Below are 57,671 nucleotides of genomic sequence, written 5' to 3'. Positions count from 1 at the left end.
CAGGCTCCAACTGTACTGCCGATTGTGCCCATTTATAAGCTTCCTTAAGCAAGGTAGTATTATTTTTCAACTCCTCATACACCTTCCAAGCAATATTATTAGCCCTATTTGCAAAGCGCAACTTATAGTACTTCCAGCTATAATCATCATCATTTTTCGAGAAATCTTTATCAAGCCCAGCTATCAGATGCGTTTCTTCAGCCATTAAGCTTTGGTAATAATTACTGAAAGCATTTGCCGCTTCAAGGGTAAGATCATTATCATACAGAAACTCAATATATCTAAGATTTGAAAACATTCCCGAGCGCACCCCTGCTGCATACGCTTCTTTTACCGCAGAAAAGTATAGCTCATTGTCAGAAGATAATAAGTCTGTAAATATACTCTCCATCTGGTTTGGAAACACATTAATACTACCCTTAGTTAGTCCCATAAGATCTTTATCTGGCAATCCCTCGTTATAAGCTTTTATTTCTTTAAAAAACCGAATTAAGTAAGTAGCTGCCTTAAGGTCTGTTTCATTGTATGGAGCAGAAAAATAAAAAGCACGTTGGTACATATTAAGGTTCCCTGTATTAAAAGCTGCTATAGCTGCAAAATCAGTATTTAGCTTAGTATCCTTTTCGTGCGCATCTACTAGGCGCTTCCATTGCGTAAGAAAAGCCTCTGATGTAAGTTTAAAATGATACACTCCTTCTATATTTTTAAAGTAAGGACTATATTGCATCATCTGTTCCTCTACCAATGATTCTACCTCTTCTTCATTATCCAGCTCAACAGATTTAGGCTTATTAGCAGCAAGTAAATAAAGTTGTGAAGTGAAATAGTCATTAGCAATTTTACTAAAAACCTTTTCTACCTCAGCAATAGGTGCTTTAGGGTTTCCAAGCACTTTATCCATAAGGCGTGCAACTACACTAGCCCTAAGCAATGAAGCCTGCTTATATGACAATCCTCCTCGCTCCCTAACCTCAGCAGGAGTCGTGTCTTCTTTATAGATAAGCTCACCTTCAGGAGTAAATATCAAAAGCTGATTTGCTACCGTAACCCCCTTCTTCTTAAGCCATTTAGCATCAGCACTAGTAGCCAGATATGGCTGATAACTATACACCGTTTTCTCCTCCTCCTCATTATAATCTAATCCATTTTGAAGATACCACTCAAAAAGCTCCTCAAACTCCTTAGCCGCATTAGCACTTTTAGGTTGGTAAAAAACAGCCACAAGCGTATTATTCTTGTTTGCCAAAGAACAAACCTCAGCAAAACTCTTTACCTGTATTAGCTTCTGACTATGAGTAGCATTAGGATTATACAAAGGAATGTCTATTTCTTCGTGAAACGGAATAATATGTTTCCAGTTGCTTACTTTCTCGTATGATAAAGGCTGCAATAAGTTAGTGTCAGGAGCCGTTACTTTATTAAAAACAATAGGCTCATACGACATTGTCCTATCATTAATCGTAAGCGTCTGTTTCTCTGGGTTATATAATAATGAAAGCTCATTATTAACAGCCTTATCAAGGTTCACAGCCACATTCAAACCATTAGTTCCCTTCCCAATAGCAAATTTTTCTATAACCACAGCCGCCTTAGGGTCGTCTACAGCCGCCGGATGATACGCATTCACCAAGTACAGATATTCCGTTCTGGGTATTTCAACCGTATAATCTTCCTCATCTTGCACCTTGTTATACATACTCACATATTCCACCTCGCCCTGCTGGTTCTCATAACCAAGATACACAAAACGCGCACTAAAAGGCGTATTCCCTTCAGGCACAAAAGTAATTTGCAGCTGCTCGCTATCACTCTTAGCCTTACTTACCTTGAACATACTCCCTTTCGAAAAGTTGATTTTCAGTATATTATTAGTAACAGAATAAGTCCCCGAAGTCATCAGCGCTTCAACAATATTCTCAGGGGCAATACGTATCTCGAAGTCCACCTCAGGGCGTTCCGAACGATAAGTCCCCTCTATCTCAGGGGTTTGTGCAGTAAGAGTAGTAACAGCCAAGAAGCTAAGTACGTGTACAATCTTTTTCATTAGTAACAAATTTTGGGGCAAAATTACGAATAAAAAGCAAAACTACAAAAAATAATGTAATTAGCTCATACAAAGAGGATTAATTTTTTGACAGGAAGATAAGAGAAGACAGAGTCTTAGATGTTTTAGATAGGTTTTTTCAAAATTAGGTTTCTAAATCGTTACCTACCATACTGAAAAATATTTTTTATTAATAGGTTATATTTCAGTGTTTTACACCTTTTTTCATATTGTACAGTAACTTGATAAAAAGTACTTTCGCAAATTAAAAAATTAGAGTATGAAAAAAGTAAAACGCTCAACCTTTAAGGTATTGTTTTGCCTTAAAAAGAATGCCCCAAAGAAGAACGGTAAGGTTGCTATTATGGGGCGTATTACCATTGACAATCAGGTAGCTCAGTTTAGTACCAAACTTGAAATCCTTCCACAGAAATGGGATTTGAAGTACGGAAGGGTAACAGGTAAAACAGAAGAAGCTACCCAACTTAATCGCAAGCTGGAAGAGATTCGCTCACGTATTATTACTCATTACAAGGAACTGATGAAGTACGAGGGAGTGGTTACTGCTCAGAAGCTAAAAGCTACTTTTCTAGGCATAGGAGTAATGGAAGATTCCTTGCTAAAAGTCTATGAGAATTTCAAAGAAGGCTTTGCCTTGATGGTAGAAAAAGGTGTTAGAAGTTACAGCACTCTTAACAAATATGAGAATGTATATACTCATTTGAGCGAGTTTATCCAGTATAAATACCGCAGAAGTGATATTTCTTTCAAAGAGCTTACAGAAGACTTTATCAACGATTTTGATTTCTATCTTAGAGTTAATAAAAGTCTTACTCACAACACAATATGGGTTTATATGATGCCCCTTTGTAAAATGGTAGAAATAGCCATAGACAAAGGAATTATCTATCGCAATCCTTTTAAGAATTATATAAGTTCTATGGAGGAGAAAGATAGAGGCTATTTGCTTAGAGAGGAAGTAGAAACTCTTTTACAATATCACCCTAAGAGTGCTTCTGCTGAATTAGTACGAGACCTATTTGTTTTTAGTTGCTTTACAGGCTTCTCTTATATTGATATCAAACAACTTAAAAGAAGCCACTTACAATCGTTCTTTGACGGCAACAAATGGCTTATCAAACGCCGTCAGAAATCTGATGTGCCCTGTAATGTACGTCTGTTGGATATAGCCGAGAAAATTATTGAAAAATATGAAGGTACGACTCGTACAGAGGCATTGTTTCCTACACCCTCCAACACTAATTGCAATCTCTTAATCAGAAAGATGATGAAAGATTGTAACATCATTCGTGAAAAACCCATTTCATTTCACTGGGCACGCCATACCTTTGGTACTCTGTTCTTAACAGAAGGGGTTCCCTTGGAAAGTGTTAGCAAGATGATGGGACATAAGAATATCAAAACTACCCAGATTTATGCTAAAATCACCAATGAGAAAATCAGCAAGGATATGGAAATTGCTGCCGAACGATTAAAGAATTTAAAGATAGGATAGCTTCTCAGTGTCTTTTAAAAATTAGAAATCCATTGATAATATTTCAAAAAGAGATGTGTCAATGGATTTTTTTGTTGCCTTACAAAAAGCTATCTCACAAAGATAAGAGTGTTATTAAGACTTACCTATTTTCCCTGTTTTAAACACTTAAGGCACGTAATGGCGGTTCGTTGTTCGAGTGCAAAGGTATTTCTGTGTTCTTAACGCTTCTTGCAAGGTCAAGCCCGATGGGTTTTCAAAAAATCTCCAGCCCTTGTCCGTTGTCCTGCGGGTAGTATTTTTTTTGAAAAACCTTGTAGAAGCTAAACACAGACCTTTTATGGCACTCGAAACGAAACCAGCTCATTCCGACCTTTAAGCGAATAAAAAAAATGTCAAATATGAGAAAAATGCCGCTTCTTACAGATTGTTTTTTGAAACGAATACCGCTTTTCCTCCCATTGTCGAATAAAAATTTCAAACTATGTAGCTACCTAATTACGTTTTTACCTTCGTACATACTTGCTTGCTTTGATGCGTGAATGCAAAGTAATGTACAAATATACATATAGCTTTACATAGAATTGTAAATAACTCTGTAAGTAAGTGATTAAATATATTGCTAATATGCCCTAAATCACTTTATGAGCTTGTAGTATTTATCTTCTTTTCTTATGGTTAATTAAAATTTGACCTTTAGGGAGAATCTTCTGTTCACCGGAACAGAGCAAGTTGTGTTTTGAGGCACGCATTAGGCGTGTAGGCACCTCAAAACCACTTGCCCTTGCAGGGAGCTTAAAACACACTCCGAAGTCGTGGTTTTTTACTTTTATATTTTTATTGTATTTCTAATGTAATAAAATTTTAATAATATATCCGATACATTACCAATTCTAATCACTATCTTTTTCAGCATTTACTAAGGTTGCGTTGATAAAGAATGCTCCTTTGGTAGCAATAGTCTGTTCGGGGGCTATAGGTTTTACAGGGGCAATGGCAGTATACCCACTTTCGGAAGCTCCTTTTACTACCTCCACTTTCTCAAAAGAGGTTTCTTTATCCGAAGTTTGGGTTACCAGAAAAATGTAGGATTTACCAGCATCCTCTACGATAGCCTCGTTAGGTACAGCAGGGGTCGTTTGTTTGTCAAGACTGATAACCCCTGTTACATTCATTCCATTGATGAGCCCTTGTTTGTCACCCTCTACGTGGCAATGTACAATGATACTTTTGCTTTCGTTTTCAAACGAAGCCGCAATGTTATACACTTGGGCATCATATTCGCGAGAGGTGTTATTGGTAGGGTTGAAGTGCACTTGTTGTCCTACCTTAATGTAAGGCAAGTCTCGCTCATACACTTGCAAGTGCAGGTGCAGCGAACTGTTGTCGATGATTTCCACAATAGGGGTGGAGGCATCTACATAAGCCCCTTTGTTAGTATATACCGCACTGATATTCCCACTAATAGGAGCCACTATCGCCAAAGTAGATTGCATTCCCTTATCGGTGAGTGTTTGAGGGTTTAAGCCCATTAGGCGTATTTGTTCTTCAAGTGAAGCTTTTTCGGTACGGAGGGTGCGTAGCTGAGTAGTAGCGGCTTGTAGGTTCTTACCAGTACCAGCATTACCTTCATAGAGGGTTTGCTGACGGTCAAGTTCTTGTTTAGCAAGTTCTATCTGACTATTAACGGTGAGCAAGCGCTGTTGTTGTTGCAAGAATTCTGGGTTAGAAACAGTAGCGATTACTTGCCCTTTTTGCACATAACTGCCTATCTCTACCTTTACGCTCTTGATAATCCCCGCATATACAGTCGATACCTTCGCCTGATGGTCGGCAGGCACGCTCAGTATTCCATTGGCTTTGAGGGTAGCGGCAAGAGCTTTTTCTTCTATATGTCCCAAACGAATATCTACAGTTTGGATTTGAGCTTGGGTAAGGGTGGTGAGGTTGCCTCCTTCTTCGTGGTGTTCTTCGCGCTCTTCGAGCTTTTGATTATTGGTAGTTGTAGGAGTGCCATTGCAGGCTGATAGACTAATTCCTATAAGGATAAAAGCGATTTTTATACTATATTTTTTCATTTGTTTTACTGGTTTAAAAGGGATTGTATTTCTATTACTTTTTGATTAAGCGCCTCGATACTCTCAAGGTATGCTAAGCGGGTATCTACGGCTGTCTGTAGGGTGTAAAGGTACTCCACATAGCTTATTTCACCTGCGCTATACCCTAACTGATTGGCTCGGATAATGCGCTCGGCTTCGGGTAGAGCTTCTTGTTTGTAAAACTGATATTTTTGCAAATTCAGTTGGTATTCCTCTTGCAGATTTATCCATTGAGTTTTAAGCTGTTTTTCTGTTTGTTGGGCTTCTTCTATAGCTGCTTCTTTCTGATATTTATAAGCTTTCACCTTGGCACGGGTAGCGGTAAAAATAGGAACTGAAAGCCCTATGGTGGCAAAGTGAAAACGTTTACTTCTATCAGTATAGGTCTCTACCCCTCCAATGGTTTGCATTCCTATAAGAGACTGATTGGTATAGCCCAATGTAAGGTCGGGCAGGGCTTGGGCACGCTCTAGACGTTTGTTGTGCTCAGCTATGTTTGCTTCTTGATAGCTGAGTTGTACCAAAGGGTGCTGAGAGAGTTGTACATCCGAAGGCTCACTGAGTAACAAAGGCTCATACACGGGCGACTTGGTAATGGTAAATGCTTCTTCTGTTTGCATTAACGTACGCAAGTTGCGATAGGTAGCTTGTTGTATAGTTTTGTTCTGTTGAAGTAACAAACTTATTTCTCCTTTCTTCACTTGGGCAGTGTTAATATCTATCTTCTTGGTATCCCCTGCTTTATAGCGTACTTCAGCAATGCGAATAAAATTATTGTAGAGACTATCAAGCTGCAAGAGCTGTTCCTCTTTAAAAGTCAAATATTGCAATTGCTGATATGCGTTGCGCACTTGCCGCTTCAGTTCATTCTGCTGAAGGGCTAATTGCCCTTGTTGTAATTGTGTCTCTGCTTGATAGAGCTTTTTGCGAGCAGCAAATACTGTAGGCAAAGGAATAGATTGTGATACACCTACTGAAAGGTCTTTTTCAGCACTGCTGTACTGCCCGTATTGCCCTGTAAAGTCTGTTTTAGCCAATTCAAAAGAGGTTCGCTCTTTAGCACTTGCTCCTTGTAGCTTGAGTTGTGCTGCCTTAATCACTCCATTGTTCTTAAGGGCTATTTGCTCTATTTCTTGTAGCGAGTAAGACTGCTGAGCGTGTAGCGCTATAGGACTGATAAGCAATAGGACTATCGTGAGTACTTTAGCTGAAGGACGGCGCCAAGAAAAGGTACTATTGAAAGCGATGTAAAGCAACGGAAGCACGAAGAGGGTGAGGAAGGTAGCCGATACTAACCCCCCAATAACCACTGTAGCTAAGGGGCGTTGTACTTCTGCTCCTGCTCCTTGACTGAGTGCCATAGGTAGGAAACCTAAGCTCGCCACCATAGCCGTCATTAGCACAGGGCGTAAACGCATTTCGGTACCCGTAATCACGCGATGCAAAAGGTTGGTCATTCCTTCTTTTTTCAGCTGGTTGAAAGTGCCAATAAGCACTATACCGTTGAGCACTGCTACCCCAAAGAGCGCGATAAAACCAATACCCGCACTAATACTAAAAGGCATTCCCCGAAGAAGCAAGGCAAATACGCCCCCAATGGCACTCATCGGGATAGCGCTAAAGATGAGCAATGATTGTTTTATAGAGTGGAAAGCAAGGTATAACAAGAAAAATATTAAAAGTAGGGCTACAGGCACGGCTATGAGCAGTCGGTCGGTGGCTTGTTGTAGGTTCTCAAACTGACCGCCATAGGTAAAGTAATAGCCCGTAGGGAGCTTTACGCCCTTTAATTTTTGTTCTATATCACTCACCACACTCTGCACATCGCGCCCTTGCACGTTGAAGCCAATGACGATACGGCGCTTGCCTGCTTCACGGCTTACTTGTGCGGGGCCTAATTCATATTTGATAGTGGCCAATTGGCTCATCGGCACCTGCCCATTTTCGGTAGCTACCATCATATGCTGTACATCGTCAATTCCGGTACGATGGAGGCTATCGAGGCGCACCACAAGGTCGAACCTTCGTTCGTTCTCGAAGACAACCCCAGCCTTCTTACCAGCAAAGGCGGTACTGAGTACCTCATTGACCTCTTGCACCGAAAGTCCGTAGTTGGCCAAGCGTACCCGATCGTAAGTAACATTGATTTGCGGAAGTCCGCTTACTTTTTCGACCTGTGGGGCGGTAGCACCTTCTGTTTTCTGGATAAGTTGGCTTACTCTTTGGGCGTAGTGGGCGAGGGTATCCATGTTTTCTCCAAAGATTTTTATCGTTACATCCTGTCTGACACCTGTCATCAATTCGTTGAAATGCATTTGTATAGGCTGGCTTTTCTCAAAGAAAACCCCAGGAATATCCTTGAGCCGCTCAATGATGGCATCTCCTAATTCCTCATAGGAGCGACCACTTTTCCATTGGTCTTGGCTCTTGAGTACGATCACAATATCGGAGGCTTCCAGCGGCATAGGGTCGGTAGGTATTTCGGCAGAACCTGTTTTGCCTATCACCATTTTCACCTCGTCGAACTCACGAATCAGGCGAGAGGCCTGCATGGAAGTCTCCAAGCTCTGCTTCAGGGAAGTGCCCGGTGGCAGAATACATTCAAAAACAAAATCGCCTTCTTGTAGTTGTGGAATAAACTCACCTCCCATACGGCTGAAAATGCCTACCGCAAGAACGAACAGTACCACGGTACTGCCTATTATCCATCCCCTAAGGCGGATAGAACGGACAAAGAGCGGTTGGTAGTGACGGTAGAGCCAGCTTATCATTCGCTCGGCAAAACTGCGCTTGTCACTTACTGTTTTAGGTAGGAGCAAAGCGCTCATGGCAGGGATATAAGTCAGGGAAAGGATCAGGGCACCCAAAATAGCAAAGACGACGGTTTGTGCCATAGGGCGGAACATCTTGCCCTCTACTCCTACCAAGGTAAGAATGGGAATATACACCATCAGGATGATAATCTCTCCGAAGGCGGCACTACTGCGTATTTTGGAAGCGGAATGGAATACCTCCTCATCCATTTGTGTTTGGGTAAGTCGTTGGTGGTTCTTTCGGATCGCCAAGTGGTGCATCACTGCTTCTACCACGATAACCGATCCATCTACGATAATTCCGAAATCTATCGCTCCCAAGCTCATCAGGTTGGCACTTACTCCAAAGAGGTTCATCATTCCTAAGGCAAAGAGCAAGGAGAGCGGAATGGCTGTGGCAACAATCAGTCCGGCACGCAGGTTCCCTAAGAAAAGTACTAAGATGAAGATGACAATCAGCGCCCCCTCTAAGAGGTTTTTCTCTACTGTATGGATGGCGCGTTGTACCAAGTCCGTGCGGTCTAAGAATGGCTCTATCACTACATCTTCAGGTAGGGATTGCTGTATGGTGGGCAGTTTTTCTTTGATACGACTGACTACCTCGTGGCTGTTTTCGCCCTTGAGCATCATCACTACCCCACCTACGGCATCCACCTCGCCATTATAGCTAAGGGCACCATAGCGGAGGGCACTGCCCAAGCGTACCTCGGCTACATGCTTGATAAAGAGGGGAGGGGTGTGCTTGCCTACGGCTATATTGCCTATGTCTTCAAGGGAGCGAGCCATGCCTATTCCTCGGATAAAGTAGGCATTGGGGCGCTTGTCGATATAGGCACCTCCTGTATTTTGGTTGTTCTGCTCCAAAGCAGTGAAAATATCACTGACACTCACCCCCATGGCACGGAGGCGATCGGGGTCTATAACCACCTCATACTGTTTGAGTTCGCCTCCAAAGCTGTTGATTTCGGCTATTCCTTTGGTACCATAGAGTTGGCGAGCCACGATCCAGTCCTGCATGGTGCGGAGGTCTTTGGCGGAATATTTGTTTTTGCTCTGTTCCGTAGGGCGAATGATATACTGATATACCTCCCCCAGTCCGGTACTCACGGGTGAGAGTTCGGGCGAGCCTATGCCTTGAGGGATTTGCTCCTGTGCCTCCTTGAGCTTTTCATTGACTAGCTGGCGGGCAAAGTAGATGTCCATATCCTCGCTAAAGACGGCTGTGATGACCGAGAGACCAAAGCGGGAAATACTGCGTGTTTCCTCCAGCCCAGGAATATTGGCGATGGCTTGCTCAATAGGAAAAGTAACCAGTTGCTCTACCTCTTGTGAGGCCAAAGTAGGGGTAGAGGTGATGATTTGTACTTGGTTGTTAGTAATATCTGGAACGGCATCAATGGGGAGCCTTGTAGCACTCCATACGCCCCAAAAAATAAGCATAAGGGTCATGAATCCTACAAATAGCTTATTTTTGATGCTAAATAGTATGATTTTGTCTAACATTTCTAATAAGAATTAATGATTAGTTAATGACTAATGATGGGTGAGATGACTAATGAACAATCACTTGAGATGAAGAAAGAAAAGACTATATCTTGGGAGGAGTCCAGATATTCCCATAGCAGTTCGAAGACCATACGGTCAGGGGATAGCTATAGGAGGGAATGGTTGCGGTGGCTTGAGCAATGGTTAAGGCCTCATAAGTAGTGGGCGTGCTGATTACCATTTGGCAGCAAGTGCAAATGCAGAAAGATGAACAGCTATCCAAATGAAAATGAGAGTGTTCCCCAGTTGGGGCTGTTACAAATTCATAAGAAGCTGAAGACTCCTCACCTTCAAGCATATCCGTACAAGGCAGCCCAGTGAGTGCCAACAGATATAAGCTAAGTATGAAGGTGAAAAATCTCATATTGGGAGCAAAGATACATTTTTTTTCAATCTGACAAAATTTTTTGATTTTGTCGCATTCTACTACATAATTAAAAATAACACATCTGACACATTACCAGCTCCACGCAGACGTGCGTTGCTGCACGTCTGCGGGTGCAAAGGTAAATTTTTTTGGTTATATTGTCAAGATGTTGTACCTTTTCACCTAGAAGTTACTGAGAAAATAGGTATAATCAAATGAAATAAGAGCTATTACTAAATCATTACCTAATCTTCTTGTAATTCCTGTATCTTCTTTATTTAAAATAGATTATAAAAGTAGTTTCAATTTTGGGGCAAAAATACAAAAAAAACTCATCACTTGTCAAATTCCCCCAAAGTTATTCCCCCCACCCCCACACTATCCCCTATCTCCCAACCCCTCCTCCCTAACTCCTATCTCCTAACCCTCCCATTGCGAATAATGCAAAAACCACCCCCTCTCCACCTATCCCCTATCTCCTAACTCCTTTCCCCTAATAATCAGCCCATTACATCCCCACCCTCTTACCTCTTAACCCTTACCTTTTACCTACTTTAAACGAACCTATAACGAAGGATAAACGAACTCTAAACGAAGTATAACCCTCATAAGCCTGATTTCCAGCCCCTTCTCCACCCCACCCACCCTTTGCCAAATCCGCAACAAATTCCCCCAAACCCTACATTTTTCTCACCCTTTCTCCCTTTTTCCCCTATTTTTATTAACAACCCTCTATCTCCTATCCCCTATCTCCTATCCCCTAACTCCTCTCCCCTATTGCCAATTCAAAAAAAAGCCCTATATTTGCAGCCTAAAAAAACAATTTACGAATGAAAAAACTTATCTTCACACTCATCGCCCCCTTAGCATTAGTGGGCTGTAACAAAAATATCACCGCACCTAACGATGCCGATAATATGCGACTAAAAGGAAAAGTAAAACAAGTTACCGAAGTAACCCAATACAATAACATATACGGCAAACGCACCGATACCACCTTCTACTCCTTCAATGAAAAAGGCTTCTTCACCCAAGCCGAACGCCGTATGTGGTTCATCTCTGAAGATAATTCCGAAACCCATAAAGAAACCTTCAAAAGAACCTTTAAATACCCCGCAGCCAACACCATCGAAATGATAGGCTACGACAATAAAGGCACCGAAATACAAAAAACCATTACCAAAATCAACGACAAAGGATTCCCTACCGAAATAGAAAACGAAAGAATAGGAGGCGAAAAATACAAAATGCACTTCTCCTACTCCAAAGAAGGAACCGTAGCCGAAACTACCTTTGAAGTAGATTCACAAACCCTCGAGCAATTCCTCGTCGTTACCTATAACCCTAACGGACAAACCCTTACCGAAGAAACCTACCCCAAAAAAGGAGCCGCCATCACCAGAAAAAAAACCTTTACCTATAACGACAAAGGCTTCATCTCTTCAGTAACCCTCGACGACTTAGCCCAAAGCCAAGCCCAAAACAAAATTACCTACCAATACCAATACGATAGCAAAGGTAGCGCTACCGAAATAAAAGAATACAACAATGGCGAACTAAGCGCCACATACAAACGAACAATCGAATATTACTAAATTTTTAAACAATATGAAATTCTTTATCGATACCGCTAATTTAGCACAAATACAAGAAGCCCAAGATTTAGGCGTCCTCGATGGCGTAACCACCAACCCATCACTAATGGCAAAAGAAGGAATCACCGGCAAAGAAGCCATCCTTCAGCACTACAAAAACATCTGCGAAATCGTAGATGGCGACGTCTCAGCCGAAGTAATCGCTACCGATTTCCAAGGAATGATACGCGAAGGCGAAGAACTATACGCCCTATGCCCACAACAAATAGTCGTGAAAATACCTATGATTAAAGAAGGCATCAAAGCCATCAAATATTTTACCGACAGAGGCATCCGTACCAACTGCACCTTAGTCTTTTCCGCAGGACAAGCACTTCTCGCAGCCAAAGCAGGCGCCACCTACGTATCACCCTTCATAGGTAGGCTAGACGACATCTCTACCGACGGACTTTCTCTAATCGAAGATATCCGCCAGATATATGACAATTACAGCTTCGAAACAGAAATATTAGCAGCCTCAGTGCGCCACACTATGCACATTATGGAATGCGCCAAAATAGGAGCCGATGTAATCACAGCACCCCTATCAGCCATTTTAGGCTTGCTAAAACACCCCCTTACCGATGCCGGTCTAGCACAATTCCTCGCCGATTACAACAAAGGTAACAAATAAAAACACTCACTTTTTACAAAACGAAAAGCTGCCAAGCCATAATGCTTAGCAGCTTTTTTTTATCACTAAACCACCCCAATACATCACACCTCCTATTTCAAAAAACAAGCTAATCATTAAATTTCACCCCCCTTTTTGCTTGTTATATTTAAAAATATCTCTATTTTTGCACACTGTAATAAAGTAGAATAATTTTAAATAAATAATTTATGAAACGTATCTTTCTGTTATTAACACTTTTAGGAGTTAATATCTCTTATATTTTTGCCCAACAAACCGAAGTAAGAGGGCGTGTAACCGATGAAAACAAACAGCCCCTTGTAGGAGTTACCGTACTGCTCGAAGGCACTAATAACGCGCTACTACCAACGAGGCAGGATTTTACAATCTCCACCACATACCCGTAGGCAAGCAAACTATTATATTTAGTTATGTAGGCTTCCAACCACTAAAAATACGCACCGATATCAGCCCCAATCCCAGTGGCACACACACCCACCTCGATGTACAACTCACCGAAGAACTCACCGCCCTACAAGAAGTCGAAGTAGTGGGCAGAAAGGAAAGCAGCTATAAAAATACCAATTCCTTTATAGGTACCAAAACAGCCGCTGCCCTAAAAGATGTTCCTCAATCAGTAGGCTACGTTACCAAAGAGCTTATTTTAGACCAAGGCGCTACTACCGTCAATGAGGTAGTAAAAAATATCAGTGGGGTAAACCAATACACTTCCTACAACGATTTTTCAATACGCGGATTTCGGGCAACAGGCAACCGCAATTCAGGTAACCTACTCAATGGGATGCGTGCCCAAACAAGCCTATGGAAGCAATCATCATTGGCTAATATCGAGCGCGTCGAAGTCATCAAAGGCCCTGCCTCAGCACTCTTTGGCAATGCTGCCCCTGGCGGAGTGATCAATAGGGTAACCAAAAAGCCCCTTCTAAAAAAACAAAACAGCATTTCGGTAGGTGTTGGCAGCTGGAATACCCTCAAAACCTACGCCGATTTTACAGGCCCTCTTAACCCTAAGAAAACCCTTTTATACCGCCTCAATTTAGGCTATGAAAAAACCGACTCTTTCCGTGATTTGCAAGGCTCTGAAAGCTATATAGTCGCCCCTTCATTCTCTTACCTCCCCAATGATAAAACCCGCGTAAATGTAGATTTTGTATATCAGAATTTCAATGGCAAAATAGACCGAGGGCAAGTCTTCCCTGCCAATGGCACCCTCTATGATACACCCATCAGTATGTCTATGAGTGCTGCCAATGATTTCCTTAAAGAAAACACACTCAACACTACTATTGGGCTCTCTCATAAGTTCAACGAACATATTTCGTTTAACGCCATCTACCTTAACTCTACTTATAGTGAGGATATGCAAGAACATACCCAAGCCAACTTGTACTACAAGCAAATAGGCAATGGCGCCAATGCTTTCCGCTATGCCGACCCCAACAAGGTACTGATGACTTTTAACCAGCGCAAGCGTTCCTTTGCCAACAATAGTTTTAATAACTACTTCAACTTCACTTTCAACACAGGCATCGTAAAACACAAGTTATTGGTAGGGTATGACTATTTCCTATCAGAACAGAAATATGGCGCCTCAGGCACTACTGCTCAGGGGTATTTGAACAAGGACAAAACCAAAGTAGTCAACACCTACACCACCACTACTAACGTATTAGCAGGGTCAGTACAAACCCCTACTACCAATGTCCCAGTGTTCGATTTAGAAAATCGTCCGGAAGGCAATGCGTATAAAGACATTAGCAAGTATATCTATCGCCAAAATGTACTCAATCCGTATGAGGAATATTCTCATGGCGTATATGTGCAAGAGCAGATGGACATCAGCATTGTGAAAGTACTTGTAGGGTTACGACAAGAGTGGTTTACCGAAATCCTCAACAAAGGCACTACCAAAGAGACTCAAGGTAAAACCCAAGTCTTTATACCACGTGTTGGATTAGTGGTAGAAGCCTGTGAAAACATCAATCTATATTCTACTTGGGTAAAAGGATTTCAGCCTCAAGGCGCCAATATACAGTCCGACCCCGAGCGCTATGGAGGCCCCTTTGATTATGTCGAAAGTGAGTTACACGAAATAGGACTCAAAACCGAATGGTTCAACAAGCGGTTAAATGCTACCCTTTCAGTGTTTAAAATCAAGCAAGAAAACTCGTTAGAGCAAAGTGCCAAAGCAGGCAAACCCGATTGGCGTGTACCTGTAGATGAAGAATCAAATGGCTTTGAACTAGATATCGCCGGACGCATTATACCCAACTGGAGTATAGTGGCAAACTATGCCTATACCGATGCACGTATTGTAAAACTAAAAGAAAATGGCACCCTAAAAGACCTAAATGTGCAACGCCCCAGCACCCCACGTCATGCCGCTAATTTCTGGACGAAATATATCATCCAAAAAGGTGCTTTAGAAGGTTTAGGGCTAGGTGTAGGAGTGAATTATGTAAGTGAGCGGTTAGGGCAAGTAGGGCGTCGCGCTACTGCTGCCTCCTACCCCGAATACACCTTAGTAAACGCTGTACTTTACTACAAAGTAAAAGAAGTACAGTTCCAAGTAAATGTAAACAATGTGCTCAACCGCACCTATTGGATTAGTGGTTATGATAATCTCCGCAACTTCCCTGGTGCCCCACGCAATGTAAATGCTACTGTTACTTATCAGTTTTAGAAGCCTTTCTATATCTACTTTTAATAATAAGAGAGCAGGGTTCATTTAAACCCTGCTCTCTTATTATTAGCCACAAAATAGCCACAATACATTTCTAAAAAAGCTACTAATAGTAGCTATTCAAGTAATTTACACCACCTCCTTAGCTATCCTAATCCTGCGCAACCATAAGCCCACACCAAGATATAACAAGCAAGGTATAATCCCCGAAACAGGCGAAATAAGTATCTCCTTACCCGTCTCAATAAGTATATGCCTATCATATATCAGGTTATTGATAGTCGTATCCTCAATAGCATGCATCCACACCCCAGGCCATATCGATTTGGTAAGGCGGAAAAGTTCCGTATACATCACTGTCCACGAAGTGCAACACACCAGCGCCATTACACAAAAAGTAACCCTATCATAAGGAAATACAGCAAATAACTGCTCTGGCTTCAGAAAATAAAAGAAGTAAGGCCAATGCCATGAGCACCACACCACCCCCACAATAAGGTACAACCACACATCCTTAATCTTCAAGCTCAGCAAGCGCGCAGTAAGATACCCCCTCCACGCCGATTCTTCAAAGAAATTCTTTACAATCTCCGCTAGTACCAAAACACCAAAGCTCGCAAGGTAACTCTCCCACCTAATTTCCACCTTCAGCCATCCCAATACTCCCCCTATAAGTAACGTAAGGGCAATCACTACAGGATAGATAAGAGCCGCCACCCCATACCACCGTAAGTTCTTCTTAATAAGCGGACGCAAGCCAGCATCTCGCCACCCATCACCCATAAAGGCGCGTAAGAGGAGCCAAGTAAGCACAGGGGCAATAATAAAAATACCCATTCCACTAGTACCACTGCTGGTATCGCTAAAATCACCAGCCGTTTCCCCCGTAAGTGAATCTACCCACACACCTACCCAGCCACAGCTCAGCGCTACAAAAATAAAAATACATAAATTCCTAATGGTTCGTGATTTATTCTTCATCTTTTAAAAATATTTGATTATCTTTGGCGCAAAATTACGGCGGTGCACATAACTGCACAATACTGAATAATAACCATTTTGAAGATGACAACCGATAAAAGCATAGAAGAGATAGCACAAGAATACATTCCCCACTTAAAAATCTTAGAACAAGCAGGGAGTTTTGCAGTATTTCTGTTAGATAGATTTGGGCATTACTATTATGTAACCGAATATGTAACCGAAGATATTCAAGCCTCTGATGAGCTCAATATTGAGAAATTGGTACATCCTGATGATTTAGAAGTAGTAAGGCGAATAGATAAAAAAGTATGGGAGTTTTTAGATACACTCCCAAAGGAAGAAAAATTGGCCTACAAATACATCTATGAGATGAGAGTATTAGATAAAGGGAAGTACGTACGAATGATTTACCAAATGCGCATATTAGCCTTTAAAAACGATAATTTTCTTGGAATGGGTATGATTGATCTCGCACCCGAGCAATCAGCCAATACATCAGTGCGTTTTCAGGTAAAAAACTGCCTTACCGATGAGATTGTACCTTTTGCCATCGAAAGTGCCACCGATGCACTGCTTACTCCACGTGAAAGAGAAGTACTCGCCCTTGCCAAAGAAGGAATGTTCAGCAAAGAAATCTCCGAAAAACTGAACATCAGTGTGCATACCGTAAACCGCCACCGCCAAAACATCCTCGAAAAACTACAAGTAGATAATATTATTGAAGCTATAAGGTAGTAGCACAAGTCGTAGCACGACAAGCAATAAATAAAAATCCTCGTGGTGCGAGCCGCACAGGCAGCAACCACGAGGATTTTTGTACATTAAGAAAGATTCTTCTAAAACTCAATTTATCAATTAGCTCATTTGTATTGCTTTGAGAAAGCCTTCGGTGTGTAGGATATGGAAAAACTGTATGTTTTCTTCGGGGATATCGCCTAAAGCACGTAGTACGCTTACAGCAAAATGCAATGCACTATCTCCTTTGGCGGTTACTACCTTGTGATCAGTTACAGCCTCATTGGTGGTAAGGACAAAATTATCAGCATTGGTATAACACGTGGCATCTTTTATCTCATCAAAAGTATTGGCGGTATGCTTCACATCATTCAGTAAACCATTCACGGCACAAAAGCGTGCGCTATCGCAAATAGCACCTAATACTTTGCCATTAGCTTTTAGCTTCTGGGCAAGGGTTAGTAGCTGAGAGGTTTGCTCCTTGGAAAGAGTATGCCACGAACCTTCTGCCCCAATGAACACGAGGGCTGAAATATCTTCAGGAATTTCTGAAATAGTAAGGTCGGGTAAGGCTTTGAGATTACCAATAGAGGTTTTCACTTCTTTATCGGTTGAAGCATACAAAACAGTGTATTGTTCTGTACCTAATTGTTTTTCGCCAAGGGCAGCAGAAAGATACGCTAGCTCCCAATTGGCGAACTTGTCTAAAATGATAAATACTACTTTTTTCATACAGTTTTATATATGTTTTTAATCGCAAATGAGTTACAAAAAATGTGCCAACAGGGAGAGTATTTTATTTCATTTTCTGTAATTTCTTTTGTATTCATACTGATGATTGGTATGAGTATTACATTCATATCCTAAATGAATGATATAGTGCTTAAATCTTGGTTTTAAGGCAATACTATCCAATTTGTTTTTTATGTAGATAGCTTTTTCTTTAGAAGATAAAGTATCTGCACAAGGGATATCCTGTATATATATTGTATAGGTAGTATCTTTTTCTATATCATATTCGGGAGTGATAGTTATTTCATTGGTTTTAAATACTTCTTTAAAATGTTCTATAAGCTGTTTTTCGGATTCGGTTCGTTCTAAAGCATTAGGGGTTGTGAGCCAATACACTATGAATAAGCCGTATCTTACAAGTATGAAAACAGCTATCAATACACCTAAAAGGGCAAATATGATTGTTTTATGTTTCATTTTTTGAGGCAATAAATGAGTATGTTATATTTCTTCAGCGTCTTCTAAGTTTTCTATTAGGATAGGGGTTTCATCTTCAAAGTGGAAAGAAACGCCATAAGGCTCGCAAAAGCTGAAACCACCTTCGGCAAAATGCAGTATCCATTCTTTGTGGTCATAAAATAGAAACTGTGGACATTCAAAAGGAACTTCCTGCAAGGGAACACTGAGCAATTGTTTTTCTTCTTCCAAAAGATGAAAGCCTTCTGAGCCTATCAGCAGTTGTTCTTGAAAATAAGAAAGTGCCTTGGCTATGAGCTTATCTGCACTGGTGAGGATTTTTTGGATAAAAGCAATATTATCAGGTGTGAGGGTTTCACTTTTGCTAAATACAGAAAAAGGCAGCTGTAAAGTTTCTTTGTAGAAATCACTTTTCCACTGATATGAAGCCTCCCAAAAATACTCGTCTCCCACTTTTTGTGAGAAAGCGAGAGAGCCAAACTTGGTGTTATAACTTGATAGGTTCATTTGGTTAATTGTTCTATGTTTATAAGGTTTTAAGTTTGTTTTTTTCAAATTCAGCGATAGTGTTATCGATGATTTCTTTGAGCTGATAAGAGGCGATGCCCAGCGGTTTGTTTACATCGGTGAGAGACCATTCTACTAGCAATTCGTCTTTATCTTTACAGATGAGTAGTCCAATGGTAGGATTGTCGCCTTCTCCGCGCAAGAGTTTATCAACAGCAGTTACATAGAAATTCAATTTTCCGATGTATTCAGGGATGAAAAGCGTCACTTTAAGTTCTACTACTACATAGCATTTCATTGGGATATGGTAAAAAATAAGGTCGGGGAAAAAGCTCTGTCCTTCGGGCATACGCAATTCCATTTGTCGCCCAACGAAGGCGAAACCTTTTCCTAATTCCAATAAAAAGCGGGTAATATTTTGCATTAAAGCCTCTTCGAGTTCTCGTTCGGTATAGTCTTTACCAAGGGAAAGAAAGTCGAAATTATAAGGGTCTTTGAGGAGTTCGGTAGCTAAATTAGCTTGAGGGATAGGCAATTGAGTATCAAAATTACTAATAGCTTTTCCTTGTCGCTCAAAGAGGTTACTCTCAATAGTATGCACTAATTGTACCCTGCTCCAATTATGACTGATCGTCTGCTTGATGTAGAATAGAGCCTCAGAGATAGATTTGCATTTTGATATAATTTCAATGTGATGCCTCCAAGGGATTAAACCAAAATCTTTAGGCATCTCTAAAAAGCCACCAAGTTGGTGGCTTTTTGTAAGCTCTTGATAATAAAATAAATACCATTGTCTTATGTATTTAATATTACTTAATGAAAAACCAGTAGCTTCAGGGAAGGCTTCTCTCAAATCCAAACTTAGTTGGTTGATAAAGCCACTACCCCAAGTCTTTTCGGTTTGCATTTTTACTATATCGCTACCCAAGCTCCAGTAGAACTCTAAAAGGGCAGTATTCACCTTTATGGCTGTTTTGATTTGCGATTGCTGAAACCGTTGTTTGATTTCTATCAGCCATTGGTGGTATTCTTTATCGGGGAGGTTTTGTGCTCCAAAGGTAAAAGTTGGTACTTCTTTCATTGTGGTTGTTTTATTGTTATATTACTTTACATTTTTAAACATTGCGTATTGAGGTATAAGCTCATACTCTGCGAGTTCTTGCTCGGGGAGAGCAAGGAGAGTACAAATGTCGTGGGGGAGGTTTTGGGTGCTTTGAGGGGCATATTTCTCAATCTTATAAGTACCTTCTGTAGTAGCGGATACTACCTTTAAATGACTATTGTTATACACTACAGAAGCTGTGAGGAGGTTGCCCTCTTGATCATACTCTTTGCTTACGCCATACATCAGGTTATGGCGGCACTGTGAGGCTTGCTCAATACCGCCATCTTCATTATAAATAAGTTCCATGCCATCTTTTACTCCATTTTTTATCTCGCATTCGTAGTCTAAACGAGGAGGGTGTCCGCACATTCCATAAACAATCCCATTGAAGGGAGTTTGGCAATCTTCATCGGTATAGTAGATGCACTCGCCGTTTAGGTCGTTTTCGACAAAAAGGCGCTCATCAATGTCTTGTAATCTTTCTATGTTCATTTTGAGAGAAGTTTATATAATCACATTTTCCCATTTTTCGGGTTCTCCATTATTGGATAGGAATTGTTGTTTTATCACATCTAAAAGCCAGCGCCCTTCTACAAGTTTGTACTTGTACTCGCGTTTGTAATTCATTATTGAATACACTCTATCGGTAAAAATAGAGGCTTTTTTACCTGAGATTTGTACTTTGGTAATGGTTTCTTTAGAAGGGTCATACTTTACAGGTAGACCGTGAGAGCCATATTTAGCCCCGCCATATTTACGTTCACGGTTAGTAATATATTCTTCATAAATAGGGATACGAAGCTCGGTTTGTTTGTCGCAAAATTCTCTCCAAGTAAGAGTTTTCTTTTCTATGACTTCTTCTTCATTGACTTTGTTGGCTTGTGTTTCCCATTCGTACATAGCTTGTAGGAAGGCGGTGAAGCGCTGGCGTAGGGTTTGTTCTGTTTCTGTCATTTTTAGGTTAGTTTTTTAATTAATAAACGAGTTATGAGCTATAAGAGATACTAGTGGGGTTATAAAATCACACTCTTCCATTTTTCAGGGTCTGTGTTTGCAGGTAAATACTGTTCTTTGATAGTATCTAAGAGCCAACGATTTTCTATAAGTTTGTACTTGTACTCGCGCTTGTAATTCATTCCGGCATACTCTCTATCGGTAAAGATAGAGGCTTTTTTGGTTGTGATTTGCACTTCGGTAATGGTTTCTTTAGAGGGATCATAGTTAGGAGGAAAGAAGTGACTGGTGTACTGAGCACCTCCGTTTTTGCGTTCGCGTTCGGTGATGTATTCCTTATAAATAGGGATGCGCAGCTGGGTTTGTTGCTCGCAAAAGTCTTGCCAAGAGAGGGTTTTCTTTTTCTCTACTTCTTCTTCGTCAACTCTGTTGGCTTCTGTTTCCCACTCGTACATAGCTTGCAAGAAAGCAGTGAAGCGCTGGCGTAGGGTTTGTTCTGTTTCTGTCATTTTGAATAGTTGTTTTCTGTTAAAAAATCTCTTTTTCTTTGCTCCATTGCTGGTAATCCTCAAGCCAAAGGCGCCAATCTTCAGGACAATGGTACTTATTCATATATTCCTGTTGTGCTTCGGGGGATAAGGAGTGCCAATATTTTAAAAAAGTATCTCTATAATGCTCTTGGTATCCCTGATTCCAGCGAGGAGCCCCATAGAAACTATGAGGAAAGACTGTCCAAAAGGGAAATACTTCTTTATAATCGTCCATTTCTTTCATAAAATGTTCTCTTTTGTCTTCTTCATAGAATGCTATTTGTACAAAAAAGAGTTTGTTAGCTTCTTGGGTTATGTGTAGCTGTGCTTTACTAAAGGCATAAGGGGCTTTGCTAAAGAAAAGCCTAATACTTTGGGGGCTGACCTCTCCTTCGGCTGCTTCTATACGCTTGTAGAGAGCTACAGGAATAAAGAATTCATACCCAAAAACCGGATAGGTTCTATAAAAGAAATCTTTGAACATAAGAGAATTAGCAAATTAGTGAATTGGCTATTTTTTTGGGTACTTTGGCGAGTACTTGGTTGTAGGAGTGTTGTATCATTTCTTTGATAAGTACTTCAGGAATACTTTCTAAAAGCACGGTGTTCCAATGTTTTTTGTTGAGGTGGTAGCCTGCTGTAATTTTATCGGGGTACTGTTCGCGGAGTTCGATGGCGCGCTCGGGGTCGCATTTGAGGCTTACTCGTAGAGGTAGCGTTTCTAAACCTGTAAGGACAAAAATGCGATTACAGATTCGGAATACTAAAATATCTTCGCCAAAGGGCATATCCTCGGTAACGTGGGGCAAGGAGAGACAATACTCTCTGAGTTCTTCTAAGTTCATTATGAGTTGTTTTTATTTTTTGAAAAGGCTAAATATTCGAGAAAATACAATCCCAATTACCACAGCTATAAGGCTAATGAGCAGTATGGGCAGATAGAGTATTTTGAGTATTAGATCTACAAAAATATTACTTTTTTTGGTAAAGGCTCCTTTGTACAATTGGGGTTTGTAGGGATAATGCTTATAAGGCTTGGTAGCTATTAGGGTGGTTATGGTGCCTTTGGCTGGAGTATATTGATGAGCCACTCCGAGACAGTAGATAGCCCACTCTGTTATTTCGTGGTGCTGGGGATTATTTGTAAAAGGGGTTTCTAGAAAAACCAATAGCTTATTGAGCTGAGAGGGAGGAGTTAGTGAAATAGCTGTTTTGCAGATAAGGATTTTCTCTTCGTGTGAAGAGAACTGGTTAGCCTCAATCTGCTTCCAACATTCTTTTAGAAGATAGGGTTCGGCTTGGCTTTCTTCTTTAATAGGATAATCGCACTGGGTTTTGGGAATGTTATACCAATCATCAAAGTTATATTGTTCAATGACTTTTAAAAAGCTTTGAATGCTGGTAAAAGCAGGGGTGAAATCCAGAGCATCGTGTATGAGTAAGGCTACTTTGCCTTTTAGCAATCCGGTGGTATATACTGCTGCAAAATCGCTTTCGTTATTGGTGAAGATTGGCAGTAGCTGGGCGCCCAAAGAATAAGCCGATAGCCATTGCTGAGTGGTGGTGAACTCTTCTTCTTGCATCAGCATTACATTTCCTACGGGGGTAAATTCTTTTAAAAAGTTGGTGTCTACTTGATGTTTTTGACAAATACTTTCCCAATTCATAGTATGAATGTTTTTTGTTATCTTATCGCCCTTACTGCTATTGTTATTGTGCCAAATGGGGCTTTTAGAGTGCAAATATACAAAATTTTGGATACAAGGGGGGCTTAGGGGATAGGAGTTAGAGGATAGGGGGTAGGGGGTTGTTGGCAAAAATAGGAAAAAAAAGGGGAAAGGATGAGAAAAATGTAAGATTTTTGGGATTGGGTTGCGGATTATGCAAAGGGAGAGTGGGGAGGAGAAGGAGCTGGAAATCAAGGGGGTGAGGGTTATCCTTCGTTTATAGTTCGTTTATCCTTCGTTATAGGTTCGTTTAAAGTAGGTAAAAGGTAAGAGATAAGAGGTAAGAGGGTGGGGATGTAATGGGGTGATTATTAGGGGAAAGGAGTTAGGAGATAGGGAATAGTGTGGGGGTGGGTGATTTTTGCATTATTCGCAATGAAGGGGAGAGGAGGTGGGAGATAGGGAAGAGGAGTTAGGAGATAGGGGATAGGGAGAAAGGGGGAGGGATAAAAACCAAGGGAGACTTGCGATTTGGAAATTATTTTATACCTTTGCACGATTATTAAAATTAAGAGAAGAATGGCTAAAGAAACTCCGCTAATGAAGCAATATAATCAGATAAAAAGTAAATATCCGGATGCTTTGTTGCTTTTTAGAGTGGGCGATTTTTACGAAACCTTTGGTGAGGATGCTGTAAAGACCGCTCAAACACTGGACATTGTGCTCACCAACCGCAATAACGGTACCGAGCGCAGTGAGCTGGCTGGATTTCCGTACCATTCTATCAACTCCTATTTGCCTAAGCTGGTGAAGGCTGGGTACCGTGTGGCTATATGCGACCAGCTGGAAGACCCTAAGCTGGTGAAGGGTATTGTAAAACGAGGGGTTACCGAACTTGTAACACCAGGAGTGGCTCTTAACGACGATATACTGCAAAGCAAGAGCAATAACTTTTTGGCATCGGTATGGATAGGGAAGCAGCTGTGTGGGGTGGCTTTTTTAGACATCTCGACAGGTGAATTTTTAATAGCACAAGGAGATATTAATTATGCTGACAAGCTGTTACAACATTTCCGCCCGAGTGAACTGCTTATTGCTAAACACCAAAAGCGAGAGTTTGAGGAGCACTTTGGTGATGAGTATCATTGTTTTTACTTAGAAGATTGGGTATTTAAGGAAGATTATGCACAGCAAAGACTTACAGAGCACTTTAAAACAAATTCATTAAAAGGTTTTGGGGTAGATGAGCTTAGTGAGGCACTACTTACTGCTGGTGCTGTGCTGTATTACCTATCGGAAACCCAACATCACCAGTTGCAACATATAACAAGCATACAACGCATAGCCGAAGAGGCTTATGTATGGCTGGATAAATTCACTATCAGGAACTTAGAGCTTTATGTAGGGAATAGCACCCCCTCGGTAAGTTTGTTGGATGTGATAGACAAGACGCTTACCAATATGGGGAGCCGTACCTTAAAGCGTTGGCTTGCTTTGCCGCTGAAGAAGTTGGACAAGATACAACAACGCCACGAGGTGGTGGATTACTTATTGCAAGAAAGCGAGGTGCTGAGCAAACTAAAAGAAGCCCTGAGCCGGATAGGAGATATTGAGAGGCTCATTTCAAAGGTTGCAACCTTAAAGATAACACCCCGTGAGGTAGTGCAACTGCGCACCTCACTGGAGCATATCCCGCTGATAAAGGAATTGTGCCTACTATCGACCAATGAGGCGTTGAGCTTATTAGGCGATAAACTGCACGGCTGTGAGCAACTTAGTGCGCGTATTGCGCAAACCCTAAATGACGATGCCCCCGTAAATATAGCCAAAGGGAATGCTATAGCAGCAGGGTTTTCGGCAGAGTTGGATGAGCTAAGAGGGCTCTCGCATTCGGGCAAAAGCTACTTAGATGATATGCTGGTGCGCGAAGCCCAGCGCACGGGTATTCCTTCGCTTAAAATAGATAATAACAATGTTTTTGGCTATTATATTGAAGTGCGTAACACCCATAAGGATAAAGTGCCTGAAGACTGGGTGCGGAAGCAAACACTGGTAAATGCAGAACGCTATATCACTGATGAGCTGAAAGAATATGAAGCCAAAATATTAGGGGCTGAAGAGAAAATAGCTCAGATAGAACAAGCGCTGTATGCCGAACTTATTGCCTTTATAAGTGAATATATTGGCGCAGTACAAACCAATGCAACCCTTATAGGTCAGTTAGATTGCTTGTGTGGCTTTGCTACCTTGGCAAAGGAAAACAACTATCACCGCCCACAGATGAGTGACGGGTATGCTATTGATATTAAAGAAGGGCGCCACCCTGTAATTGAAAAACAACTACCTGTAGGTGTTCCTTATATAGCCAATGACGTGTATTTAGACCGAGAAAGGCAGCAAATCATAATGATTACCGGACCGAATATGTCAGGTAAATCGGCTATTTTACGACAAACAGCCCTCATAGTGCTTTTGGCTCAAATAGGGAGTTTTGTGCCTGCAACCGAAGCGCATATAGGGATAGTAGATAAGATATTTACACGTGTAGGGGCAAGTGATAACATCTCGATGGGAGAATCAACTTTTATGGTAGAGATGAATGAAGCTGCCCTTATATTAAACAATATTTCTGACAGAAGTTTGGTGCTTTTGGATGAGATAGGGCGTGGTACTAGTACGTATGATGGTATCTCAATAGCATGGGCTATAGCTGAGTACTTACATCAGCATCCTAGCAAAGCTAAAACTCTATTTGCCACCCACTATCACGAACTGAATGAAATGAGTGAGCAGTTTGAGCGTATTAAGAACTTTAACGTATCGGTAAAAGAAACTAAAGATAGCGTCCTTTTCTTGCGCAAGTTGGTAGAAGGAGGCTCGGCACATAGCTTTGGGATACACGTAGCCAAGATGGCTGGTATGCCTCAATTCGTAATACAAAAAGCCAATAAAATGCTTAAAAAGCTAGAAGAAAGCCACAATGTAATACCTACCGCCGAAGTGGTTAAAAACGTACAAAAAGAAATGCAACTTAGTTTCTTCGATATGAACGACCCTTTGTTAGAAGAACTCAAAGAAGACCTTCTCAGCTTAGACATCAATACGCTTACCCCCGTGGAAGCACTGATGAAACTAAATGAAATGAGAAAAAGAGTAGCCAAATAACCCCCCTCTATGACCCTAACCCCCGATTTCCTTAGTAAATACTTCACCGAAGTACATTTTGCTAAAAACGAACTCATTACTCGTGCTGGCGAAATAGAAAACTCATTGTATTACCTAACTAAGGGCATAGTACGCTTCTTTTATTACAACCCTACTACCGATAAGGAAACAACCGTAGAGTTCCTCTTTCCCGAGCAGTTTTTCCTTTCATTCACTTCCTTTGTACAACACACCTCTTCACTGCTCTCAATACAAGCGCTAAAAAGCGTTACAGCTTATAAAATAGGGCGTGAACATTTAATGGCACTAATACAACAAAAAGAATATTTACAGATAAAAACAGATATTTTAGAACATCTGCTTATCAAAACACTAGACCGCGAAGCTCAGTTATTATTACAATCCCCCGAAGAAATCTACCGCAGCCTCTTAGAAAAAGACCCTCAGCTAATACAAAATATCCCCTTAAAATACATAGCCTCATACATAGGCATTACTCCACAAGCCCTTAGCCGTATTCGCAAGCGAATATTTTAAGGGCTTTGCTCATTTCTTAACCCAAGTTCATTTTTCCTTCTTCTTTTTGCCGTTATTTTGCAGTATAAAACAAAATAACTTTAAAATGAACTTCAAAATGTTTAGTATCAGTTTCTTTATGACGTTAGCTACCTTATCAAAGGGCAACGCCCAAAACCCCGATTTAGTAACCCTGATTACCGCTGCCTCTCAAGCTCCCTCAGGGCATAACTCTCAGCCTTGGTTCTTCACTGCCAAGGGCAACCGTATTGTTATCTCCCCCGATTTTACCAAAGCCCTACCCGCAGTCGATGCCAAGCACCGCGAACTCTTCATTAGCTTAGGATGCGCCCTGGAAAACCTATGCCTCAAAGCCACCCAAATGCAGTATCACACCAATGTTCAAATAACCCCCGAAGGCACCATTACCGTACTCCTCGAAAAGCAAACCAACCTCTCCCCCAACCCCTTGGCTGCCTTCATCCCAAAACGCCAAACCAACCGCTCCGCCTATAACGGCAAACTCATTAACAGCTCCCTCCTCGATAGTTTGATACAGCAAACCCTCTCCGATGCCTCCCCCCTTGAAGCATCTCAAAACATCTATGCCTTCCCCAAAGGCTCCCCCTTGTTCAACTCCCTTACCCAGGCCATTATGCAAGGCAATAACGCTCAACTAACCGACCCTCTCTTCAAAAATGAGCTCCTTTCTTGGATACGCTTCAATAAAAAACACTCCGAAACTACCCATGACGGACTTAGCTATGCCGTACTCGGTGCCCCCAACCTACCTCGTTGGATTACCGAACCCATTGTAAAAAGCTCTCTCAATGCCAACAAACAAAATAAAACCGACCTGAAAAAAATCCAATCCTCCTCCAATCTTATCCTTCTTACAACTCAGAATGACGATATCCCCACTTGGATAGCCTCCGGCCGAACCCTCCAACGCTTTCTACTCACCCTCACCCAATCGGGCATCGCCAATGCCTACCTCAACCAGCCCTGCGAAGTACCCGAAATCAGAACCCAACTCCAAAACACCCTACCCATCAAAGGCACCTACCCCCAAATCATCCTACGCATAGGCTATGCCAAACCCGTAGCCTATTCCAAACGAAAAAACATAACAGAAGTAAGCAAAATAGAACAGTAACACACACCCATACCACCCCACCCTCATTCACACCCCAACCTCCCCTTAGCTTGAACGAACGAATAACGAAGGATAAACGAACTATAAACGAAGGATAATCCCCCCTATCTCCTACCCCCTACCCATACTTCTCAAAATACTCATTCACAAGCTTCCCCAACTCTTCAAAAGTAATATCCAATATCTCATTATCTAAACCAATACCCCAAATTCTTTCTTGCCGCTTTTCATAAGTATCAATTACAAACTTATCCAAGTATTTTAGCCTTATATAAAGTATTTTACCAGTATCATTATCTATACCACTAATCTCTTTCCACGATATTTTGCCCAATTTCCTACCAACACTCGACATGTTAATTCTAATACCCTCAGGGCTCAATACAACTCCCTCCGTCTTCTTGTTAATATAAGGAAGCTCCCTATACCCTACAATTAAATTATAAAGAAACATCCCAAAAAGACAGATTAACGCACCTTTAAAAAACCAATCAAGATAATCCCCCACAATAAGGAAAACAATAATACTCCCAAAAACAAGCGTACAGAAACCAAGAGCTCTTAGCTGTACTTGCAATTTCCTTTTGTCCAAAGGTATAATAATAGTATCGTTCATTTTTTTCTATTTAGCCAATATGTTATTCTCCAAAATAAAATCAGATTTTTAGTTTCGTATATTTCTCAACCACCTTTTCAAAATAAGGAAACGCCTTCTCTAACATTACAATCCCAATAGTTTTTTTCAACAATTTGATTCGTACAAACACACTTTTCCTATTGCTTCCCCAACCCCAATTGCAATTGATATCCGTAATTTTGGCAGGGTCAATCTCCCGAATGCCAAAAGAAGAAAAAAGATATAACCGATGATTGCACAACACAAACGGCGGACTGTATTTGCTGTCCAATGATACAGAGTCTTTTACTTTTAGCAATAAGTCAAAATCACTATCACTCATCTGCTCCACCAGCATTTGCAAGGCTTTTTCGTTGCGCTTTAACACGTACCGCAAAAGCCAATACACCAAAAAAACTATTAGGTAAATACTTACTTCTGTCCAGTCCTTCCCATTAAAAACTACCACATTCAGCGCTGTTCTTATCCCTGTCTCTCGCAGCATCAATACAAAAATAATTAACGAAGGCGCTACAAATACCACAATAATAATACCCATAACCCACCTACGAAACTTCCGCGCCTCATTCAGATAAGCCGCCCGCTTTCCCTGCACTTGGTGCTTACGCCTATAAAGTGCCAGCCTCTCCTCAAATTCACTCTTGCGCACCATTATAAAGTACATACATATAACAATACCAAGAATAAATAATAAAGGCGCAAAATCAAGTAAATCAACTATATCCATTTTTTTTATCTAAGTATTAGATAATAGTACCCTTCATTCCTATTCAGTTTATAAGCCATTTAAAGATTGTATCAAAACATCAGGATTATACCTCTTAATAATCTCTTCCAAAATAGAATATAAATTCCTATAAATAGTAATCGAAGTCCTTTCCCCCAAGTTAATACGTACAACCATATTCCCTCCCTTAACATAAGTAAAGCTTATTTCCTTTATGCTCGTAGGGTCAATCTCTCGAACGGTAAAGGAGGTAAATAAATACAGTTTATCTTTACAAAGTACAAAAGGAGGAAAGTATTTAAAGAGGTATATTTCTTTATTTATACGTAGCAATAGCTCAAAATCACTATCACTCATCTGCTCTAAAAGTACACGCTGGTTTTTTACATTTCTTTTAAAAAGCCGATATAGTAAATAAATAGCCAAACACTCTATTGCTATGAAAGTAATTATAATAAGAAGAATAACAGAAGCACCCACCTCAGCCAACAAAAAAGCACACATAATCATTAATGGGAAACTAGCAAACAAGCCTATTATAATACCCACTTTTTTGATATATCGCTCTGCCTTATTAATATATTCTTGCCGTTTAGGAGCCAGAAGTCTAGGGCTATGGTAGGACAAGCCTTTTTCATAATTACTCTTGTACTGCACAATAAAAAATACCGAAACTATTACAAGTACAAATATGAGAATGATTGTGGTATTCATTGTATATATATTTTTTATTTTAATTCACTCCGAAGTAGTGTTTTTCAAACTTTCAATAATGAAGTAACAACAAAAAAAAGAGGCTTCACCCACAGTGGGTGAAGCCTCTTTTTATCTTATTACATTACTACGTTGATAATCCTATTAGGCACTACAATTACCTTTTTAGGGGTGTTGCCTTGTAGCTGTTCTGCCGTTTGAGGGTCTGCAAGGATAGCTTGCTCTATCTCGGCAGGAGTCATACTGGTAGCATAAGCGCGTTTAAAGCGTACCTTCCCATTGAACGATACCGGATACTCCTTGCTGTCCTCTTGCAAATACCTATCCTCGTGAACAGGGTAAGGGGCATAAGTTACGCTTTCGGTATTTCCGAGCCTTTTCCAGAGCTCTTCAGCGATATGTGGAGCAAAGGGCGCTACTAGTACCGCAAGAGGCGCCAAAACGTCTCTATGGTGGCATTTTAGCGAGGATAACTCATTCACGCATATCATAAACTGACTCACCGAGGTATTAAAGGAGAAATTCTCTATATCTTCATTTACCTTTTTGATGGTTTTATGCAGTGCTTTGAGCATTTCCGGTGTAGGGGCTTCGTCAGTTACTTGCCAGCCATTATCATTGAAATACAAACGCCATAGCTTGCGCAAGAAGTTATATACCCCCGAAATACCTGCTGTGTTCCAAGGTTTGGCTTGTTCCAAAGGTCCTAAGAACATTTCGTAGAGGCGCAAGGTATCAGCTCCGTACTGCTCACAAATATCATCAGGGTTTACCACATTGTATTTAGATTTCGACATCTTTTCTACTTCGCGCCCTGTGATATACTTGCCGTCTTCTTCTAAAATAAACTCTGCATTAGCAAATTCTTTACGCCACACTTTGAATTTCTCAATATCTAATTCATCAGAAGTATCTTTTAACAGAGAAACATCTACGTGAATAGGTTGGATAATAGTATTAATTATTTTTCCTGAGAGTTTTTTCATAAACTCCACCCATTGAGGATATTTAGGGAAAATCTTCTCTAATAAAACAATCGCCAACTTATCATCCTTGAATTTCTTTGAAACAAATATAGGAGGAAAGTTATTAGATGAAAGCTCTTTTACTTCAACTAAATTCACTTCATTACCTTGCTCATCTTTCACTTCCCATAACACTCGGTAAGCAAAGGCACTCATTCCTAATATCATCCCCTGATTAATCAGCTTTTTAAATGGTTCTTCAGTAGGGGCAAAGCCTCTATCCTTAAGGAACTTATTCCAAAAACGTGAATACAAGAGGTGCCCTGTGGCGTGTTCGCTACCCCCTACGTAGAGGTCTACGTTTTGCCAGTAGTCTACTACGGCTTTGGTAGGGAAGGTTGCACGTGCATCTTTTTCCATCATATACTCTAACCAATACCAAGAAGAGCCCGCCCAACCTGGCATAGTGTTCAGTTCCAATGGGAATACTGTTTGATTATCAATAAGCTCATTGCTTACTACCTTGTGGTTTGCAGTATCCCACGCCCAAACGCTAGCATTGCCCAACGGCGGATTACCCTCTTCTGTAGGGAGGTATTTCTCTACTTCAGGCAGATGAATAGGCAAATAAGCCTCCTCAATCATCTGTGGCAAGCCGTTTTCATAGTATGTTGGGAAAGGTTCGCCCCAATAACGCTGACGTGAGAAGACAGCATCGCGGAGACGATAATTCACTTTGGCTGTGCCAGCTCCTTTGGCTTCTAAGGCTGCCAACACTTTAGTAACTGCCTCACCAAAGTTAGTACAACCATTGAGAATATCAGAGTTTTGGTAAGTCATTCCCTCTTTATCGGTAAAGGCTGCTCCCGAAATATCCTTATCAAAAATGTTGATAGGTTCAGGCATTCCTTTAGCTCCCTTGAAGTGTTTGGCAAAGGCATAATCGCGGTCATCACCCGCAGGAACTGCCATTACAGCACCGGTACCATAGCTAGCCAATACATAATCGCCTATCCAGATAGGAAGCTGCTTGCCAGTAAGTGGGTGCACGGCATACGCCCCTGTGAAAGCGCCCGATACGGTTTTGGTATCCGCCATACGGTCGCGCTCTGAACGTTTGGCAGTAGCTGCTATATAAGCCTCTACCTCAGCACGTTGCTCCTCTGTAGTGATTTGCAATACTAAGGGGTGTTCGGGGGCAAGGGTAAGGTAAGTAACACCGAAGAGGGTATCGGGGCGAGTGGTGAAGACCTCGACTTTGTGCTCGCCGGAGGCGAGCACAAAGTCGATAGAGGCTCCTACTGATTTTCCTATCCAATTCCTCTGACTTTCCTTAATACTCTCACTCCAATCGATGCTATCCAAGCCTTGCAAAAGTCTTTCAGCATAAGCGGTAATGCGCATACTCCACTGGGTCATCTTCTTGCGAATAACAGGGTGACCGCCACGCTCCGACACGCCATTTACTATCTCGTCATTAGCCAAAACAGTACCTAAAGCAGGGCACCAGTTCACTTCGGTTTCTGCCAAGTAGGTAAGTCGGTATTTTAGTAAATGACGTTGTTTGCTTTCAGCTGTCATTGCGTGCCATTGGGCAGCAGTGAAGGTTGGGGTATCATCGTCACAGGCAGCATTTACCTTGCTATTGCCTTCTGTTTCAAAGAGAGCGATAAGCGTTTCGATAGGCTCTGCCTTCTCAGTAGCGTTGTTATACCACGAGTTGAAGAGTTGTATAAATATCCATTGGGTATGACGATAGTAATCGGGGTCGGAAGTTTTTACCTCCCGACTCCAATCAAATGAAAAGCCTATTTTATCCAGCTGTTCGCGGTAGCGGGCAATGTTCTGCGCGGTAGTAACCGCAGGGTGCTGACCTGTTTGTATAGCGTATTGCTCGGCTGGCAAACCAAAACTATCATATCCTTGGGGGTGCAATACATTAAATCCTTTATGACGCTTGTAACGCGCCACGATGTCGCTGGCAATATACCCCAGCGGGTGCCCTACGTGTAAGCCCGCTCCTGAAGGATAAGGGAACATATCGAGGACATAGTACTTAGGTTTAGTGCTGTTATTTTGGGCTTTGAAAGTTTGATGTTTTGCCCAATATTCTTGCCAAAAGGCTTCTATTTCTTTGTGATTATAAAGCATAATTCTTAATTTATCAATTTGTTTATTTGCCGATTTGCCAATTATGGGGCAAAGGTAGTATTTAATTAGGAAATGAGCAAATTTGGTGTCAGCTACAAGCTCTTTATTGGGGTCACTTAACTCTAAGTTTCCACATTGTTTCTTCATCAAAGGTTTTAGGGTCGTAGTTTTCCTTGGTTATTTTTTGAAGCTTTCTACTATAAGAATACACACTGTTTTTATCTTTGAAATAGCTCTTGTAACCATATTCATGAGTGTAAATAGCTCCTACAAAAGTAAGCGTATCAAAATCAGCTATATTATCTATGATGATATTGTCAATAATGAGTTTATCTCTTGTAGCATAACACATTTTTAGGTCTTTCACTTCTGATGTAAGGGGTATTTCTCTTACAATCTCAATGGGGAGTGTATGATGTGCTTCTAAATATTTTTTACTAAATAGGGAGGTAATTTTATATATTACCAATTGGTTGTCTACTACAGCTATTTGTGTGGTGCTTGAGTCATCTCCTAACGTTTTTTCATAGTGATAATACTTTTGTTTAGAGGTGAAGGCTTCCCAAACGCGTTTTTCTACCTGTAGAGGGTATAATATTCTATGCCGAGAAATATTATACAGACAAATATATTGTTGCTCTCCATCAGTATACAAATCATAGCTCTTATTTAAGTAATGAAAAGCATACTTTACCTTGTGTAATTTATTGAGATTTCGCACAGCACTCATATCAATAGGTTGATCATCATCTCCCAATGAAATATAATATCCTTCGCTTGTTTTTACCATTTCAAGGGCTTTTACATAAGTAGCATTTTTAAAGGGTAGTACAAATATATCGTCACCATATTTATCACAACTCCACAAATTACCATCTTTAAAATCCAACAAATACTGTTCATAAAGTTCCCCCTCACTTCGGTATCTGATAAAAGTAGCCTCAGTAAATTTTCTCTTACAGCCTCTTGTTCTCAGATCTTTAGTGATTTCTATAAGATCAGTCCCATTGTAATCCATTACATAAAAAGTATTATCGTCATATAACAGATTTTTGTCATAACTATTGGTTTTTTGAAATTGTACGGTTTTAGCATTAAGTCCCTCTATCTTTTTTAAAGTATATGTTCGGTTATCATACTCATACACAAAGTTTTTATCTTTTAACAAAGTAGTATGTTCCAATTCAGCGATAACAGTAGGGTGCTTGGGAAAATCAGGCATTGGAGTAAGCTCACCATCTTTCATAGCTACCCTCACCCACTTACCATTTACATAAAAGCAATTATTCCTGAAAGTTTGAGTAACACTATTAGTAGGAAACATTTTGACAGCTCTTACACACTGTTTCAAATTCGTATAATCTCTAAAATACTCCACAAAATAGTAATCATTGGCATTCGCAATGATTAATTCATTTTCATCCTCCACATCTGTCATAACAATATGAGCCTCTTTACTATCAAAAGGCAATAAATGTTTTTCATAAGAAGTAATCGCGATTTTATTGCGATTGCTATAATATTTCTTTACTAAATACACTTTTTCACCTTCTGTTTTCAAGCTGAAGTCTTCATAGAAAGTTACTATATGATCTGCATAGCTTTTAGCAAGAGACCCTAACAAGACTAATAAAAAAAAGATTCTTTTCATTCTTAGACAGATATTTTAATAATAGACAATACTCCTTGTGTAATGCCGTACGCAATGGGAATTGGTAGTATCCTTTTTGTGAATCCAATTGCCGTGGTCATCATACTCGTAGGTAGTGGCAGGAGAAGAGCGCAAGATACCATTTTTGTAAAAACCTGTAAATGTACAGACTCGTGCTGTGTAAGGAATATCATCACTCCCCTCAGTACATTCTATTTCTTTCTCTATACGTTCCTCTTCGCCTCTTTTGTAGTGATAGGTTTTAGTGTTTGTTATTTCATCTTCCTTGTAAAGATGAATCGTTAGTGTTACTTTCTCTCCTTGATAGGAGTAAAGGTGCTCTTGTGAGAGCTTATTACGCCAAATATACCAAGTATTCTTCACTACATTTCCTTGAGTGTCAAACTCACTGATGCACGTCCATCCAATATACTTTTTGCTATGTTCACACCCTCCTGAATAGGAAGCAGTAGTGGCTTTTACTTGTTTTACTTTTCCTTTCAGGTCATATCTTTCCCAATCAGTTTGCTGAGCTTGCAAGCTGAAAATAAATGTTAGGACTATAAGGGGTAAGAATATATTTTTCATAGAGTTCTTTTTTATATAAAAACCAATCATTTTATACTAAGCTATGAGCCACGGCGTACTATAATTCATTTATTAATTTAACCAATCCACAAATTCGTCAAACAGTCCTTTTTCAGTTCCATAGTATCTCCCAAAGTCACCTCACTCACATCAAAAGGAATAGTAATGATATGCACCCCACTCTTAGACGGCACTATGCTCACCACCTTTTCCTCCCCCAAGGGTCTTACTTTTGCCAACTGCTCTCGTACCCAGCCAATTATCACCTCAGGCTCACTCACCTCATCCACATCTATAATCCAATATTTCTTCAGTGCTTTACTCCCTATCCCTGCCGTATTAATAGCCGACCCCCACAGCCTATCCACCGCAGCGTACGCCTCCTGCGATAACAGTTCCGACAGCTTTTTAAGCATCCCAAAAGCCACATCTTTATAACTCTTAGGATTCAGATTCAACATCGCACGTGCCTCAAAAAGCTCACAAATACGCCCAATTTCCTCCTTTTTTTGCCAAAGATCATTACCGTCTTTCACTTGGTACAACTTCACAATATGCGCATTCTTAGCCAATCCCTCAATATCCTTCTTGCGTTGTATTATCTGTACAGGAAAGAAAAGCAGTTCTTTCTCCCTCTCATCTCTCACTTCTGCAATACGAGCCTCCATCAATCCAGCAAGTACATCAAAATTATCAGTATGCATAATATTTAATAATTCAATCAGACCGCAAATATACAAAAAAACTTTTTACTATTCACTCACCCCTCACCACACTATCCCCTATCTCCTAACTCCTACCCCCTCCACATCTATCCCCTTTCTTCCTCTTCCCTACCTCCCACCCCCTCTCCCCTTCATTACGAATAATGCAAAACCCACCCACCCCCACACTATCCCCTATCTCCTAACTCCTCTTCCCTACCTCCCTCCCCCTCTCCCCTTCATTACGAATAATGCAAAAACCACCCACCCCCACACTATCCCCTATCTCCTAACTCCTTTCCCCTAATAATCAACCCATTACATCCCCACCCTCTTCCCTCTTATCTCTTATCTTTTACCTACTTTAAACGAACCTATAACGAACTATAAACGAACTATAAACGAAGGATAAACATTACCTCCCTGATAATCAGACCCTTCACCCCCAACCCCTCCCTTTGCATAATCCGCAACCCAATCCCCCAAACCCCGCATTTTTCTCACTCTTTTTCCATTTTTTCCCCATTTTTCTCACCCCCTATCCCCTATCTCCTACCCCCTAACTCCTCCCCCCTTTCCCCTATCCCCTCCTCTATAAGCATACAAAAAAGGCTACTAAGTTTCCACTTAGCAGCCTTTTAATTGTATATTATTAAGTTTCTACTTAATGAATCATAGCCCAAAGCTTGTCTTTAAGTTGCTGAATACCTTTCCCCGAAACCGAAGAGATAAATAAGTAAGGAATATCAGTAAAGCTATTTTTTAGTTCATTATCAATAGCCTCCGTAAGCTCCTCATCAAGCATATCACTCTTAGAAATAGCTATTAGTCGCTCCTTATCAAGCAATTCAGGATTGTATTCCGATAGCTCATTAAGCAAAATATGATACTCATTCACTATATCAGGACTATCAGCAGGAATCAAGAACAATAACACCGAGTTACGCTCAATATGCCTCAAAAAATAATGACCCAAGCCTTTACCCTCAGCAGCCCCCTCTATAATACCAGGTATATCAGCCACCACAAACGACTGGTAATCACGGTTCTCAACAATACCTAAGTTAGGCTTAAGAGTAGTGAAAGGGTAATCACCTATTTTCGGTTTGGCAGAAGTAATTACCGACAGTAAGGTTGATTTCCCAGCGTTAGGAAAACCTACAAAACCTACATCAGCAAGCACTTTTAGCTCCAGTAACAGCTCACGCTCTTCACCTGGCAATCCTGGTTGCGCATAACGAGGCGTCTGGTTCGTAGCTGTCCGAAAGTGCCAGTTCCCCAATCCTCCTTTACCACCTCTCAAGGCTATAACCTCTTGCCCATCTTCAGTTATCTCAAAGAGGGTTTCCTCAGTTTCAGCATCTTTAACTATAGTACCCAAAGGCACTTCAAGAGTAATATCCTTACCATTAGCGCCAAAACTGCGGTTAGCTCCACCAGCTTCGCCATGTTCTGCTTGAAAATGTTTTTGAAACTTAAAGTGAATAAGAGTCCATAAGTGCTTATTGCCACGCAAGATAATATGCCCTCCACGACCGCCATCGCCCCCATCAGGTCCCCCCTTCGGGACGAACTTCTCGCGGTGTAAGTGCATAGATCCTGCGCCTCCCTTGCCCGAGGCAGCGTATATTTTAACGTAGTCGGTGAAATTACCTTCGGTCATTATTGTGCTTTTATAGTGTCAATAGCTTGTGAAAGGCGTGTAGTAATCTCTTCAATGGTACCAATACCATCAATAGGACTGTATTTACCTTGCGCTTGATAATAAGCTATAAGCGGAGCTGTTTTCTCGTTGTATTCAGTAAAGCGGTTACGTATTTTCTCCTCATCTTGGTCATCAGCACGTCCACTCACCTTGCCACGTTCTACAATACGTTTAATCAGTACCTCGTCATCAGCCTCCAAAGCCAAAGTACTATGAATGCGCATTCCTTTACTTTCAAGGAAAGCATCAAGAGCCTCAGCTTGCGCAATAGTACGAGGGAACCCATCAAAGATAAATCCTTCAGCATTAGGATTCTTTTCTACTTCAGCTTGTAGCATCTGTATAGTAACCTCATCAGGCACAAGGTCTCCTTTTTCAATGTATGATTGAGCAAGTTTACCTAGCTTCGTTTCATTTTTAATGTTATAACGGAAGATATCTCCAGTTGAAATGTGTACTAAGTTGTATTTGTCTTTCAAGAAAGCGGCTTGGGTGCCTTTCCCAGCTCCTGGTTTGCCGAAAAGTACTAAATTTGTCATTGTTAATGAAGTGTTTAATTGATATACTTGAGGTAGGTTGCGCCCTATTTCATCAAAATCTAAGCCATAGCCCACAATAAATCGGTTAGGAATAGGTTTACCCACATAATCTATTTTAAGATCTTTTTTGTAGGCATCAGGTTTGAAAAATAAGGTAGCAATACGGAAAGATTTTACTTTCTTATCTGCAAAAATACGGTAGATTTCTTCCAAAGTATTACCCGTATCAATAATATCTTCCAATATTACTACATCACGCCCTTCTACAGAGGTAGGTAATCCCATAAGCTGGTGTACCTTCCCTGTTGATTCTGTGCCCTGATATGATGATAGACGCACAAAGTTAATTTCGCATTCGCCTTTGTAGTGTCTCACAAAGTCAGCCGCAAACATAAACGAGCCATTAAGAACCACGACAAAAAGCGGACGTGATTCACTCAAATCTTGATACACCTCTGCAGCCATACGCGCAGCAATTTCATTAAGTTGCTCCGCCGATATATAAGGCTCAAAAGTCTTATCGTGTAATTTAATTAGTTCCATATACAGTTATTAGGATGTTTTTAGTGTTCTTATGGTAATGTAGCACCTACAGCAATATCGCAACGGTGTCCTGGTTGTCCGTGTGGCGGGTTAGGTTTCCCCGAAAAACCTGGTTCCGTAGTGCCCGTATGTTGTTGTGCTTGTTCAGGGTCAATAACTACCTGTTGTTGCACTACTTGGGGTTGTGCAGGGGTAGCAGTAGTTTGCTGTGTAGGTTTGCTGTTAAGAGGTGCCCCTACAGGTATATCACAACGGTGTCCTGGCTGCCCGTGAGGCGGGTTTAGTTTCTCTCCCTTGGCCCCTACATAGCTGGGGGTCTGTTGTACCTGTACTATCTGTTGGGTTTCGTTCGATACCACAGGCATAGCCTCTCCCGCACCTACTGGGTGAGTTTCGTTTTGCAGTTGCGCTATAACATTACTATCATTAGGAAGAGGTGCCCCTACAGCTATATCACAACGGTGTCCTGGCTGCCCATGAGGCGGGTTAAGCGTTACCCCTGCCGGTTGTACTTGTGGCGTATGGTTAGTACTAAGTTGCCCATCCCCAAACGGATTAGCATCTTTACTTTTGTCGCGTTGGGCTTCAGCCATTTCAGTATTAGCCAAAGCATCATCAGCCACAGGTATCTCCTTCGGAGTATTGTTGCAGGCCATAACAGTCCACAGCATTAGTGTCGATACAATAAGTCTTTTCATTTCAATTTATAATAGGTTATTTTGCAAGCACTTGTCCATAAAGCTCAGCTACTCTATTCCAATCAATAACATTGAAAAAGTTAGTAATATAATCACCGCGTTTGTTTTGGTATTTTAGGTAGTAAGCATGTTCCCATACATCCATTCCTAATATAGGGGTTCCTGTTACATCCAAACCTGGCATCAATGGGTTATCTTGGTTAGCAGTAGTTACTATTTGCAGTTTATTGTTATTCACTACCAGCCATACCCACCCCGAGCCAAATCGTTTAGCTCCAGCTTCCGAAAACTGTTCTTTAAACTTCTCAAAACTACCAAAATCACGATTGATAGCATCTCCTAACGCACCCTCTGGCATTCCTCCTCCATTAGGCGAAATAACATCAAAATACATATTGTGGTTGTAATAACCCCCTGCGTTATTGCGCAAGGTAGCGTTATTCATATCCATAGTGCGCAGTATTTCTTCAATTTTCATACCTGCTTTGTTAGTCCCTTCTACAGCTTTATTTAAGTTGTTTAAGTAGCCTACATAGTGTTTTGAAAAGTGAATATACATTGTCTCTTCATCAATGTACTTTTCTACCGCATAGTAATCATATTTTAGAGGCACTATTGCAAAGGCTCCTGCTTTAGCAGTTACATCTTCAGGGTTCCCGTATGATGACATCCTCATAACAGATACATTCATAATTTCTTTTTTAGCCTTCTTAGTTTTCTTAGTATTCCCACATGATGCAGGTGCTTTTTTACTTTGAGCGTTTACATTATCTGTGCTCATAATAGTAGCCAATGCTACCATTGCCAATGTGATTGTGTTTTTTAATTTCATATTAATCTGGGTATTGAGTTGTTTTTATCAAACTTCCTTTATCAAAATGTTCATCATAGTCAGGTTTGCCTGTAGGAGCATAGTGTTTCCATACGCCTTGCTTGAAGTTATCTTTCATCATTCCCTCTTGGCGTAGTTTTTTGCTAGGGTAATACTCTTTATAAGCTCCATTAAGCACTCCTGCTACATAAGTGCGTTCACGTGATAGTACTTCACCTTCTTGGTATTCTTTCCAAACACCTTCTTTATAATCGTTTTTATAAGTCCCTTCTTCTTTAAGATTACCATTTTCGTGGTATTGGGCATATCGCCCATTCTTCTCGTCGTTTTTATAGTTTGTTTCCTCATTAAGCCTACCGTTGGAGTGGTAAGTCTTTCTAGCTACTAATTTATCATTGTCAAACACCTGTTCATCTATCAATATCCCTGCGCCATTATAGTTTTTGCGTGAGCCGTGTAGCTTGCTATCTTTGTATGATACTTCTCTTTTCAGGTTGCCATTTAGGTGAAAGTCGCGTTGGGTATAAGTATTTTCGTCCTTGTATTCACGTTGTTCACGTAGCAAATCATTATCCCATTTATCTTCCCATTTACCCGAAGGTTTCCCATTGGTATAGTACTGGGTTGATGTATAATTACCGCGGTTACTCACCATTTTACGCCACCATTTACCGTGTTTCTCACCGTCTTTATAGCTTTCTGTACGCTCCAACTCTCCTTCATCATTGTAGAATTTCCATTCTCCATTAGGCTTTCCTTCCTTGTAAAAACGCTCTTCTGATAGCTTCCCATCGCTGTAATAGTCTTCGCTTTTGCCATCCAGTTTGCCATTTTTATAGGTAGTAAGTCTATAAGTTTTACCTTCTCGGTAGCGCACAAATTTACCATCAGGCTCTCCGTTTTTATAGTGCTCTTCAGCCGTAAGGGTGCCTTTATCATCATAGTGTTTTAGCGCACCGTTTATGCGTCCTTTGGTGTAACTAGCCTCGTAGTAGTTACCATTACCGGTAGCTACTTTATAAGCTCCCTCCAAAGGCTCACCTGTACGGTATAGCATGTACATTTTTTCAGTACCAAAACGTTGTTCGCTAATCTCATCATCCGAGATAAATTTCTGTGCATAAGTGCTACCCGTTAGCAGCACTCCCAATAAGATAAGATACTTTGTCATTTTAGGTGTCAGGGTGTTATAAATTAGTAGCACTATGGCAGTGCCATATAATGAGAGGGCACCTCCTTAAGCTCAGTAAGGTTTTATCCTTTCATAGCCTTTAGGCGGTGCTGTATATTTGTTTAATGTAAGCCTACTCCATCGGCAAGGCATCCATCAGGCTGCTCTATACCAGTAAAGTCTGTCCTATGTTCAGTAATACAAGCTCTTTCCCTTTAGCTTTAAAACTGCGCACAGCTAGGTCCTTATCATCTACTTTTATGATATGAAATGTATCGTAATGGTAGCCCAACACCTTGTTACATTTCACAAAGTCCGAAGCCATAATCGCATCTTCCACATCCATAGTGAAGTTACCTCCTATAGGCAATACAGCTAGGTCAAGCTTATAACGCACCGGTATAAGCTGCATATCAAAATGCAAAGCCGTAGCCCCTGCTACATAAAGGGTCTTCTCCAAAGTCTTGATAATAAATCCACATGCACAGCCACCAGCCTTACCATTCTCAAAGGTCGATGAGTGCAATGCAGGTACCATCTTAACCGATCCAAAAGGAAAATTGTATGAACCTCCCAAATCCATAGGGTGTGCATTCTCTATCCCAAGATCAAAAAAGTAGTTTGAAATCTCAAAGTTAGAGATGATCTTAGCCTTCGTACGTTTAGCTATACGCTCCACATCCGAGGTATGATCTTGTTGCGCCGTAGTTATCAAAATGTAATCTGCCGGAATACTGTTAATATCAATACCACTTGCAGCAGGATTCTCGCTGATAAATGGATCTACCAGCAAATGGGTATCGCCTATTTTTATACTCAAACAAGCGTGTCCATAGTAAGTTACTTCCATAGTGTTTAATTTAAATTTATCTATTTCCTCAATATCATAGCCTATAGCTCAATCCTCTAAGCCAACAATATGCCTATTCAATAATATATCTGTCCAATAAAAAAAAGAACCGCCATCACAAAAGTACTTAGCGCTACTACTTTTAACTGACTGTCCAGCTCACGCGTATCTGTGTTCCTCTTTACTATAAGCAGATGAACCGTTAATGGCACAAAGGCCAATATATATAACAGCTGCCACCGCGTTTGCAACCTCAGTACCGAAAAACATAACATACTAACCATCGCCAATACCACCAAGTAATAATGATAATATTTAGCCAATGGCAATCCCATCTTCACTACCAGTGTATGCTTTCCAGCGCGCCTATCGCTAGCCTCATCCCGCATATTGTTCAGGTTCAGCACAGCCACACTCAGCAATCCCACAGCAGTAGCCGGCAGTAAGCTTATAGCTTTCAGCTCTTGTGTGTACAAAAATTCACTCCCTATCACACTCACCAGCCCAAAGAACACAAATACAAACACGTCTCCTAAGCCCCTATAGCCATAAGCCGATTTGCCCACCGTGTACTTAATAGCAGCAGCTATGCACAGCAAGCCCAGCACCAAGAATACACCAACATACAGCCAGTTATCCTTGCCAAAGGCCGTGTATATAAGCACCATTGCCGATACCAGCGAGAGCCCAGCCGTTACCAGCACTACTCTTTTCATCTGTTTTGCACTAATGCTACCACTTTGTACAGCCCTTTTAGGGCCTACCCTTTCAGCATTATCCGTACCCTTTACCCCATCGCCATAGTCATTAGCAAAGTTCGAGAGTATTTGCAGCAAAACAGTAGTAATAAGCGCCCATATCAGCACCTCACTACTAAAAGCCTCGTGTCTATAAGCCAAGGCACTACCTACTATAATCCCCGATACCGATAGGGGCAAAGTACGCAAGCGCGCCGCTTTAATAAGAGTGATTATATTCATAGAATGTGCAAAGATACAAATAATTTACAAATAACAATGAACAACACTTTTTTTTTCACACCCCCGCCATTCCCTCCCTACCTCTTATATCCTACTGCCTAATACCTAACTCCCACCCCCCAACCCTTCCCTCTCTCTTATCTCTTACTCCCTAATTCCCACCCCATCTATCCCCCATCTCCTAACTCCTATCCCCTAATTTCCTCCCCATCTAACTCCTATCTCCTCCCTCCTCTCCCCTAAATTGCGAATTCTTCAAAAACCACCCACCCCCTCCCTATCCCCTATCTCCTAACTCCTTCCCCCTAATAATCAATCCATTACATCCCCACCCTCTTACCTCTTATCTCTTACCTTTTACCTACTTTAAACGAACCTATAACGAAGGATAAACGAACTATAAACGAAGGATAACCCTCACCTCCTTGATTTCCAGCCCCTCCACACCCAACCCCTCCCTTTGCATTATCCGCAACCAAATCCCCCAAACCCTACATTATTCTCAATCTTTCCCTATTTTCTCCTCATTTTTCTCATCCCCTATCCCTATCTCCTACCCCCTAACTCCTCCCTGCCTATCCCCTATCTCCTCCCTCCCTCCCTTGTTATTTTCAAATTAATTCGTACTTTTGCAGCACATAAATTTGTATCATATTATGACCCCAACACAAACCCAAATCGAGCAACTCATCACCCACCTCAACGCCACCACACAGCGTGAAGTAATCCGCATTTCGCTATCCTTAGCCAATCACTTAGCCCTTACCGATAGCAAAGTGGGCGGACTCCCCTACATCCCCCAAGGTGGCTCCCTCCCTACCTCTGCCCAGGGCAAACCCCTCTTTATGCTCGCACAAATCAACTGCGAGCAATTGCCCGAAAACAATCTATACCCCCAAAAAGGACTCTTACAGTTTTGGATTGCCGATACCGAAGATTTTATGTATGGCTTAGATCTTGACCACCCTTGTAGCAATAATACCAAAAGAGTCTTGTATTACCCCAATATTGGCAATGCACTGCCTGTAGATAAGTTTATCGATCACTATACCTTTGAAAGCGGATACTTGCCTTTTGATGTTGGCTTGGAATTTGCTATGGATTTTAGTAAAGATACTGAAACAATCTCACTTAGTGAGGGTGATGCTTATAGGTTTTTCGTCAGAAAGTGGAATGAAACTTTTTCCGATACTATAAGAAATTTGTCCTATTTACCTAATGATACTTGTGAGGAAATCTATAATTTGGTTGATGATGAAACAGGACATAAAATAGGTGGCTATCCTTACTTTACCCAAGCCGATCCTCGCAAAGAAAAAGACCCTCATACCTTCCTACTGCTCCAAATACATAGCAATCTGATAGATAATGCCGAGATTATGTGGGGCGATTACGGCGTAGCCAATTTCTTTATCAGTCCTAAAGATTTAGCCTCCTGCAAATTCGATGACGTTCTCTATAACTGGGATTGCAGCTAACCTTTTTAATAAAAATGCCCGTGCGGCTCACACCTAACACCTAAAAAAACAACTATGAAACATATTTTAATAACCTTGTTACTATGTGCGCCTTCTATATACGCACAAAATCCCTTAAAAGGCGAATGGATAACTAACTCTCTGTTGGGTAAATTCAAAGAAAAAGACAGCAACTTATTTGAACTTACGAAAGACGAAGATGAAATATCAGGTATTGCAACGGAATTTGAAAAGAACGACAAAAATCAATATAGGTCGTATTACTTTGCCCCTTGTGGCTACGACTGTTTCTCTTCTATAACAGGAACATTTAAACTTATTGCCCCCTCGTATGTGCGCCTCAATGCCCTAACTTTTGAGCAACATGGCAATTGCGAAAAGAAAAACAAAACGTTGCATAACGATACCGCCGATTATTACATATACAAAGTCTCAGATAAGAAAATCTTCTTAGTGAAAAGCACTTCAAGAAATGAAAAAGAAGATCAAGAAAAGGCTAAAAACTATTTGTTAGTAACCGGTATAAAGGAAGATGTAGTATATAAACATGAAACAAAAATGAAGGTGGAAACTAAATTTAAATATATAGGAGCATTACCTACGCAAGTAGAGAAATATGCTACTGATATACTTCACTTGAAAAAATTCAAGATACTTGCTTATAACCAATTAGAAGATAGAGCGGCTTGGGTATTTGCGGTAAAAGACCTCACCACAGAAACTATAACCTATGTAATACAAGAAAATTGTTATGATGAAAAAGATAAAGAAATGTCTTGCTTTTTTGATCGTACCGAAGCCGAAATGGAAAAGTTCAGACAATAAAAATAACTATCCTTGCTGACGCGAACTTGTAGCTCGTGCTCTCTAACCCCTATAAACAACTATGAAACATATTTTAATAACTTTGTTACTATGTGCGTCTTCTATATACGCGCAAAATCCCTTAAAAGGCGAATGGATAACCAACACTCTGTTGGGTAACTTCAAAGAAGAAGACTGCAATTTATTTGAACTTACAAAAGACGAAGATGAAGTATCAGGTATTGCAACGGTATTTGAAAAGAACAACAAAAATCAATATAAATCATCTTACTTTGCCCCTTGTGGCAACGACTGTTTCCCCTCTATAACAGGAACATTTGAGCTTATTGCCCCCTCGTATGTACGCCTCAATGCCCTAACTTTTGAGCAATATGGCGATTGCGAAAAGAAAAACGAAACGTTGCATAACGATACCGCCGTTTATTACATATACAAAGTCTCTGATAAGAAAATCTTCTTGGTAAAAAGCACTTCAAAAAATGAAAAAGAAGATCAAGAAAAGGCTAAAAACTATCTGTTGGTAACCGGTATAAAGGACAATCTAGTGTATAACCGAAATTACAAAATGAAAGTCAAGACTAAGGGTATAGAACCATTACCTACGCAAGTAGAGAAATATGCTACCAATGTACTTCACTTGAAAAAATTCAAGATACTTGCTTATAACCAATTAGAAGATAGAGCGGCTTGGGTATTTGCGGTAAAAGACCTCACCACAGGGGCTATAACCTATGTAACACAAGAAAATTATATTGATGCAAAGGGTAAAGAAGTCGTTGGCTTTTTTGATTGTACCGAAGCCGAAATGGAAAAGTTCAGACAATAAAAATAACTATCCTTGCTGGCGCGAACTTGTAGCTCGTGCTCTCTAACCCCTATAAACAACTATGAAACATATTTTAATAACCTTGTTACTATGTGCGTCTTCAATGTATGCACAAAATCCCTTAGAAGGTGAATGGATAACCAACACTCTGTTGGGTAATCTGAAAGCAGAATCCCAAAACCTACTTGTACTTACACAAAGAGAAGGTGAAAGAGGTGGTTATGCAACGGAATTTAAAAAGGACAACAAAAATCAATATAGGTCGTATTACTTTGCCCCTTGTGGCAACGATTGTTTCCAATCTATATCAGGAACATTTGAGCTTATAGCCCCCTCGTATGTACGCCTCAATGCCCTAACTTTTAAGCAATATGGCGATTGCGAAAAGAAAAACGAAACGTTGCATAACGATACCGCCGTTTATTACATATACAAAGTCTCAAATAAGAAAATCTTCTTGGTAAAAAGCACTTCAAAAAATGAAAAAGAAGATCAAGAAAAGGCTAAAAACTATCTCTTGGTAACCGGTATAAAGTACAATCTAGTGTTTAACCGAAATTACAAAATGAAAGTCAAGACTAAGGGTATAGAACCATTACCTGCACAAATAGAGGAATATGCTACCAATATACTTCACTTGAAAAAATTCAAAATACTTGTTTATAACCAATTAAGATGGGCAGCGGTTTGGGTATTCGCTGTAAAAGATCTCACCACAGGGGCTATAACCTATGTAACACAAGAAAATTATATTGATGGAGAGGGTAAAGAAGTCGTTGGCTTTTTTGATTGTACTGAAGCCGAAATGGAAAAGTTCAGAGAGTAACATTGAAGAAGTGAAAGAATACAGAAAGAACTAAGATATACTAAAAGATAGAAACATATTAGGTTATGGAAAATCTAACACCAAATTTTTTTGAAAATCCAGCTACTATTTTCCTTATTGCAGCGATTGTACTTATTATCTTTGTAATAGGTATTATCTTAGATAAGGATTGGGCAGTTTTTATTATAAGAAAATCAGGATTTACCTTTTACATTGCCTCGTTAGGTAGAAAAGCCGTGCGCATCTATCAAGGGATTGGTTTTACCATAGGTGCTATTGCAGCTTTATTTCTATTTGCTTATTATTCAGGATATTTTAACAAATAACACGCCAATTTAGTGGGAAGATAAAATCCTCTTTTGGGCGTTTATTTAAGAAAAGAAAGGATAAGACAAACAAGATACCGACCTCTGCTGCGGATAGTATGGGAGGAAGAATAAGCCAGAGAGGTAAGGATAATAAAGAATATAGAATTTATGAAAGATATAGATTTCATTACATTAGTAATTATAGATAAAATTGCCCGTACGGCTTGTACCTAAACCCTAAAAAAAAATAGCTATGAAACATATTTTAATAACTTTGTTACTATGTGCGTCTTCAATGTATGCACAAAATCCCTTAAAAGGTGAATGGATAACCGCTTCTCTGTTGGGTAACTTCAAAGAGGAATATCAAAACCTGCTTGTGCTTACTCGAGAAGGACGTGAAAGCTTTGGTTATGCAACGGTATTTGAAAAGAACGACAAAAATCAATATAGGTCGTATTACTTTGCCCCTTGTGGCAACGACTGTTTCCCCTCTATAACAGGAACATTTGAGCTTATTGCCCCCTCGTATGTGCGCCTCAATGCCCTAACTTTTGAACAAACTGGTGATTGTAAACACAAAAACGAAAAGTTGCATAACGATACCGCCGATTATTACATATACAAAGTCTCAAATAAGAAAATCTTCTTGGTAAAAAGCACTTCAAGAAATGAAAAAGAAGATCAAGAAAAGGCTAAAAACTATTTGTTAGTAACCGGTATAAAGGAAGGTGTAGTACATAAACATAAAACAAAAATGAAGGTGGAAACTAAATTTAAATATATAGGAGCATTACCTACGCAAGTAGAGAAATATGCTACTGATATACTTCACTTGAAAAAATTCAAGATACTTGCTTATAACAAATTAGAAGATAGAGCGGCTTGGGTATTTGCGGTAAAAGACCTCACCACAGAAACTATAACCTATGTAATACAAGAAAGTTGTTATGATGAAAAAGATAAAGAAATGTCTTGCTTTTTTGATTGTACCGAAGCCGAAATAAAGAAGTTCAGACAATAAAAACAACCTCCCTAATCCCTAACCACTAAAAACCTAACACCAAAAAAATGTTACGATTCACCGCTCTCACTACCGCACAAAACCGCAAACCGGTGGCGGTACCCGAAAATGGCAAACGCTCCGAACTGTTTGCCCAAAATGTATTCAACGAAGAGGCTATGCGCCAACTGATGACCCGCGATGCCTTTGCCGCTGTAATGAACGCCATTCACAATGGCACTAAAATCGACCGCCGCGTAGCCGACCAAGTGGCGACCGCTATGCGCGATTGGGCAATCTCCAAAGGCGCTACCCATTACACCCACTGGTTCCAACCTCTTACAGGGGGTACTGCCGAAAAACACGACGCTTTCTTTGAGCCCGTTACCCGCGACCGCGCTATCGAACGCTTCGGCGGCGGACAGCTGGTTCAACAAGAATCCGATGCTTCCAGCTTCCCCAATGGCGGTATCCGCAATACTTTTGAGGCACGTGGCTACACAGCTTGGGATCCTTCTTCACCGCCTTTTGTATATGGCACTGTGCTTTGTATCCCTACTATCTTCATCGCCTATACCGGCGAAGCGTTGGATAACAAAACGCCCTTGCTTAAAGCCCTTAGCGCTATCGATCAAGCAGCTACCGAGGTAGCCCATTATTTCGACAAGAATGTGACCAAAGTAACCACTACCTTAGGCTGTGAACAAGAGTACTTCCTCATCGATAAAGCCCTTGCCAATACCCGCCCCGATTTGATGATTACCGGCAGAACCCTCTTAGGGCATCAAGCGGCTAAGGGGCAACAGTTAGATGACCATTATTTAGGGGCAATTCCTACCCGTGTGTTGGCTTTTATGCGCGATTTGGAACAAGAGTGCCTATTGCTCGGGATCCCCGTCAAAACGCGCCATAATGAAGTCGCGCCTAATCAGTTTGAGTTGGCGCCTATCTTTGAAGAAGCCAACCTTGCTGTCGATCAAAACTCACTGCTAATGGATGTGATGCGCAAGGTAGCCGAGCGCCACGATTTTGTCATCCTATTCCACGAAAAACCCTTTGCAGGAGTGAATGGCTCTGGTAAGCATAATAACTGGTCATTAGTTACTGATACAGGCGTAAACCTCTTGGCACCCAGCAAAACACCTATCAAGAACCTGCAATTCCTCACTTTCTTCATCTGTACTATCAAGGCAGTATGTGAATACGAGCCTTTGTTAAGAGCCTCGGTAGCATCAGCGACTAATGATTACCGATTAGGTGCTAACGAAGCCCCTCCTGCCATAGTATCGGTATTTATAGGCGAACAGCTTACCCAATTGTTAGATGCCTTAGAAGTATCCTCCGATAACCTATCTCCCGAAGAAAAAACAGAACTCAAACTGAATGTAGTAGGTAAAATACCCGACCTCTTCCTCGATACTACCGACCGCAACCGGACTTCGTCTTTTGCCTTTACGGGTAACAAGTTCGAGTTCCGCGCAGTGGGTTCTAAAGCCAACTGTGGCAAGCCTACAATGGTGCTCTGCACTATCGTAGCCCAACAGCTCACCGAGTTTAAAAAAGCAGTTGATGCCCTTATAGAAGAAGGGAAGAAGAAAGAAGATGCGATTTTTAAAGTATTGCGCCGCTACATCAAGGAAAGTAAGAAAATACGCTTTGAAGGCGATGGTTATAGCAAAGAATGGGAAGAGGAAGCTGCCCGTCGCGGTTTGAGTAATCATAAAACTACTCCTGAGGCACTGAAAGAAAACATCAGTGAGAAGGCTGTGGCTTTGTTTGAAAGTACAGGCGTACTGAGCAAAGTAGAGCTTTTGGCGCGTTATGAAATTGCCTTAGAAGAATATGTAAAAACGGTACAGATAGAATCGCGTGTGCTGGGCGATATCGCACTGAACCACGTGGTACCAACAGCAGTGCGCTACCAAAACACGCTTATTGAAAACGTGAAAGGCTTAAAAGAAATATTTGGCGATAGCTATCAAGAAGTAGCAGCCGAGCAAATGGAGCTCATACGCCATATTTCCGAGCATATCAAGGTTATTCACAGCCAGGTGGAGGCAATGGTAGAGGCGCGCAAGCACGCTAACCACCTTCCCGACTTTGAAGCCAAAGCTAATGCCTATTGCAATGAGGTAAAACCTTTCTTTGAGGTAATACGCTACCATTGCGATAAGCTTGAACTTATGGTAGATGATGAGCTTTGGACACTCACCAAATACCGCGAACTGTTATTTAATTAGCAAATGTAAAAATTTGCAAATTAGCAAATTTGTAATTTGCAATTAAAATCTTAACCTTGAATAAACTGAATAATACAAAAAGAGCCAATGTGCCTATACTGCACATTGGCTCTTTTGTTGGTTTATGGGGCAGAAATTAATGGTTTAAATGGTAGTGTTTCATAAGCATTTTTTCATAGCGCTTGCTGGGCAAAAGGCGCTTAAGTGCTATTGATATTTTCTGTAAGAAACTACCTTGCTTGTAATGTACTTTGGGGTGAGGGGTATTAATAACCTTAAGTATTTTGGCAGCCATCTCGGCAGGATTACCGCCGCTATTAACATGCTCATTCATCAGGTTGAGTTGCTCCTGATATACCTGTGCATAAGCAGAATTCTCTATCACGGGGGCGTGATAACGGCGTGAAGCTATATCGGTAGCGTAATCACCTGGTGAAATGGTAGTAACCTCAATACCAAAAGGCTTTACTTCCATACGCAAGGCTTCGGTTATAAGCAGCAAGGCGCCTTTGCTAGCAGAATAAGCACCCCGAAAAGGCAAGCCCATATAACCAGCAATAGAGGCAATGTTAATAATCAGCCCGCTGTGCTGTGCCCTCATAGTAGGTAACACTTGCTGTATCACGCTAATAGCCCCATAAAGATTGGTAGCAAAAACGTTATGCAGCTGCTCGGTAGGAAGTTCTTCAAGAGCGCCAGTAATACCTACACCTGCATTATTGATAAGGATATCAATACGGCCAACCTCAGCAATGATTTGCTGTACGGCAGCTTGTACTGAAGCCTCATTGCGCACATCCATAGGTAGAAGGCGGAAGGGTAGGTTATGATGGTCGGTATTTCGGGCTGTGCCATATACTAAAAAACCTTTTTGTACAAGGAGCAAGGCTGTTTCTTTGCCTATACCCGATGTAGCCCCTGTAATAAGTACTATTTTTTTCATCAATTGATTTAGTTATTAATAATTAACCACTACATTAAGGCGTTTAGCCAATATTTTCTGTAATTGGATATAATTCATTATGGTTTCCAGCAGCTCACGCCTCTGTTCATCGGTGGCTTGTGGAAGCTGCTCACTGGTAGTGTTTATAAGGTGGCGCACCAATAAAGCACGTATATTGAGTATGATATCGGAAATAGCATCATTGATATGAGCATCTTTGTCCTTGGCTATGATATCGCGGTGTTCCCACTTGTTTAGCTGTCGGTTTTCATCTTCCATAAGCAGGTTGGATACTTGCTCACTAAGGTCTACTGGAAGTTCATTGGCGATGCGGTTCACATCATAATGAGGGTTTTGTGCTAATTTATCCATTAGCAGCTGGTATATTTGTTTGAAATTGGGGTTGGCGAACTCTATTTCATCTTCTTGTAGCTCAAGGAATATTTTTTCATACACTTTAAGGTTTTGCTGTATTTGTTGTTCTTTGAGGCTACCGTCTTCTTCTTCGACAAGAATAGTATCAAGAAAAACACACTCGCGGCTGCCGTATAGAAGGAGGTTTTTTATCAGGTCGTGTTCCAATACCTCCAGCCTATTTACGGTGCGTTTTTTGTTTTCTTCTGGGGTTTTTATTACCTGCATAGTAGGCTGCTTGCGCTCTACTTTTTGTCCTTCATAAAGGTCTTTTTTGAGTATTTGTGACAGTGTAGTAAAAAGCACTTGTTCGGATATTTGCATAATTGAGGCACACTCCTGTACATATACCTCTCGCTTGATAGGGTCGGGTATTTTGGAGATGCTCTCTACCATATCGCGTATGGTTTGTGCTTTTTTGATAGGGTCGTTTTGAGCCTCTTGCATTAAGAGGGAGGCTTTAAAGCGGATGAAATCGGTAGCGTTTTGTTGTAAGTAGGCAAGCAAATCTTCATAGGCGGTTTTGCGAGCGAAGCTATCGGGGTCATCGCCATCGGGGAAGGTGCATACCTTCACATTCATACCCTGTTCCAAGATGAGGTCGACCCCGCGAATGGAGGCGCGCAAGCCTGCGGCATCGCCATCGTAGAGTACAGTGATGTTGGGGGTAAGGCGGTGAATGAGGCGTATTTGATCCTGTGTGAGGGCTGTACCGCTAGAAGCTACTACATTTTCGATGCCTTTTTGGTGCATTTGGATCACATCGGTATAGCCTTCAACCAGATAGCAGTTATCGGCTTTGGCGATGGCTTGCTTGGCAAAGAAGATGCCGTAGAGGACTTTGCTTTTGTGATAGATATCACTTTCGGGGGAGTTGAGGTATTTGGCTTGCTTTTTATCGTTGGTAAGGATGCGCCCTCCGAAGCCCAATACGCGTCCGCTCATAGAGTGTATGGGGAACATTACGCGTCCTTTGAAGCGGTCGAAGTGTTTGCCTTCGGCATTTACGCCTGTGAGACCTGTTTTGACCATATACTCCAGCTGGTATCCTTTGGCGAGGGCGGTATCGGTAAAGGCTGTCCACTCATCTAATGAAAAGCCTAATCGGAATTTTTGAATGGTTTCATCGGTAAAGCCACGTTCTTTGAAGTAAGTAAGTGCTATGGCTTTGCCAGCTTCGGTACTGGTGAGGTTATCTTGGAAGTACTGTTGGGCGTACTCTGAGACTACATAGAGGCTTTCGCGCTCATCGGCTTGTGCTTTTTCCTCATTGGATTGCTCGGTTTCTTCAATATCGATATGGTATTTTTTAGCCAAATAGCGGATGGCTTCGGGGTAGGTGAAGTGCTCGTGTTCCATAAGGAATGCGATGGCATTCCCGCCTTTGCCACTACTGAAGTCTTTCCATATTTGCTTTACGGGAGAGACCATAAAGCTGGGTGTCCGCTCATTGGAGAAGGGACTTAAGCCTTTGTAATTGGCACCGGAGCGCTTGAGTTGAACGAAATCGCCGATGACTTCCTCAACGCGCATTTGGTCATATACTTTATCGATGGTGTTTTTTGATATCACTGTTTTTTTAGATTAAGGAAGGAAGGATTAATTTGTTAATTGTTTGAGGTCGTCCTCTAATTCTTTAAAGCTGTTTTCACGTTCTATTTGGCGTTGCTTAGTTTGGTATTTTTCATACTCTTGAGAGGATTTCTGTATGGGCTTGTTGTGACTTTACTCGATAACCTACTGAGATGATCACATCCAGATTGTAATATTCTACCTGATAGTTTTTACCATCGGTGGCAGTTGTTGCAAAATGTGCAACAACTGAGTTTCTGTATAGTTCTCCTTCTTGGTTTTGGTATATGAGAAACTGTGAGTTCATAGGGTTTATTTCTTTGTTTATCATTCTACCCCTCGATAGTAGCTTCTTTGAGCTCGCCGTTGAGGTTGCCATATACGGTAATGGCGTGCCCCCAGAATATATCGTCGTCGTCAAAATAGATACAGAAACGCTGGTCGGCAAAGAGAACTAACTCTGTTATACTGATACGCTGGGCAAAGTGTTGTGGTGTAATATCGGGGGCATTGGCATCTTCTTCTTTTTGCCATTCGTTGGCTAAATCAGTAAGTTTTTCGGCTGCAAAGGTTTTGAGATGTTCTATCCACGCTTTGAAGTTGGCAAGGGCTGTTTGCCTAAAAAGGTTTAGGAGTTCTTTTAGTTTTTCGATATCATCGGTATGAACATTTAGTGAAAGCCCGTCTTCTTCCTCTTGGTAATACATTTCTCCTTCGAAACTGCCGTATATTTTGTTGAGCTCGAGTGAAAAATCATCGTCTTCATAGGTTACTTCGGTATTATATTCTTCTAAAATAGCCTCAAAACGAGGTTCTGTTACATTCTCCTCTACTATTTCGACCAACATAAATGTGTGTTGGAAAACTTTAGAAGCGTTTTCGGGTTTTATAGGGCGTACTTTTAGGCGGAATGCCTTTTGTGCCTGAAAGAAATGTTTCCAATCTTTTTCAACGAGCCATTCTATGCGAGTGTTTTTATAAAAAAGTTCTCCTGTTTCTACATCTATGTAAGCTAAAGGGTCGTTAGAAGGTACCCAAGCTCCGTTATAATAACTTGCTCCATTAGTACGTATTTCAATAAGGGCTATGATTTCCTTTTCTTGGGGGAGGAACTTATCTGAGAATTTTTGTGTGATTTCTGGGGTCATAGTTGTAAGGATTATTCTTCTAAATTGGCAAAATTATAAAATAATTTCTAATTGACAAAGTTTGGATAGGTAAGAGAGAAGAGAAGGGGATAGGCAGGGAGGAGATAGGGGATAGGAGTTGAGAATAATGTAAGAATTGGGGGATTTGGTTGCGGATTATGCAAAGGGTGGGGAGGGGTGGGGAGGGGCTGGAAATCAAGGAAGTAATGTTTATCCTTCGTTTATAGTTCGTTTATCCTTCGTTATAGGTTCGTTTAAAGTAGGTAATAGATAAGAGATAAGAGGGAAGAGGGTGGGAGTGTAATAAGCTGATTATTAATGGAAAGGAGTTAGGAGATAGGGGATAGGGAGAGGGGAGGTGGTTTTTGCATTATTCGTAATTTAGGGGAGAGGAGGAAGGAGATAGGAGTTAGATGGGGTGGGAATTAGGGGATAGAAGGGAGGAGATGGGGGATAGATGGGGTGAGGTTAGGAGATGGGAGATAGAAGGGGTGGGGTTAGGAGATAAGAGGTAAAAGGGTGGGGGAAATAAGTGGAGGGGGAATAGGACTTGTAATGAGTTTTTTTGTATATTTGCCGCCTGTATAGGCTGTTAATTGGCTTTGGTTATTATATATTAACTTTTTTCTGAAAATGAAGGCTCTGATTATTGGTGCTACAGGTGCCACTGGGAAAGATTTATTGTTACAACTTTTAGAAGATGATGCTTATAGGGAAATACATAGCTTTGTGCGTAAGGACAATGGCTTTAGACACCCTAAACTAAGGACTCATTTGGTTGATTTTGATAGGATTGAACAATGGGCAGAGTTGGTTTGTGGTGAGGTAGCCTTCTGCTGTTTGGGGACTACCTTGGCGGTGGCTGGTAGCAAGGAGGCACAATGGCGGGTGGATTACGACTATCAGTACGCTTTTGCGCAGCAGTGTTATAAGAATGGGGTAGGGCGCTTTGTGCTGGTATCGGCAGCGGGAGCTAAGGCAGAGTCTAAACTGTTTTATAACCGTATGAAAGGAGCGTTGGAGGAGGCTGTTAAGGGGCTTGGGTTTGAGTGCTTGCTTATTTTTCAGCCCTCTATCCTTATTCGCCCTAAGAGCAATAGAGGAGGAGAGAATATTACTGTAAAAGTTATTAGTTTTTTAAACAAATTGGGCATTCTGCGGCGCTATAAACCTATGCCTACCGCTATTCTTGCCGAGAGAATGCGTAAAGAAGCTGCTACTGCCCCTAATGGGATACATACTTTTACATTAGATGAGATATTTTTAAAATAAAGAAAATAATGCCAAAAACTTACGGAAAATTTACGCTATCCCTCACAGGGAAAGATAGCCATAAGGTGAATATTACCCCAGGACAGGGTAGATTTACTATTGCCCCTAAAGCATCGGGGGAGAAAGCAGATGCTTATGTGGATGCTGATACGCCTATACTATGGGACGTTTTCAATGATTTTAAGGTGCCTGCAGGAGGTAACTGGCCCAGAGTGATGGATTATATGGGGAATGACACCCTATTTATAGAATGGACAGAACGCCGCGAAATGGAGTGCTTTGATTGGACACTAATGGCTCCTGCAAGGGTGGATGCATCAAAGGCAAAGATTGAATATTTATCGGTAGATAATAATGATTATCCTCTTCATATTAAGATAGGTAACAAGTGGTTGAGAGGTTTTAGTTTGCAAGGGAATCCTGATAAGGTAACGCTTGAGGTGGCAGTTCCTTTGAAGAGTATCTCATTTAGCATCAGGACTGAAAAGAAGAATAATACTCCTGTATCTTTGCCTGAATTTGAAGCGCTAAAAGATATTACTACTATCAATATAAGCACGCCGGTAGGGGGACAACCTTTTGACTGCGGGAGCTTGTTGCAGTTCAAGAAACTGAAGACTGTGAGATTGAATGGAAGTATGTGTAATATGGAGGCTTTGGGTAAATTAGACCTTAGCGGTATTGAGGTGCGCTATTGCCCTGATATGACTGGATTACCTGCTTTGAATACGTGGGCAGACCTCAGCTATTGTATTTTCTGGAATGTGGAAGAGGTAAGAGGTAAGGTACTGAGAAAAGAACTGAAAGAATTGGAGAAAACGCGAGGGTTGAGTGAATATGCTTCAGTCTCAAACCTTCATCCAAAAAGTTGGTTTGCTACTGAGTTTAACATTCCTTTTGCTTCGTGGGAAGGTAAGAACGGTAGAGAGGCGATGAAAGCCTATAAAACTGCCCTCAAAGCAATAAAAAAGGCTAAAGATGAGAAAGAAGTAAAGAGCTTATTAGAAGTGCTTATAACCGTTATCAACGGATTGCCTAATATAGAAACCACTGAGCGAGAAGACACCTACGAGGCGGTATGCCAATTGGCAGAAGTAGCGCCTTTTGAGATTGAAGAAGAGAAAGTGCAAGAGTGGTTTGATGAGGTGAGAGACTTTTGATAGGATAATATGTTAATTATTAGTGTTTCGGTACTTAATGAATAGTAAATAAAGTGTTATCGGTTAGAGCTTATTATCACCCTATGCAATCGGTTATACCTGCGGAAGAAAAAGAGGTTACTTATACCGAGTTTCTTCCGTGTGAGGCTTTGCGCTCATTTATCTATTGCTATTGGGAACTGAAATCACCTCTGCGTAACACGCCTTTCTTTTACCGAGTAGTTGCCGATGGTTGTATAGACCTATTTTTTGACTGCAACGCCCCGCAGATGAGTTCCCTTATGGGCTATTGCAATACATACATAGAGTTTCCTATAACGGGGGCTTTCCACTATGTA

51 protein-coding genes and 1 pseudogene (2 of these 52 cut by a window edge) are annotated in these 57,671 nt (G+C 41.0%); 19 read left to right on the top strand and 33 right to left on the bottom strand.

Annotation, left to right across the window (positions count from 1 at the left end):
* A protein-coding gene (locus tag C4H12_RS11080) for a hypothetical protein (RefSeq protein WP_106098977.1) crosses the window boundary here: on the bottom strand, positions 1 to 2,044 show its 5' portion. 179 nt of this gene lie to the left of the window's left edge; 2,044 of the gene's 2,223 nt are visible here — the first part of the coding sequence; it begins with the start codon at positions 2,042 to 2,044; its stop codon lies beyond the left edge, outside the window.
* Between the two features lie 280 nt (positions 2,045 to 2,324).
* Here C4H12_RS11080 and C4H12_RS11075 point away from each other — a divergent pair, with 280 nt between their 5' ends.
* Entirely contained in the window at positions 2,325 to 3,560 is a 1,236-nt protein-coding gene (locus C4H12_RS11075) for a site-specific integrase (protein ID WP_095898438.1), read from the top strand.
* An 872-nt stretch (positions 3,561 to 4,432) separates the two neighbouring features.
* Here the strand turns inward: C4H12_RS11075 and C4H12_RS11065 are convergent.
* From C4H12_RS11065 to C4H12_RS11055, 3 genes are all read right to left on the bottom strand, one after another.
* The gene (locus C4H12_RS11065) at positions 4,433 to 5,617 is read right to left on the bottom strand and encodes an efflux RND transporter periplasmic adaptor subunit (RefSeq protein WP_106097854.1); all 1,185 of its coding nucleotides are present in this window, start codon (positions 5,615 to 5,617) and stop codon (positions 4,433 to 4,435) included.
* A 5-nt stretch (positions 5,618 to 5,622) separates the two neighbouring features.
* On the bottom strand, positions 5,623 to 9,954 hold the full coding sequence (locus C4H12_RS11060; protein WP_106097853.1) for a CusA/CzcA family heavy metal efflux RND transporter: 4,332 nt from the start codon (positions 9,952 to 9,954) through the stop codon (positions 5,623 to 5,625).
* An 85-nt stretch (positions 9,955 to 10,039) separates the two neighbouring features.
* A complete protein-coding gene (locus tag C4H12_RS11055) occupies positions 10,040 to 10,360 on the bottom strand; it encodes a DUF6660 family protein (RefSeq protein ID WP_106097852.1) in 321 nt (106 codons plus the stop codon).
* Between the two features lie 833 nt (positions 10,361 to 11,193).
* Between C4H12_RS11055 and C4H12_RS11045 the strand changes: the two genes are divergently transcribed.
* The 4 genes from C4H12_RS11045 (at position 11,194) to C4H12_RS11035 (ending at position 15,335) form a co-directional block, all read left to right on the top strand.
* Entirely contained in the window at positions 11,194 to 11,958 is a 765-nt protein-coding gene (locus C4H12_RS11045) for a hypothetical protein (RefSeq protein WP_106098976.1), read from the top strand.
* A gap of 13 nt (positions 11,959 to 11,971) precedes the next feature.
* Positions 11,972 to 12,631: a fructose-6-phosphate aldolase gene (gene fsa / locus C4H12_RS11040; RefSeq protein WP_106098975.1), complete on the top strand. Its 660-nt coding sequence runs from the start codon at positions 11,972 to 11,974 to the stop codon at positions 12,629 to 12,631.
* A gap of 209 nt (positions 12,632 to 12,840) precedes the next feature.
* Positions 12,841 to 13,038, top strand: a complete 198-nt coding sequence (locus tag C4H12_RS13905; RefSeq protein WP_254424767.1) for a carboxypeptidase-like regulatory domain-containing protein — start codon at positions 12,841 to 12,843, stop codon at positions 13,036 to 13,038.
* A gap of 143 nt (positions 13,039 to 13,181) precedes the next feature.
* Entirely contained in the window at positions 13,182 to 15,335 is a 2,154-nt protein-coding gene (locus tag C4H12_RS11035) for a TonB-dependent siderophore receptor (protein WP_254424766.1), read from the top strand.
* 129 nt (positions 15,336 to 15,464) lie between these two features.
* Here the strand turns inward: C4H12_RS11035 and C4H12_RS11030 are convergent, their stop codons facing one another.
* The gene (locus tag C4H12_RS11030) at positions 15,465 to 16,316 is read right to left on the bottom strand and encodes a CPBP family intramembrane glutamic endopeptidase (protein WP_106098974.1); all 852 of its coding nucleotides are present in this window, start codon (positions 16,314 to 16,316) and stop codon (positions 15,465 to 15,467) included.
* 84 nt (positions 16,317 to 16,400) lie between these two features.
* On the opposite strand from C4H12_RS11030, the gene C4H12_RS11025 reads away from it, so the two are divergent.
* Entirely contained in the window at positions 16,401 to 17,054 is a 654-nt protein-coding gene (locus C4H12_RS11025) for a response regulator transcription factor (RefSeq protein WP_106098973.1), read from the top strand.
* A 120-nt stretch (positions 17,055 to 17,174) separates the two neighbouring features.
* Here C4H12_RS11025 and C4H12_RS11020 read toward each other — a convergent pair whose 3' ends face one another.
* The 10 genes from C4H12_RS11020 to C4H12_RS10975 form a co-directional block, all read right to left on the bottom strand.
* Positions 17,175 to 17,786: a DJ-1/PfpI family protein gene (locus C4H12_RS11020; protein WP_106098972.1), complete on the bottom strand. Its 612-nt coding sequence runs from the start codon at positions 17,784 to 17,786 to the stop codon at positions 17,175 to 17,177.
* A 69-nt stretch (positions 17,787 to 17,855) separates the two neighbouring features.
* The gene (locus C4H12_RS11015; RefSeq protein ID WP_106098971.1) at positions 17,856 to 18,263 is read right to left on the bottom strand and encodes a hypothetical protein; all 408 of its coding nucleotides are present in this window, start codon (positions 18,261 to 18,263) and stop codon (positions 17,856 to 17,858) included.
* Between the two features lie 24 nt (positions 18,264 to 18,287).
* The gene (locus C4H12_RS11010) at positions 18,288 to 18,770 is read right to left on the bottom strand and encodes a hypothetical protein (protein WP_106099486.1); all 483 of its coding nucleotides are present in this window, start codon (positions 18,768 to 18,770) and stop codon (positions 18,288 to 18,290) included.
* 19 nt (positions 18,771 to 18,789) lie between these two features.
* Entirely contained in the window at positions 18,790 to 19,851 is a 1,062-nt protein-coding gene (locus C4H12_RS11005) for a YhcG family protein (protein ID WP_106098970.1), read from the bottom strand.
* Between the two features lie 21 nt (positions 19,852 to 19,872).
* Complete coding sequence (locus C4H12_RS11000) at positions 19,873 to 20,367, bottom strand: hypothetical protein (protein WP_106098969.1); 495 nt, start codon at positions 20,365 to 20,367, stop codon at positions 19,873 to 19,875.
* 12 nt (positions 20,368 to 20,379) lie between these two features.
* Positions 20,380 to 20,829: an NTF2 fold immunity protein gene (locus C4H12_RS10995; RefSeq protein ID WP_106098968.1), complete on the bottom strand. Its 450-nt coding sequence runs from the start codon at positions 20,827 to 20,829 to the stop codon at positions 20,380 to 20,382.
* 59 nt (positions 20,830 to 20,888) lie between these two features.
* Positions 20,889 to 21,338: an NTF2 fold immunity protein gene (locus C4H12_RS10990; protein ID WP_106098967.1), complete on the bottom strand. Its 450-nt coding sequence runs from the start codon at positions 21,336 to 21,338 to the stop codon at positions 20,889 to 20,891.
* Between the two features lie 19 nt (positions 21,339 to 21,357).
* Entirely contained in the window at positions 21,358 to 21,843 is a 486-nt protein-coding gene (locus C4H12_RS10985) for a hypothetical protein (RefSeq protein WP_106098966.1), read from the bottom strand.
* A 7-nt stretch (positions 21,844 to 21,850) separates the two neighbouring features.
* Positions 21,851 to 22,204 (bottom strand): MmcQ/YjbR family DNA-binding protein, encoded by a 354-nt coding sequence (locus C4H12_RS10980; RefSeq protein WP_106098965.1) that lies wholly within the window; start codon positions 22,202 to 22,204, stop codon positions 21,851 to 21,853.
* Positions 22,205 to 22,216: 12 nt separating this feature from the next.
* Positions 22,217 to 23,026 (bottom strand): hypothetical protein, encoded by an 810-nt coding sequence (locus C4H12_RS10975; RefSeq protein WP_106098964.1) that lies wholly within the window; start codon positions 23,024 to 23,026, stop codon positions 22,217 to 22,219.
* A 579-nt stretch (positions 23,027 to 23,605) separates the two neighbouring features.
* Between C4H12_RS10975 and mutS the strand changes: the two genes are divergently transcribed.
* The 3 genes from mutS (at position 23,606) to C4H12_RS10960 (ending at position 27,863) form a co-directional block, all read left to right on the top strand.
* Entirely contained in the window at positions 23,606 to 26,191 is a 2,586-nt protein-coding gene (gene mutS, locus C4H12_RS10970) for a DNA mismatch repair protein MutS (RefSeq protein ID WP_106098963.1), read from the top strand.
* Between the two features lie 9 nt (positions 26,192 to 26,200).
* Positions 26,201 to 26,728, top strand: coding sequence for a Crp/Fnr family transcriptional regulator (locus C4H12_RS10965; protein ID WP_106098962.1), 528 nt, complete (start codon positions 26,201 to 26,203; stop codon positions 26,726 to 26,728).
* A gap of 85 nt (positions 26,729 to 26,813) precedes the next feature.
* Entirely contained in the window at positions 26,814 to 27,863 is a 1,050-nt protein-coding gene (locus tag C4H12_RS10960) for a nitroreductase (RefSeq protein ID WP_106098961.1), read from the top strand.
* 118 nt (positions 27,864 to 27,981) lie between these two features.
* Here the strand turns inward: C4H12_RS10960 and C4H12_RS10955 are convergent, their stop codons facing one another.
* From C4H12_RS10955 to menA, 14 genes are all read right to left on the bottom strand, one after another.
* Positions 27,982 to 28,479, bottom strand: coding sequence for a hypothetical protein (locus C4H12_RS10955; protein WP_106098960.1), 498 nt, complete (start codon positions 28,477 to 28,479; stop codon positions 27,982 to 27,984).
* Between the two features lie 40 nt (positions 28,480 to 28,519).
* Entirely contained in the window at positions 28,520 to 29,227 is a 708-nt protein-coding gene (locus C4H12_RS10950) for a hypothetical protein (RefSeq protein ID WP_174688426.1), read from the bottom strand.
* A 48-nt stretch (positions 29,228 to 29,275) separates the two neighbouring features.
* Entirely contained in the window at positions 29,276 to 29,941 is a 666-nt protein-coding gene (locus tag C4H12_RS10945) for a hypothetical protein (RefSeq protein WP_106098959.1), read from the bottom strand.
* A 119-nt stretch (positions 29,942 to 30,060) separates the two neighbouring features.
* Complete coding sequence (locus C4H12_RS10940) at positions 30,061 to 33,057, bottom strand: leucine--tRNA ligase (RefSeq protein WP_106099484.1); 2,997 nt, start codon at positions 33,055 to 33,057, stop codon at positions 30,061 to 30,063.
* Positions 33,058 to 33,169: 112 nt separating this feature from the next.
* On the bottom strand, positions 33,170 to 34,708 hold the full coding sequence (locus C4H12_RS10935; RefSeq protein WP_106098958.1) for a hypothetical protein: 1,539 nt from the start codon (positions 34,706 to 34,708) through the stop codon (positions 33,170 to 33,172).
* 15 nt (positions 34,709 to 34,723) lie between these two features.
* Positions 34,724 to 35,296 carry a hypothetical protein gene (locus C4H12_RS10930; RefSeq protein ID WP_106099483.1) on the bottom strand — a complete coding sequence of 191 codons (573 nt, stop codon included), beginning with the start codon at positions 35,294 to 35,296 and terminating at the stop codon, positions 34,724 to 34,726.
* A gap of 77 nt (positions 35,297 to 35,373) precedes the next feature.
* Positions 35,374 to 36,000, bottom strand: a complete 627-nt coding sequence (locus C4H12_RS10925; RefSeq protein WP_106098957.1) for a hypothetical protein — start codon at positions 35,998 to 36,000, stop codon at positions 35,374 to 35,376.
* A gap of 664 nt (positions 36,001 to 36,664) precedes the next feature.
* Entirely contained in the window at positions 36,665 to 37,663 is a 999-nt protein-coding gene (gene obgE, locus C4H12_RS10920; protein WP_106098956.1) for a GTPase ObgE, read from the bottom strand.
* Positions 37,663 to 38,787 carry an adenylate kinase gene (locus C4H12_RS10915; protein WP_106098955.1) on the bottom strand — a complete coding sequence of 375 codons (1,125 nt, stop codon included), beginning with the start codon at positions 38,785 to 38,787 and terminating at the stop codon, positions 37,663 to 37,665. The genes obgE and C4H12_RS10915 overlap by 1 nt, the downstream gene beginning before the upstream one ends.
* A 29-nt stretch (positions 38,788 to 38,816) precedes the next feature.
* Positions 38,817 to 39,485: a hypothetical protein gene (locus C4H12_RS10910; protein ID WP_106098954.1), complete on the bottom strand. Its 669-nt coding sequence runs from the start codon at positions 39,483 to 39,485 to the stop codon at positions 38,817 to 38,819.
* Positions 39,486 to 39,501: 16 nt separating this feature from the next.
* A complete protein-coding gene (locus tag C4H12_RS10905; RefSeq protein ID WP_106098953.1) occupies positions 39,502 to 40,317 on the bottom strand; it encodes a superoxide dismutase in 816 nt (271 codons plus the stop codon).
* Position 40,318: 1 nt separating this feature from the next.
* Positions 40,319 to 41,488, bottom strand: coding sequence for a toxin-antitoxin system YwqK family antitoxin (locus tag C4H12_RS10900; RefSeq protein ID WP_106098952.1), 1,170 nt, complete (start codon positions 41,486 to 41,488; stop codon positions 40,319 to 40,321).
* A 166-nt stretch (positions 41,489 to 41,654) separates the two neighbouring features.
* Positions 41,655 to 42,338 (bottom strand): metal-dependent hydrolase, encoded by a 684-nt coding sequence (locus C4H12_RS10895; protein WP_106098951.1) that lies wholly within the window; start codon positions 42,336 to 42,338, stop codon positions 41,655 to 41,657.
* A 77-nt stretch (positions 42,339 to 42,415) separates the two neighbouring features.
* A complete protein-coding gene (gene menA / locus C4H12_RS10890) occupies positions 42,416 to 43,318 on the bottom strand; it encodes a 1,4-dihydroxy-2-naphthoate octaprenyltransferase (RefSeq protein ID WP_106098950.1) in 903 nt (300 codons plus the stop codon).
* Between the two features lie 656 nt (positions 43,319 to 43,974).
* Here menA and C4H12_RS10885 point away from each other — a divergent pair.
* The 7 genes from C4H12_RS10885 (at position 43,975) to C4H12_RS10855 (ending at position 50,824) form a co-directional block, all read left to right on the top strand.
* A complete protein-coding gene (locus C4H12_RS10885) occupies positions 43,975 to 44,796 on the top strand; it encodes a YwqG family protein (protein WP_106098949.1) in 822 nt (273 codons plus the stop codon).
* 54 nt (positions 44,797 to 44,850) lie between these two features.
* Positions 44,851 to 45,621 (top strand): hypothetical protein, encoded by a 771-nt coding sequence (locus C4H12_RS10880; RefSeq protein ID WP_106098948.1) that lies wholly within the window; start codon positions 44,851 to 44,853, stop codon positions 45,619 to 45,621.
* A gap of 61 nt (positions 45,622 to 45,682) precedes the next feature.
* Complete coding sequence (locus C4H12_RS10875; protein WP_106098947.1) at positions 45,683 to 46,447, top strand: hypothetical protein; 765 nt, start codon at positions 45,683 to 45,685, stop codon at positions 46,445 to 46,447.
* Positions 46,448 to 46,508: 61 nt separating this feature from the next.
* Complete coding sequence (locus C4H12_RS10870; protein WP_106098946.1) at positions 46,509 to 47,273, top strand: hypothetical protein; 765 nt, start codon at positions 46,509 to 46,511, stop codon at positions 47,271 to 47,273.
* Between the two features lie 65 nt (positions 47,274 to 47,338).
* A complete protein-coding gene (locus C4H12_RS10865; protein WP_106098945.1) occupies positions 47,339 to 47,599 on the top strand; it encodes an immunity 17 family protein in 261 nt (86 codons plus the stop codon).
* A gap of 235 nt (positions 47,600 to 47,834) precedes the next feature.
* Positions 47,835 to 48,605 (top strand): hypothetical protein, encoded by a 771-nt coding sequence (locus C4H12_RS10860; protein ID WP_174688425.1) that lies wholly within the window; start codon positions 47,835 to 47,837, stop codon positions 48,603 to 48,605.
* Positions 48,606 to 48,652: 47 nt separating this feature from the next.
* Positions 48,653 to 50,824, top strand: coding sequence for a glutamine synthetase III (locus C4H12_RS10855; RefSeq protein ID WP_106098943.1), 2,172 nt, complete (start codon positions 48,653 to 48,655; stop codon positions 50,822 to 50,824).
* Positions 50,825 to 50,960: 136 nt separating this feature from the next.
* Here C4H12_RS10855 and C4H12_RS10850 read toward each other — a convergent pair whose 3' ends face one another.
* From C4H12_RS10850 to C4H12_RS10830, 4 genes and pseudogenes are all read right to left on the bottom strand, one after another.
* Positions 50,961 to 51,767, bottom strand: coding sequence for an SDR family oxidoreductase (locus C4H12_RS10850; protein ID WP_106098942.1), 807 nt, complete (start codon positions 51,765 to 51,767; stop codon positions 50,961 to 50,963).
* A gap of 15 nt (positions 51,768 to 51,782) precedes the next feature.
* The gene (gene dnaG, locus C4H12_RS10845) at positions 51,783 to 53,753 is read right to left on the bottom strand and encodes a DNA primase (protein WP_106098941.1); all 1,971 of its coding nucleotides are present in this window, start codon (positions 53,751 to 53,753) and stop codon (positions 51,783 to 51,785) included.
* A 142-nt stretch (positions 53,754 to 53,895) separates the two neighbouring features.
* Positions 53,896 to 54,084 (bottom strand): annotated as a pseudogene (gene rhuM, locus C4H12_RS10835) (RhuM family protein); the annotation flags it as partial.
* Between the two features lies 1 nt (position 54,085).
* On the bottom strand, positions 54,086 to 54,901 hold the full coding sequence (locus C4H12_RS10830; protein WP_106098939.1) for a DUF2262 domain-containing protein: 816 nt from the start codon (positions 54,899 to 54,901) through the stop codon (positions 54,086 to 54,088).
* Positions 54,902 to 55,534: 633 nt separating this feature from the next.
* On the opposite strand from C4H12_RS10830, the gene C4H12_RS10825 reads away from it, so the two are divergent.
* From C4H12_RS10825 to C4H12_RS10815, 3 genes are all read left to right on the top strand, one after another.
* Positions 55,535 to 56,173 (top strand): NAD(P)H-binding protein, encoded by a 639-nt coding sequence (locus C4H12_RS10825; protein ID WP_106098938.1) that lies wholly within the window; start codon positions 55,535 to 55,537, stop codon positions 56,171 to 56,173.
* Positions 56,174 to 56,181: 8 nt separating this feature from the next.
* Positions 56,182 to 57,333 carry a hypothetical protein gene (locus tag C4H12_RS10820; RefSeq protein WP_106098937.1) on the top strand — a complete coding sequence of 384 codons (1,152 nt, stop codon included), beginning with the start codon at positions 56,182 to 56,184 and terminating at the stop codon, positions 57,331 to 57,333.
* 83 nt (positions 57,334 to 57,416) lie between these two features.
* On the top strand, positions 57,417 to 57,671 hold the start of the coding sequence (locus C4H12_RS10815) for a helix-turn-helix domain-containing protein (protein WP_174688432.1). Its footprint extends 495 nt past the window's final position; 255 of the gene's 750 nt are visible here — the first part of the coding sequence; its start codon is at positions 57,417 to 57,419; the stop codon falls past the right edge of the window.

The sequence above is a fragment of the Capnocytophaga sp. oral taxon 878 genome, from assembly GCF_002999135.1.
In the GTDB taxonomy this organism is placed as follows: domain Bacteria; phylum Bacteroidota; class Bacteroidia; order Flavobacteriales; family Flavobacteriaceae; genus Capnocytophaga.
This window is presented reverse-complemented; position numbering and strand designations above follow the sequence as displayed.

Excerpts from the sequence above, each read along its gene's own strand:
- C4H12_RS11075 (WP_095898438.1), top strand. The coding sequence starts at position 2,325 with ATGAAAAAAGTAAAACGCTCAACCTTTAAGGTATTGTTTTGCCTTAAA.
- C4H12_RS11065 (WP_106097854.1), bottom strand. The coding sequence starts at position 5,617 with ATGAAAAAATATAGTATAAAAATCGCTTTTATCCTTATAGGAATTAGT.
- C4H12_RS11060 (WP_106097853.1), bottom strand. The coding sequence starts at position 9,954 with ATGTTAGACAAAATCATACTATTTAGCATCAAAAATAAGCTATTTGTA.
- C4H12_RS11055 (WP_106097852.1), bottom strand. The coding sequence starts at position 10,360 with ATGAGATTTTTCACCTTCATACTTAGCTTATATCTGTTGGCACTCACT.
- C4H12_RS11045 (WP_106098976.1), top strand. The coding sequence starts at position 11,194 with ATGAAAAAACTTATCTTCACACTCATCGCCCCCTTAGCATTAGTGGGC.
- fsa (WP_106098975.1), top strand. The coding sequence starts at position 11,972 with ATGAAATTCTTTATCGATACCGCTAATTTAGCACAAATACAAGAAGCC.
- C4H12_RS13905 (WP_254424767.1), top strand. The coding sequence starts at position 12,841 with ATGAAACGTATCTTTCTGTTATTAACACTTTTAGGAGTTAATATCTCT.
- C4H12_RS11030 (WP_106098974.1), bottom strand. The coding sequence starts at position 16,316 with ATGAAGAATAAATCACGAACCATTAGGAATTTATGTATTTTTATTTTT.
- C4H12_RS11025 (WP_106098973.1), top strand. The coding sequence starts at position 16,401 with ATGACAACCGATAAAAGCATAGAAGAGATAGCACAAGAATACATTCCC.
- C4H12_RS11020 (WP_106098972.1), bottom strand. The coding sequence starts at position 17,786 with ATGAAAAAAGTAGTATTTATCATTTTAGACAAGTTCGCCAATTGGGAG.
- C4H12_RS11015 (WP_106098971.1), bottom strand. The coding sequence starts at position 18,263 with ATGAAACATAAAACAATCATATTTGCCCTTTTAGGTGTATTGATAGCT.
- C4H12_RS11010 (WP_106099486.1), bottom strand. The coding sequence starts at position 18,770 with ATGAACCTATCAAGTTATAACACCAAGTTTGGCTCTCTCGCTTTCTCA.
- C4H12_RS11005 (WP_106098970.1), bottom strand. The coding sequence starts at position 19,851 with ATGAAAGAAGTACCAACTTTTACCTTTGGAGCACAAAACCTCCCCGAT.
- C4H12_RS11000 (WP_106098969.1), bottom strand. The coding sequence starts at position 20,367 with ATGAACATAGAAAGATTACAAGACATTGATGAGCGCCTTTTTGTCGAA.
- C4H12_RS10995 (WP_106098968.1), bottom strand. The coding sequence starts at position 20,829 with ATGACAGAAACAGAACAAACCCTACGCCAGCGCTTCACCGCCTTCCTA.
- C4H12_RS10990 (WP_106098967.1), bottom strand. The coding sequence starts at position 21,338 with ATGACAGAAACAGAACAAACCCTACGCCAGCGCTTCACTGCTTTCTTG.
- C4H12_RS10985 (WP_106098966.1), bottom strand. The coding sequence starts at position 21,843 with ATGTTCAAAGATTTCTTTTATAGAACCTATCCGGTTTTTGGGTATGAA.
- C4H12_RS10980 (WP_106098965.1), bottom strand. The coding sequence starts at position 22,204 with ATGAACTTAGAAGAACTCAGAGAGTATTGTCTCTCCTTGCCCCACGTT.
- C4H12_RS10975 (WP_106098964.1), bottom strand. The coding sequence starts at position 23,026 with ATGAATTGGGAAAGTATTTGTCAAAAACATCAAGTAGACACCAACTTT.
- mutS (WP_106098963.1), top strand. The coding sequence starts at position 23,606 with ATGGCTAAAGAAACTCCGCTAATGAAGCAATATAATCAGATAAAAAGT.
- C4H12_RS10965 (WP_106098962.1), top strand. The coding sequence starts at position 26,201 with ATGACCCTAACCCCCGATTTCCTTAGTAAATACTTCACCGAAGTACAT.
- C4H12_RS10960 (WP_106098961.1), top strand. The coding sequence starts at position 26,814 with ATGAACTTCAAAATGTTTAGTATCAGTTTCTTTATGACGTTAGCTACC.
- C4H12_RS10955 (WP_106098960.1), bottom strand. The coding sequence starts at position 28,479 with ATGAACGATACTATTATTATACCTTTGGACAAAAGGAAATTGCAAGTA.
- C4H12_RS10950 (WP_174688426.1), bottom strand. The coding sequence starts at position 29,227 with ATGGATATAGTTGATTTACTTGATTTTGCGCCTTTATTATTTATTCTT.
- C4H12_RS10945 (WP_106098959.1), bottom strand. The coding sequence starts at position 29,941 with ATGAATACCACAATCATTCTCATATTTGTACTTGTAATAGTTTCGGTA.
- C4H12_RS10940 (WP_106099484.1), bottom strand. The coding sequence starts at position 33,057 with ATGCTTTATAATCACAAAGAAATAGAAGCCTTTTGGCAAGAATATTGG.
- C4H12_RS10935 (WP_106098958.1), bottom strand. The coding sequence starts at position 34,708 with ATGAAAAGAATCTTTTTTTTATTAGTCTTGTTAGGGTCTCTTGCTAAA.
- C4H12_RS10930 (WP_106099483.1), bottom strand. The coding sequence starts at position 35,296 with ATGAAAAATATATTCTTACCCCTTATAGTCCTAACATTTATTTTCAGC.
- C4H12_RS10925 (WP_106098957.1), bottom strand. The coding sequence starts at position 36,000 with ATGCATACTGATAATTTTGATGTACTTGCTGGATTGATGGAGGCTCGT.
- obgE (WP_106098956.1), bottom strand. The coding sequence starts at position 37,663 with ATGACCGAAGGTAATTTCACCGACTACGTTAAAATATACGCTGCCTCG.
- C4H12_RS10915 (WP_106098955.1), bottom strand. The coding sequence starts at position 38,787 with ATGGAACTAATTAAATTACACGATAAGACTTTTGAGCCTTATATATCG.
- C4H12_RS10910 (WP_106098954.1), bottom strand. The coding sequence starts at position 39,485 with ATGAAAAGACTTATTGTATCGACACTAATGCTGTGGACTGTTATGGCC.
- C4H12_RS10905 (WP_106098953.1), bottom strand. The coding sequence starts at position 40,317 with ATGAAATTAAAAAACACAATCACATTGGCAATGGTAGCATTGGCTACT.
- C4H12_RS10900 (WP_106098952.1), bottom strand. The coding sequence starts at position 41,488 with ATGACAAAGTATCTTATCTTATTGGGAGTGCTGCTAACGGGTAGCACT.
- C4H12_RS10895 (WP_106098951.1), bottom strand. The coding sequence starts at position 42,338 with ATGGAAGTAACTTACTATGGACACGCTTGTTTGAGTATAAAAATAGGC.
- menA (WP_106098950.1), bottom strand. The coding sequence starts at position 43,318 with ATGAATATAATCACTCTTATTAAAGCGGCGCGCTTGCGTACTTTGCCC.
- C4H12_RS10885 (WP_106098949.1), top strand. The coding sequence starts at position 43,975 with ATGACCCCAACACAAACCCAAATCGAGCAACTCATCACCCACCTCAAC.
- C4H12_RS10880 (WP_106098948.1), top strand. The coding sequence starts at position 44,851 with ATGAAACATATTTTAATAACCTTGTTACTATGTGCGCCTTCTATATAC.
- C4H12_RS10875 (WP_106098947.1), top strand. The coding sequence starts at position 45,683 with ATGAAACATATTTTAATAACTTTGTTACTATGTGCGTCTTCTATATAC.
- C4H12_RS10870 (WP_106098946.1), top strand. The coding sequence starts at position 46,509 with ATGAAACATATTTTAATAACCTTGTTACTATGTGCGTCTTCAATGTAT.
- C4H12_RS10865 (WP_106098945.1), top strand. The coding sequence starts at position 47,339 with ATGGAAAATCTAACACCAAATTTTTTTGAAAATCCAGCTACTATTTTC.
- C4H12_RS10860 (WP_174688425.1), top strand. The coding sequence starts at position 47,835 with ATGAAACATATTTTAATAACTTTGTTACTATGTGCGTCTTCAATGTAT.
- C4H12_RS10855 (WP_106098943.1), top strand. The coding sequence starts at position 48,653 with ATGTTACGATTCACCGCTCTCACTACCGCACAAAACCGCAAACCGGTG.
- C4H12_RS10850 (WP_106098942.1), bottom strand. The coding sequence starts at position 51,767 with ATGAAAAAAATAGTACTTATTACAGGGGCTACATCGGGTATAGGCAAA.
- C4H12_RS10830 (WP_106098939.1), bottom strand. The coding sequence starts at position 54,901 with ATGACCCCAGAAATCACACAAAAATTCTCAGATAAGTTCCTCCCCCAA.
- C4H12_RS10825 (WP_106098938.1), top strand. The coding sequence starts at position 55,535 with ATGAAGGCTCTGATTATTGGTGCTACAGGTGCCACTGGGAAAGATTTA.
- C4H12_RS10820 (WP_106098937.1), top strand. The coding sequence starts at position 56,182 with ATGCCAAAAACTTACGGAAAATTTACGCTATCCCTCACAGGGAAAGAT.